Source organism: Bacillus sp. FSL K6-0994 (assembly GCF_038630815.1).
GTDB lineage: Bacteria > Bacillota > Bacilli > Bacillales > Bacillaceae > Bacillus > Bacillus safensis.
The window spans coordinates 2,409,608-2,467,278 of record NZ_CP152043.1; the positions used below are offsets into that span (position 1 = coordinate 2,409,608).

The 57,671-nt window shown below is 41.8% G+C and carries 55 protein-coding genes, 1 tRNA gene, 2 pseudogenes and 2 other annotated features (2 of these 60 running past the window's edge); of the genes and pseudogenes, 7 read left to right on the plus strand and 51 right to left on the minus strand.

Translation table 11 applies throughout. The features are described 5' to 3' along the window. From MHB69_RS12465 to MHB69_RS12525, 13 genes are all read right to left on the minus strand, one after another. Window positions 1-254: the start of a M50 family metallopeptidase gene (locus MHB69_RS12465; RefSeq protein WP_217008779.1), read on the minus strand. It extends 616 nt beyond the left edge of the window; the window shows 254 of its 870 coding nt (coding positions 1-254); it begins with the start codon at window positions 252-254; the stop codon falls past the left edge of the window. Then, on the minus strand, window positions 247-1,038 hold the full coding sequence (locus MHB69_RS12470) for a M23 family metallopeptidase (protein WP_342495608.1): 792 nt from the start codon (window positions 1,036-1,038) through the stop codon (window positions 247-249). The genes MHB69_RS12465 and MHB69_RS12470 overlap by 8 nt, the downstream gene beginning before the upstream one ends. Window positions 1,039-1,255: 217 nt before the next feature. Then, a complete protein-coding gene (gene minD, locus MHB69_RS12475; protein ID WP_017358134.1) occupies window positions 1,256-2,059 on the minus strand; it encodes a septum site-determining protein MinD in 804 nt (267 codons plus the stop codon). A 2-nt stretch (window positions 2,060-2,061) separates the two neighbouring features. Further along, window positions 2,062-2,745, minus strand: a complete 684-nt coding sequence (gene minC, locus MHB69_RS12480) for a septum site-determining protein MinC (RefSeq protein WP_342495609.1) — start codon at window positions 2,743-2,745, stop codon at window positions 2,062-2,064. Between the two features lie 54 nt (window positions 2,746-2,799). Then, window positions 2,800-3,318 carry a rod shape-determining protein MreD gene (gene mreD, locus MHB69_RS12485; protein WP_070326439.1) on the minus strand — a complete coding sequence of 173 codons (519 nt, stop codon included), beginning with the start codon at window positions 3,316-3,318 and terminating at the stop codon, window positions 2,800-2,802. After that, window positions 3,315-4,214: a rod shape-determining protein MreC gene (mreC, locus tag MHB69_RS12490; RefSeq protein WP_342495610.1), complete on the minus strand. Its 900-nt coding sequence runs from the start codon at window positions 4,212-4,214 to the stop codon at window positions 3,315-3,317. The genes mreD and mreC overlap by 4 nt, the downstream gene beginning before the upstream one ends. A gap of 27 nt (window positions 4,215-4,241) precedes the next feature. Then, complete coding sequence (locus tag MHB69_RS12495; protein ID WP_007501538.1) at window positions 4,242-5,261, minus strand: rod shape-determining protein; 1,020 nt, start codon at window positions 5,259-5,261, stop codon at window positions 4,242-4,244. An 89-nt stretch (window positions 5,262-5,350) separates the two neighbouring features. Beyond that, entirely contained in the window at window positions 5,351-6,025 is a 675-nt protein-coding gene (radC, locus tag MHB69_RS12500; RefSeq protein ID WP_342496238.1) for a DNA repair protein RadC, read from the minus strand. A gap of 47 nt (window positions 6,026-6,072) precedes the next feature. After that, window positions 6,073-6,642 carry a Maf family protein gene (locus tag MHB69_RS12505; protein WP_342495611.1) on the minus strand — a complete coding sequence of 190 codons (570 nt, stop codon included), beginning with the start codon at window positions 6,640-6,642 and terminating at the stop codon, window positions 6,073-6,075. 176 nt (window positions 6,643-6,818) lie between these two features. Further along, window positions 6,819-7,835, minus strand: a complete 1,017-nt coding sequence (locus tag MHB69_RS12510; protein ID WP_342495612.1) for an SPOR domain-containing protein — start codon at window positions 7,833-7,835, stop codon at window positions 6,819-6,821. Between the two features lie 157 nt (window positions 7,836-7,992). Then, window positions 7,993-8,724, minus strand: coding sequence for a prepilin peptidase (locus tag MHB69_RS12515; protein WP_342495613.1), 732 nt, complete (start codon window positions 8,722-8,724; stop codon window positions 7,993-7,995). 147 nt (window positions 8,725-8,871) lie between these two features. Continuing rightward, entirely contained in the window at window positions 8,872-10,176 is a 1,305-nt protein-coding gene (locus MHB69_RS12520) for a folylpolyglutamate synthase/dihydrofolate synthase family protein (protein WP_342495614.1), read from the minus strand. A gap of 65 nt (window positions 10,177-10,241) precedes the next feature. Then, complete coding sequence (locus MHB69_RS12525; RefSeq protein ID WP_342495615.1) at window positions 10,242-12,884, minus strand: valine--tRNA ligase; 2,643 nt, start codon at window positions 12,882-12,884, stop codon at window positions 10,242-10,244. Window positions 12,885-12,943: 59 nt separating this feature from the next. Continuing rightward, window positions 12,944-13,173, minus strand: a binding site (T-box leader). A 168-nt stretch (window positions 13,174-13,341) separates the two neighbouring features. Here MHB69_RS12525 and MHB69_RS12530 point away from each other — a divergent pair. Next, window positions 13,342-13,530 carry a hypothetical protein gene (locus MHB69_RS12530; protein WP_003216497.1) on the plus strand — a complete coding sequence of 63 codons (189 nt, stop codon included), beginning with the start codon at window positions 13,342-13,344 and terminating at the stop codon, window positions 13,528-13,530. 51 nt (window positions 13,531-13,581) lie between these two features. Here the strand turns inward: MHB69_RS12530 and ysxE are convergent, their stop codons facing one another. From ysxE to hemA, 8 genes are all read right to left on the minus strand, one after another. Further along, the gene (gene ysxE / locus MHB69_RS12535) at window positions 13,582-14,613 is read right to left on the minus strand and encodes a spore coat protein YsxE (RefSeq protein WP_034279820.1); all 1,032 of its coding nucleotides are present in this window, start codon (window positions 14,611-14,613) and stop codon (window positions 13,582-13,584) included. Between the two features lie 37 nt (window positions 14,614-14,650). After that, window positions 14,651-15,970 carry a LysM peptidoglycan-binding domain-containing protein gene (locus MHB69_RS12540; RefSeq protein ID WP_342495616.1) on the minus strand — a complete coding sequence of 440 codons (1,320 nt, stop codon included), beginning with the start codon at window positions 15,968-15,970 and terminating at the stop codon, window positions 14,651-14,653. Window positions 15,971-16,106: 136 nt separating this feature from the next. Further along, on the minus strand, window positions 16,107-17,399 hold the full coding sequence (hemL, locus tag MHB69_RS12545) for a glutamate-1-semialdehyde 2,1-aminomutase (RefSeq protein WP_342495617.1): 1,293 nt from the start codon (window positions 17,397-17,399) through the stop codon (window positions 16,107-16,109). Between the two features lie 27 nt (window positions 17,400-17,426). After that, window positions 17,427-18,395, minus strand: a complete 969-nt coding sequence (gene hemB / locus MHB69_RS12550) for a porphobilinogen synthase (RefSeq protein ID WP_029706177.1) — start codon at window positions 18,393-18,395, stop codon at window positions 17,427-17,429. Continuing rightward, window positions 18,395-19,186, minus strand: a complete 792-nt coding sequence (locus MHB69_RS12555; protein WP_342495618.1) for a uroporphyrinogen-III synthase — start codon at window positions 19,184-19,186, stop codon at window positions 18,395-18,397. The genes hemB and MHB69_RS12555 overlap by 1 nt, the downstream gene beginning before the upstream one ends. Next, window positions 19,183-20,115, minus strand: a complete 933-nt coding sequence (gene hemC, locus MHB69_RS12560) for a hydroxymethylbilane synthase (RefSeq protein WP_024423173.1) — start codon at window positions 20,113-20,115, stop codon at window positions 19,183-19,185. Before hemC ends, MHB69_RS12555 begins: the two co-directional genes overlap by 4 nt. Window positions 20,116-20,152: 37 nt before the next feature. Beyond that, a complete protein-coding gene (locus MHB69_RS12565) occupies window positions 20,153-20,983 on the minus strand; it encodes a cytochrome c biogenesis protein (RefSeq protein ID WP_024423174.1) in 831 nt (276 codons plus the stop codon). A 7-nt stretch (window positions 20,984-20,990) separates the two neighbouring features. Then, window positions 20,991-22,358 (minus strand): glutamyl-tRNA reductase, encoded by a 1,368-nt coding sequence (gene hemA, locus MHB69_RS12570; RefSeq protein ID WP_034279810.1) that lies wholly within the window; start codon window positions 22,356-22,358, stop codon window positions 20,991-20,993. 242 nt (window positions 22,359-22,600) lie between these two features. Between hemA and MHB69_RS12575 the strand changes: the two genes are divergently transcribed. Further along, window positions 22,601-23,086: a hypothetical protein gene (locus MHB69_RS12575; protein WP_342495619.1), complete on the plus strand. Its 486-nt coding sequence runs from the start codon at window positions 22,601-22,603 to the stop codon at window positions 23,084-23,086. A gap of 42 nt (window positions 23,087-23,128) precedes the next feature. On the opposite strand, the gene yihA is transcribed toward MHB69_RS12575, so the two are convergent. The 14 genes from yihA to ilvE all read right to left on the minus strand — a co-directional run bounded on the left by yihA (window position 23,129) and on the right by ilvE (window position 41,476). Next, window positions 23,129-23,716, minus strand: a complete 588-nt coding sequence (gene yihA, locus MHB69_RS12580; RefSeq protein ID WP_024423177.1) for a ribosome biogenesis GTP-binding protein YihA/YsxC — start codon at window positions 23,714-23,716, stop codon at window positions 23,129-23,131. After that, window positions 23,713-26,037: an endopeptidase La gene (gene lon, locus MHB69_RS12585; protein ID WP_034279805.1), complete on the minus strand. Its 2,325-nt coding sequence runs from the start codon at window positions 26,035-26,037 to the stop codon at window positions 23,713-23,715. The genes yihA and lon overlap by 4 nt, the downstream gene beginning before the upstream one ends. A 171-nt stretch (window positions 26,038-26,208) precedes the next feature. Next, on the minus strand, window positions 26,209-27,870 hold the full coding sequence (gene lonB / locus MHB69_RS12590) for an ATP-dependent protease LonB (RefSeq protein WP_024423179.1): 1,662 nt from the start codon (window positions 27,868-27,870) through the stop codon (window positions 26,209-26,211). A gap of 137 nt (window positions 27,871-28,007) precedes the next feature. Next, complete coding sequence (gene clpX / locus MHB69_RS12595; protein WP_024423180.1) at window positions 28,008-29,273, minus strand: ATP-dependent protease ATP-binding subunit ClpX; 1,266 nt, start codon at window positions 29,271-29,273, stop codon at window positions 28,008-28,010. Between the two features lie 251 nt (window positions 29,274-29,524). Further along, complete coding sequence (gene tig, locus MHB69_RS12600) at window positions 29,525-30,799, minus strand: trigger factor (protein ID WP_034279803.1); 1,275 nt, start codon at window positions 30,797-30,799, stop codon at window positions 29,525-29,527. A gap of 240 nt (window positions 30,800-31,039) precedes the next feature. Then, the gene (gene ddcA, locus MHB69_RS12605) at window positions 31,040-32,047 is read right to left on the minus strand and encodes a DNA damage checkpoint antagonist DdcA (protein WP_034279801.1); all 1,008 of its coding nucleotides are present in this window, start codon (window positions 32,045-32,047) and stop codon (window positions 31,040-31,042) included. 125 nt (window positions 32,048-32,172) lie between these two features. Then, window positions 32,173-32,772: a 3-isopropylmalate dehydratase small subunit gene (leuD, locus tag MHB69_RS12610; RefSeq protein ID WP_024423183.1), complete on the minus strand. Its 600-nt coding sequence runs from the start codon at window positions 32,770-32,772 to the stop codon at window positions 32,173-32,175. Window positions 32,773-32,785: 13 nt separating this feature from the next. Beyond that, complete coding sequence (gene leuC / locus MHB69_RS12615; RefSeq protein ID WP_025092482.1) at window positions 32,786-34,201, minus strand: 3-isopropylmalate dehydratase large subunit; 1,416 nt, start codon at window positions 34,199-34,201, stop codon at window positions 32,786-32,788. 40 nt (window positions 34,202-34,241) lie between these two features. Beyond that, window positions 34,242-35,339 (minus strand): 3-isopropylmalate dehydrogenase, encoded by a 1,098-nt coding sequence (leuB, locus tag MHB69_RS12620; RefSeq protein WP_034279795.1) that lies wholly within the window; start codon window positions 35,337-35,339, stop codon window positions 34,242-34,244. An 18-nt stretch (window positions 35,340-35,357) separates the two neighbouring features. Beyond that, window positions 35,358-36,911 (minus strand): 2-isopropylmalate synthase, encoded by a 1,554-nt coding sequence (locus MHB69_RS12625; protein ID WP_034279793.1) that lies wholly within the window; start codon window positions 36,909-36,911, stop codon window positions 35,358-35,360. Beyond that, window positions 36,898-37,926, minus strand: coding sequence for a ketol-acid reductoisomerase (gene ilvC / locus MHB69_RS12630; RefSeq protein WP_024423187.1), 1,029 nt, complete (start codon window positions 37,924-37,926; stop codon window positions 36,898-36,900). Before ilvC ends, MHB69_RS12625 begins: the two co-directional genes overlap by 14 nt. 18 nt (window positions 37,927-37,944) lie before the next feature. Then, a complete protein-coding gene (gene ilvN / locus MHB69_RS12635) occupies window positions 37,945-38,463 on the minus strand; it encodes an acetolactate synthase small subunit (protein ID WP_007501584.1) in 519 nt (172 codons plus the stop codon). Then, window positions 38,460-40,184 (minus strand): acetolactate synthase large subunit, encoded by a 1,725-nt coding sequence (ilvB, locus tag MHB69_RS12640; RefSeq protein WP_025092480.1) that lies wholly within the window; start codon window positions 40,182-40,184, stop codon window positions 38,460-38,462. Before ilvB ends, ilvN begins: the two co-directional genes overlap by 4 nt. A gap of 122 nt (window positions 40,185-40,306) precedes the next feature. Next, window positions 40,307-40,553: a binding site (T-box leader), on the minus strand. A gap of 8 nt (window positions 40,554-40,561) precedes the next feature. Further along, window positions 40,562-41,476 (minus strand): branched-chain-amino-acid transaminase, encoded by a 915-nt coding sequence (gene ilvE / locus MHB69_RS12645; protein ID WP_120208323.1) that lies wholly within the window; start codon window positions 41,474-41,476, stop codon window positions 40,562-40,564. A gap of 433 nt (window positions 41,477-41,909) precedes the next feature. Between ilvE and MHB69_RS12650 the strand changes: the two genes are divergently transcribed. Further along, window positions 41,910-42,953 (plus strand): lactonase family protein, encoded by a 1,044-nt coding sequence (locus MHB69_RS12650; RefSeq protein WP_070326429.1) that lies wholly within the window; start codon window positions 41,910-41,912, stop codon window positions 42,951-42,953. Window positions 42,954-42,985: 32 nt separating this feature from the next. On the opposite strand, the gene MHB69_RS12655 is transcribed toward MHB69_RS12650, so the two are convergent. The 7 genes from MHB69_RS12655 to MHB69_RS12685 all read right to left on the minus strand — a co-directional run bounded on the left by MHB69_RS12655 (window position 42,986) and on the right by MHB69_RS12685 (window position 49,308). Continuing rightward, window positions 42,986-43,405, minus strand: a complete 420-nt coding sequence (locus MHB69_RS12655) for a YkvA family protein (protein WP_034279788.1) — start codon at window positions 43,403-43,405, stop codon at window positions 42,986-42,988. 95 nt (window positions 43,406-43,500) lie between these two features. Beyond that, window positions 43,501-44,667 carry a D-alanyl-lipoteichoic acid biosynthesis protein DltD gene (gene dltD / locus MHB69_RS12660; protein ID WP_025092477.1) on the minus strand — a complete coding sequence of 389 codons (1,167 nt, stop codon included), beginning with the start codon at window positions 44,665-44,667 and terminating at the stop codon, window positions 43,501-43,503. Next, complete coding sequence (dltC, locus tag MHB69_RS12665; RefSeq protein WP_024423191.1) at window positions 44,667-44,903, minus strand: D-alanine--poly(phosphoribitol) ligase subunit 2; 237 nt, start codon at window positions 44,901-44,903, stop codon at window positions 44,667-44,669. The genes dltD and dltC overlap by 1 nt, the downstream gene beginning before the upstream one ends. 21 nt (window positions 44,904-44,924) lie before the next feature. After that, the gene (gene dltB / locus MHB69_RS12670) at window positions 44,925-46,109 is read right to left on the minus strand and encodes a D-alanyl-lipoteichoic acid biosynthesis protein DltB (RefSeq protein ID WP_342495620.1); all 1,185 of its coding nucleotides are present in this window, start codon (window positions 46,107-46,109) and stop codon (window positions 44,925-44,927) included. Beyond that, a complete protein-coding gene (gene dltA, locus MHB69_RS12675) occupies window positions 46,106-47,611 on the minus strand; it encodes a D-alanine--poly(phosphoribitol) ligase subunit DltA (RefSeq protein ID WP_342495621.1) in 1,506 nt (501 codons plus the stop codon). Before dltA ends, dltB begins: the two co-directional genes overlap by 4 nt. Window positions 47,612-47,625: 14 nt before the next feature. Then, window positions 47,626-47,775 carry a teichoic acid D-Ala incorporation-associated protein DltX gene (locus tag MHB69_RS12680; protein WP_024427820.1) on the minus strand — a complete coding sequence of 50 codons (150 nt, stop codon included), beginning with the start codon at window positions 47,773-47,775 and terminating at the stop codon, window positions 47,626-47,628. 252 nt (window positions 47,776-48,027) lie between these two features. After that, window positions 48,028-49,308, minus strand: coding sequence for a DUF1668 domain-containing protein (locus tag MHB69_RS12685; protein ID WP_342495622.1), 1,281 nt, complete (start codon window positions 49,306-49,308; stop codon window positions 48,028-48,030). A 225-nt stretch (window positions 49,309-49,533) separates the two neighbouring features. Between MHB69_RS12685 and MHB69_RS12690 the strand changes: the two genes are divergently transcribed. From MHB69_RS12690 to MHB69_RS12700, 3 genes and pseudogenes are all read left to right on the plus strand, one after another. Further along, complete coding sequence (locus MHB69_RS12690; protein ID WP_080769767.1) at window positions 49,534-49,674, plus strand: hypothetical protein; 141 nt, start codon at window positions 49,534-49,536, stop codon at window positions 49,672-49,674. After that, window positions 49,614-50,303 (plus strand): annotated as a pseudogene (locus MHB69_RS12695) (polymorphic toxin type 50 domain-containing protein); the annotation flags it as partial. The gene MHB69_RS12690 and the pseudogene MHB69_RS12695, both read left to right, overlap by 61 nt. 21 nt (window positions 50,304-50,324) lie before the next feature. Beyond that, window positions 50,325-50,663, plus strand: coding sequence for a hypothetical protein (locus MHB69_RS12700; protein ID WP_252049665.1), 339 nt, complete (start codon window positions 50,325-50,327; stop codon window positions 50,661-50,663). Window positions 50,664-50,989: 326 nt separating this feature from the next. Here the strand turns inward: MHB69_RS12700 and MHB69_RS12705 are convergent. From MHB69_RS12705 to MHB69_RS12745, 9 genes and pseudogenes are all read right to left on the minus strand, one after another. Then, window positions 50,990-51,063 (minus strand) — tRNA-Arg (locus tag MHB69_RS12705). A 120-nt stretch (window positions 51,064-51,183) separates the two neighbouring features. Next, on the minus strand, window positions 51,184-51,708 hold the full coding sequence (locus MHB69_RS12710) for a metallophosphoesterase (protein WP_041115066.1): 525 nt from the start codon (window positions 51,706-51,708) through the stop codon (window positions 51,184-51,186). A 14-nt stretch (window positions 51,709-51,722) separates the two neighbouring features. Continuing rightward, a complete protein-coding gene (locus tag MHB69_RS12715; RefSeq protein WP_342495623.1) occupies window positions 51,723-52,325 on the minus strand; it encodes an XTP/dITP diphosphatase in 603 nt (200 codons plus the stop codon). Window positions 52,326-52,335: 10 nt separating this feature from the next. Beyond that, window positions 52,336-53,064, minus strand: a complete 729-nt coding sequence (gene rph / locus MHB69_RS12720) for a ribonuclease PH (RefSeq protein WP_065214560.1) — start codon at window positions 53,062-53,064, stop codon at window positions 52,336-52,338. A 151-nt stretch (window positions 53,065-53,215) separates the two neighbouring features. Next, entirely contained in the window at window positions 53,216-54,277 is a 1,062-nt protein-coding gene (locus tag MHB69_RS12725) for a GerMN domain-containing protein (RefSeq protein ID WP_034279767.1), read from the minus strand. A gap of 102 nt (window positions 54,278-54,379) precedes the next feature. Beyond that, window positions 54,380-55,195, minus strand: a complete 816-nt coding sequence (racE, locus tag MHB69_RS12730; RefSeq protein WP_034279765.1) for a glutamate racemase — start codon at window positions 55,193-55,195, stop codon at window positions 54,380-54,382. Between the two features lie 10 nt (window positions 55,196-55,205). Then, window positions 55,206-55,646 carry a MarR family transcriptional regulator gene (locus tag MHB69_RS12735; RefSeq protein WP_034279763.1) on the minus strand — a complete coding sequence of 147 codons (441 nt, stop codon included), beginning with the start codon at window positions 55,644-55,646 and terminating at the stop codon, window positions 55,206-55,208. 149 nt (window positions 55,647-55,795) lie between these two features. Then, a pseudogene (gerE, locus tag MHB69_RS12740) lies at window positions 55,796-55,882 on the minus strand (spore germination transcription factor GerE); the annotation flags it as partial. A 34-nt stretch (window positions 55,883-55,916) separates the two neighbouring features. Then, window positions 55,917-57,440: a recombinase family protein gene (locus MHB69_RS12745; RefSeq protein ID WP_342495624.1), complete on the minus strand. Its 1,524-nt coding sequence runs from the start codon at window positions 57,438-57,440 to the stop codon at window positions 55,917-55,919. Window positions 57,441-57,579: 139 nt separating this feature from the next. On the opposite strand from MHB69_RS12745, the gene MHB69_RS12750 reads away from it, so the two are divergent. Further along, window positions 57,580-57,671, plus strand: the 5' end (the start) of a protein-coding gene (locus MHB69_RS12750; RefSeq protein WP_342495625.1) for a hypothetical protein. It continues 730 nt past the right edge of the window; 92 of the gene's 822 nt are visible here — the first part of the coding sequence; the start codon lies at window positions 57,580-57,582; its stop codon lies off the right edge, out of view.

Below are 57,671 nucleotides of genomic sequence, written 5' to 3' on the forward strand. Positions count from 1 at the left end.
GCCAGCTCTTCTTTTAACGGACGGTTTCCATGTTCCTCTACTTCCACCGTTCCGCCAAATGGCAGTAAAAAAATCCGCCGAATGCGCCAATGATAATAGCAGGCAGCCGCTGCATGTCCAAGTTCATGGACACAGACGATGATAAGCAGACAAAGCAGCGGCTTAATTTGGCCTGACAGAACCGCAAACGCTATCACAATCCACAGCAGCGGATGGATATGAATTTTCGTCAGCATGAGCAGCCATCTATTCAAAGGTCATCACCTGAATAGGATCGATAAATTGTTCATTTTGCTTAATGGCAAAGTAATACGTGCCCTTCCCTTGATCATCAAGCGAAATCTGGCCAATTTTTTCACCCTTATCGACAAAATCGTATAAGGCCACATCCGCTTTCTTTAATTGACCGTACCAGCTATAGCTGTTATCTGCATGCTGCACCACCACGGTAAGCCCTGTATCGCTTTTCTTTTTCACCTCAACCACATAGCCTTCCTTCATACTATCTATGGCTTCAGCGGATGTCTCCACTTTGACACCTGCTCCATTTTGCGTAAAGGATTCCTGCACTTTACCAGAGGCAGGAACAGCCAGTTCTTGATTCGCTTGTACGTCCTTTTGGCCATCTTTTTTCTCTGTTAAAAAGGCCAGCGGATGTCCAACTGTTTTTTCAAACCAGCGGTTAGCAGCAGCAAATTGAAAATCTTGCTCAAAGGTCTGAGTAATCATCGGCTTCAGCTGCTGAAACGGACCTGTCTGACCTTTAAATGAAATGGCTGAAATCAACACAAGGGACGCTGATAATAAGCATTTAAGCACAAAGGTATTCGGGTTAAATAAGGGATGACGATATTTCTTTGGCTGATGGGACGCCGGTTCATAGGAGGTCGAGCCAGAATGCTTTTCTTCCTCTGTCAGCATAACCCATGGCGGGATATCTTCTTTTTTCTTGAAATCCGTCTTCTTAGAGAGAGCAGCTGGCTGCATCGTTTTGCGGCGCTGCGCGATTTTCTTTCGGTACTCGTCCACTCTTTTCATGAGATCACCCTTTACATACAAACAGTTTGTACATTTTATGTGACAACCCCATCTGATATGCAACAAAAAGACCGATTCTCATCGAATCGGTCTCAGCGTGCAGAGAAACCCTCGCATTCAGTGTCGGTCTGCGCTCCGGTGCTCACGAATGTCAAATTCGCTTCGCAAAGGCAGCCGCCTTTCCTGACTGCAAAGGTTTTCTATCACGGTTCAGTGATTATGCTCTTACACCAAAAAATGCTTTCAGCTTTGCAAACATTCCCTTGTTTTCTTCTTCAAAAGATTGAAGCGGTACTGATTCGCCTAGTACGCGGCGGGCAATATTGCGATAGGCAATCGATACTTTGTTTTTAGCATCCATGACAATCGGTTCACCATTGTTTGAAGCCTTAATCACATCATCATCATCTGCTACGATGCCAAGTAGATCAATCGATAAGTGATGTACCACTTCATCTACATCCATTGAATCGCCATTTTTCGCCATATGTGTACGAATACGGTTGACAATCAAACGAGGCGGTTCGATATCTTCTTGTTCTAACAAACCGATGATTCGGTCCGCATCTCTCACAGCTGAGATTTCAGGCGTCGTCACGACAATAGCCTTGTCTGCACCGGATACAGCATTTTTAAAGCCTTGCTCAATTCCAGCAGGGCAGTCAATGACAACATAATCAAAGTCTTGTTTCAATGATTGAATTAATTCTTTGATCTGTTCCGGCTCTACAGCCGTTTTATCGCTTGTTTGAGCAGCAGGTAAAAGATACAAAAGATCCTCGAAACGCTTATCTTTTACAAGCGCTTGGTGAATTTTGCATCTTCCTTCTACTACATCGACTAGATCATAAATAATGCGGTTTTCAAGCCCCATCACGACATCCAGATTACGAAGGCCGATGTCGGTATCAACTAGACACACCTTTTTCCCTTGAATTGCTAGTGCTGTGCCTAAGTTTGCAGATGTTGTTGTTTTGCCAACGCCGCCTTTTCCTGAGGTAATCACAATAGCCTCGCCCAATTTCACATTCCTCCCTCAAGCCTTGTCAGATTAGGTCTTATATGAGCCAATTGCTGCAGGCGTTCAATGATCATATTGCCATCTATATCTAAATAAGCACATTCCATTTCATTTCCATCTTCTTTTTGGTCTGGTGCACGGTTAATAACTTGTGCGATGCGAAGCTGTGTTGGAATCATATGTGATGCCGCAATAACAGCCTGTTTGTTGCCATTACATCCAGCATGCGCCACACCTTTTAATGCGCCAAGTACAAAAATATTTCCCCCTGCGCGAATCGTTCCGCCAGGATTGACATCTCCTATTAATAAAAGATCTCCTTCGACATACAGCACCTGTCCAGAGCGTACAATTTTTGCTACAGAAGTAATTTCAGCCTCTGCTTTTAATCGTCTCGCCTCTTCAGTTGACATGACGTCACTTTCAATGGAGTGGATAACGAGATGTTCATTTTCAGACACCGCTTCGGTCAAACGTGTCTCCTGATCCTCTGTTAAATAACGAAAACCAAGCTTAATATGCACATTGACCTTATGTCCTTCTCTTTTATCTGTATATTGCTCAAGTAATAGAACCTCTCGCAAGCCAGAAAGAAGGTCATCAAACGAACAGTCATCATTTAACTGTAATGTTAATCCGTTTTTTGTACCTTTTATCGTCACATATTGCTGTTTTTGAGTTTTCAAGATGCTCACCTCAACAACATACTCATTTCGCCGTAATTGGACAAACTCCTGCTTTTATTCGTCGATCAGTTCTTGTTTCACATGGGTGAAAAAGAGCCTTAGCGGCACAACAAGTATGAGAGACGCAGCAGTATTTAAAAGAATCGTTGGAATAAAACGTTCGATGACATACGTATTAAACGGCATAATCCCTGGTTGAATTGTCGCTTGAACGCCGTATACATAAAACTCCATCACGGAAACAGCAATAATCGACAGAAAGACGACAACTAACACATTCGTTTGCAGAACTTTAAAGGCTTTTGCTAACAAATAGCAAAGCGCCCCAAAGCCAAACATATGAACACCAAGTATACCTGTATATGAAATATCATATAAAAGTCCAAAGATAAACCCGTAAATCACACCATATTTTTGATTCACAAAAGCAGTCATAAATACAAGTGCGAGTAAAATGAAATGAGGAGCTAAAATTTGATTCTCTGAAACAAATGGGAGCTTCACTAAATCAACAAAAATGCTGTCAAATACGAAGATAAACAACATGACGAAAGCAAGAAGGACACGTTTCACGAGCCTTCCTCCTTCGTCAATTCAGATGCATCTGCTGTACTTGTGCTGCGATTCACCACAATCACGCGGTCTAAATTGTTGAGTTCAGCCGCTGGTTCTACGTAAATGATCTTTGTCAGGCCGTAATGGTCTGGCTCAATTTCACTCACCTTACCAATCGTTAAGCCTTGCGGGAATACGCCCCCTGCTCCAGATGTTTCAACAAGATCTCCTTTTTTGACATCCCCATCTGCATCGGATTTCAGAATATTCATAGTCAGCATTTTTTTCTTGCTGTCATAACCGTTAATGATTCCATTGAGTTCTTCTTTGCCCTTTTTCGCATAAATTTTCGTTGAAATTCTATTATTTTGGTCAGTAGAGCTTAGCAACCTTACAGTCGAAGTAAAATTGTTGAGCTTATCACTTTCAATTTTCCCAATTAACGCACCACCCTCATTTGTGACCGCCATATCTTTGTTCACGCCTTGTTTTTTCCCTTTATCAATCATCACAAAGCTATCCCAAAGAGATGGGTTTCTTGCGATAACAGTTGAGAGAATTGGCGTGTAGTCACGAATAGAGTTCACATAGCCAAGCTGTTTGCGAAGCTTTTTGTTCTCATCTTCTAGTTCTTGAAGTTTCGCCTCATATTGGGTTTGTCCATCAAGTTTTTTTCGAAGACGCTCGTTTTCATCATATGTGTTCTTTAAATCTTGTACGTTCCCATAAATACCGGCAATAAATTGTGATGGCTTATGAAAGACACCTTGAAAAAAGCCTGTCGTATCCCCCACTAATTTTTCCGGCCATGAAGCACCTCTGCCGCTTTTCACTGAAAAACCAATCATGGCCACCAGTACGATGACACAGACAAGGAGCAACATTAATCTTTTATTCATAAAAAACTGCGGCATGTCTTACACCTCTTTAATTACGCCCGATTATCGATTATCTTTTGATTTTCCTTTGAACAAATGAATATGTTCTAGTGCTTTCCCTGTTCCGATTGCCACACAATCAAGCGGGTCTTCTGCAATAATGACTGGCATTTTCGTTTCATCACTAATGACTTTGTCAAGATTACGCAGTAATGCACCGCCTCCTGTTAAAACAATTCCGCGGTCCATAATATCTGCTGCCAGCTCAGGCGGGGTTTTTTCAAGAGTCATTTTCACTGCATCAACAATTGTTTCCACCGTATCGCGAAGCGCTTTTGCAATCTCTTCTGCCGTAATAGAGATTGTTTTTGGCAGACCTGTTAAAAGGTCTCGTCCGCGAATATCCATCTCATCATGTACATCAGGCTGCGCAGAACCGATTTCCATTTTAATCGCTTCTGACGTACGATCACCGATCATTAGGTTATACGTTTTACGGATGTAGCTGCTGATCGCATCATCCATTTCATCTCCTGCCACGCGGATTGATTGTGATGTCACAATGCCGCCAAGAGAAATAATCGCTACCTCTGTTGTACCGCCGCCAATGTCCACAACCATACTTCCTGTTGGCTCCCATACAGGAAGGTTAGCACCGATTGCCGCAGCAAATGGTTCTTCAATCGGGTATGCGTCACGTGCACCAGCTTGTCTTGTTGCATCAATGACTGCACGCTCTTCTACAGCTGTAATACCAGATGGTACACATACCATGACGTAAGGTTTACGAGCAAAAAGCCCTTTGCCTTTTAATGCTTGATTAATGTAATATTTCATCATTGTTGCTGTCGTCTCGTAATCTGCAATGACTCCGTCTTTCATTGGGCGTAATGCCACAACATTACCAGGTGTACGGCCAATCATGTTTCTAGCATCATTTCCGACTGCCACTATAGACTTCGTATCAGTTTCCAAGGCTACGACCGAAGGTTCTCTCACAACAATGCCTTTTCCTTTAATAAAAACAAGCGTATTCGCTGTTCCAAGATCTATTCCAAGGTCTTTTGTACCAATTCCAAACATATGTATGTATCTTCCTTTCTTAAACCAAAATTCCCTTAGGGAAAAACTCATAAACTCTATTATATCGTAAAAAATTGAAAAAAAAAGTGTTACAAATACCCTTTTTCCTTCAAACTCACAAATTTTTGATCACCTATGACAAGATGATCAAGCAGCTGTATTCCAATCAGCTTTCCACATTCAAAAAGCCGCTGAGTGACTTCAATATCTTCCCTGCTAGGCGTCGGATCTCCAGATGGATGGTTGTGCACACATATAAATGAAGCAGCGGACCGTTTAAAGGCCTCTTTGAAAATTTCACGCGGGTGAACGATGGATGAGTTCAAACTTCCAATAAACACAGTATGTTTATGAAGAACTTGATTTTTTGTATTGAGATAAAGACAAACGAAATTCTCCTGTTGTAAAAACCTCATATCTTCCATCACATAGTTTGCCCCATCCTCTGGTGTGCGGATCACATAGCGGTTGTCCGTCGTTTGATGGTGTAATCTAGTGCCGAGTTCTAAAGCAGCTAAAAGAGCGATCGCCTTCGCCTTTCCAACTCCTCGAATCTTCGACATTTCTTCAATTGAGGCTTCTCTTACAGAGCGAAGACCGCCAAATGTTTGCAGAAGTCTTGCGGAAATTTGGAGAACTGATTCCTTTTTTGTGCCTGTCCTTAAAAGAATCGCAACAAGTTCATGGTTTGACATACTGCCGGGACCATATTTCACAAATCGTTCTCTCGGCTTTTCATCTTGAGGAAAATGCTTTAGCAACATAGGGAAATCGTTCATGATGCCCACTCCTTTTAGATTCCTTCCTGTCATCAAAAAGGGGTGATTCCAAATGTTTCGAGCACTCTAACTGTTTTGGCAATAGGGAGACCTACAACGGAAAAATAATCACCATCTATTTTTTGAACAAACAGTGCGCCTTTTCCTTGAATGCCATAGCTCCCCGCTTTATCAAGCGGTTCTCCCGTTTCGATATAGCGGTCTATTTCATTTTGCGTAAGTGTCCAAAATGTCACTTCTGTCTGTTCATAAAATGTTTCTTTTCTATTCTCTGACTGAATCGTGACACCCGTCAAGACTTGATGTGTCTTTCCTGACAATAATTGAAGCATTGAGGCCGCTTCTTCCTTGTCTTTAGGTTTCCCAAGACATTTGCCGTCAATTGCAACAATCGTATCTGCACCAATAATCACAGCTTCGGGATATAACCTTTGAATATCACTTACTTTTTGTTCTGCCAACCATTGGACGTTCTCTGCAGGAGAAAAGTTTCGATTTATTTCTTCTTTTAATTGACTTGCTTGAATGTCATAAGAAAACCCTGCTAGATCAAGCAATTCTTTTCTTCTAGGTGATTGAGATGCAAGAATCAATTGGTTCATGTTTGTTCATCCTTTCAGGGTTTAGCCTAAGAAGTAAGATACCCATTCATCCTATCAAATGTACATCTTACCGACAATTTACGAAAATTCATTTTTCATGTTCCTCATCATTATGTTGGATGCAAAAGAAAAAAACTAGTCATTTTTTGACTAGTTTGGTTTCTTAAAATATGATTTTACGTATTTAATTGATCAAGCAGTGCCTGCTGAGATTTCCACCCGTTTTCAGCAGTAGGTTCATTTAACAGCTGCACCGCTTTCAGCAAACTGCTTTTAGCTGGTGCGTCCATTGTTTTGGCACTTTCAAGCTCAGAGATCAGCTGCGTAACGTCCTTTTGATCCACATCATCCCCTGCAATGACCTTAGAGGATAAAACAGATGCCTTTTCTATTAAACTAGTCAGCTCCTCCGGTACTTGAAATGAGAGCTCCTTGCCTCCCCACGCCTCAAAGTGCTGATCAATCAGCTTCTTCCCAACAGCGCTTGTCATGCCCTGTTCTGTCGCAAGCCCGGCAATAACATAATAGCCATCATCCATTGAGACCTTTTTCCCCGCGTATCCTGCTTCTTTTAAACTGCCAACTAATTCATCTGCTCCTTTTTCAGAGGAAAACTTTCCAGCCTGTACAACATATGTTGAAAAGCTGCCAGAGGCGCTTTTTTCATCTTTATTCTCTTTTGATTCATCAGCAGTATCTGCTGGCGGCGCATCCCCGCCCGCTTTCATCGATGATTGATTTCCGGATGCTGAAACGCTGATATCTCCCCCTGATGGATTCTGAGTACCATCTTGACTTAGGCTAAGTGCAAACACACCTAGGCCTGTCCCAAGAACCACTGCAAACACAATCGTTGTCATCACTCTCTTAAACGGGCCGCGGTTTTTACCGAACTTCTGATCAAAGGAGCCTTTTTTCTTTTGATAAGGTGTGACGACCTTTGGATCAGAATGATAAATATGATCAGCTGCATCATCCCACTGGAAATCTTCTTCTTTCGGTTTAGCCGGTTCTTCCTCGGAAGCAGCTGTCTCCAGTTCTGACTGCCTTTTTTCCTCCCAATTCGAAAACGTCACTTGATCATCCTCTTGTTGTTTTAGCGGCTGATGGTCATCTTCATGAAGCATTTCTTCTTTGCCATTAATATTGACTTTTAACCCTTGTTTTTTTGCCTGCCTTTTTTTCACTGTCATTCCCCGCTTTCTGACATTGTTTGTAAGAAAGACCTTTTTGTCCAATGAATCAGCGCGAATGTAACCCGTCCTTCTTTCTGTTTCACACTTTAACATAGCGGATAAAAAAAAGAACAAGACTTTTGTCGGCAGGGAAAAAAAGTGTTCGCCAATTTTTTTAACCGGTCGACCCGGTGAATGGGAGCATGACATGAGCTCCATAGAGATACAGCCAAAAAGAAAAAGAGATCGCAGGAACAAAGGGAAATGGATCATCTAATCGAAAGGAAAAAACCTTCGCATAGACGATTCCAGCGATACACGAGAGGAAAAGAATGAGAAGGAATGGCTTGAATCCTAAGCAAAATGCAATTACTCCGAACAGCTTGACATCAGCTCCGCCCATGCTATTTGGCTTGAGACGATCTAAACTATAAAACAAGAGAAAGCAAAAAAGAAGCGAAGCCGCTCCTTCCCACCAAATAAGAAGAGGTTCAAGCGTGCGGTATATGACGAAAAGAGGGAAAAAGAAGAGAAACAGCTCGTTTGGCACCCTCATATAAAGGAGATCGCTCACGACAGCAATCACAAATAAACTACAAAGAATCACAAGAAAAAGACCTTCAAACGAAATACCAGCGATTCTATACATGAGCAAAAAAAGACTGCCTGACAGCAGCTCAATCAGTGGATATAGCAAAGACAGCCGAGTGCCGCAATGTTTACAAGCCCCCCTCAATAATGCATACGAAACTAGCGGAATCATCTCGCGCAAGGAAAGCGGCTGTTTACAGGCTGTGCAGTGAGAACGAGGAAAAAGAATAGACCGCTTCAGTGGCAGCCTTTCACCGACTAGATGAAAGAATGACCCCATGGTGATGCCCGCAAGAAACACAAAAATGCCTATCATATATCGTGACCCCTTCTGAGAATAAGATAGACCGGATTTTACCACGACCGTATTCATTGAGCACATAGCAAAAATATGATTTCACTTCCCTCCTGCGTATCAAAAGAAAAAAACGCAAGAGGCATTGAAGCCATTTGCGTTTTTTTGTTACCCGATCATACGATTTCGTATATCTGAAATAAAATAAAGAGAGCCTGTCACAAGAATCACCGCTGAAGGATCATCACTTTTTTTCTGAATGAACTCAAGCACTGTACGAGGGTCATCATCATACGACTTTGCGTCTAAATGACTGCATACATAAAGCTTTTCAGCTGATTCGGCTCTTGGAAAATCAAATGAAACAAAATGGATAGAAGAACTAACGGCTTCAAGCTTTTGAATCATTTGCTTGTACGGCTTATCTTTTAAAGCACTAAAACATATATGCACCTGTTTACTAGAAAAATGAGCTTGTACCGTTTCAATTAAACGGTCGATTCCTTCTTCATTATGAGCACCGTCTAAATACACTGGAGGATGATCTTTGACTTTTTCAAACCTTCCAGCCCAAACTGCCTGCCGAACGCCTTCATATATTTGCTCTTCTGTCACGCTAATATAGCCTTCTTGCTCCAGCCATTCAATGAGTAAAACAGCAAGGGAAGCATTTTGCCTTTGATGTGTTCCAATTAATCCTGTTTCAAGCTGAGGATACTGCCTTTTTGATGTGCGTAACGTGAATCGTTCACCTGTTTCTGTCGGCTGCTGCTCATCAAAACTACAAGTATCATGTAAGGAAATACATTCGGCATTCTTTTCTTTGGCTGTGTTTTGAATGACAGCAAGAGCTTCAAGCTGGTGAACTGCCGTGATCATCGGAATACCCTCTTTGATAATGCCTGCTTTTTCAGCTGCAATTTGTTCAAGTGTGTCACCTAAAATGGCCATATGATCATGACCAATCGACGTAATCGCTGTTAAGATTGGCACAGCAATATTTGTAGAATCAAGCCTTCCGCCAAGCCCTGTTTCCAAGAGGACAAAGTCTACTTGGTGCACATGATCAAAATAAGCAAATGCACACGCTGTAATGATTTCAAATTCTGTTGCTGCACCAAGCTCTGTTTGATCTAATTCATCAACAAGAGGCTTGATTTCATTCACCAAACTCAGCCATTCTTCATCCTCTATAGGCGCTCCGTTCACGCTGATTCTTTCATTGAACGTTAGTATAAACGGAGAGGTGAAGGTTCCGACCGAATAGCCGGCTGCCTGTAAAACAGAACGCGTAAACGCAATGGTTGATCCTTTACCATTTGTACCTGCAACATGTATTGCTTTTATGCTTTGTTCCGGATTGCCTAGTCTGTTCATCAGCCATTTCATTCGTTCAAGACCCGGTTTTACACCAAAGGCCAGTCTGCTGTGAATCCACTCAATCGCTTCATGATAGGTTGTAAACAATGTCATCTCTCATTTCATACGAAATTTTCAAAAAAGACGACTCCATTTCATTAGGAGCCGTCTTTTCAACCTTATGCTTTCAGCTCTTCAATACGCTTTTGAACAGCTTCGCGTTTTGCGACATAATCACGTTCTTTCGCACGCTCTTCTTCTACGACACTTTCAGGCGCTTTTTTCATAAAGCCTTCGTTGCCAAGCTTTTTCTGTACTCGTTCCACTTCTTTTGTCAGCTTATCAAGCTCTTTTTGCAGACGTGCAATTTCTTCATCCAAGTTGATTAAGCCTTCAAGCGGCAGAATGAGTTCTGCTCCAGAAATAACAGCCGTCATCGCTTTATCACTAGCTGGAACGTCTGTGCCAATTTCAAGAACACTCGGGTTCGTGAAGCGCTCAATATATGAACGATTTTTCTCTAAACGTTCCTGAACATCAGACGTAGATGCTTTAATGTAAAGCTCAACTTGTTTGCTCATTGGCGTGTTCATTTCACTGCGAATGTTACGAACAGAACGAATGAGTTCAACAAGCAGCTTCATATCAGCAGAAGCTTGTTCGTTGGAAAGCTCTGGCTTCACTTCAGGCCATGCCGCTACAGTAATGGACTCACCTTCATGCGGCAGATGCTGCCAGATTTCTTCTGTTAAGAACGGCATAAACGGATGTAGAAGCCTCATCGTTTGATCTAATACATACGCAAGGATCGAACGAGTCGTTTTCTTCGCCGCTTCGTCTTCACCATAAAGCGGAAGTTTCGCCATTTCAATGTACCAATCACAGAAATCATCCCAAATGAAGTTGTATAAATGTCTGCCCACTTCACCGAATTCATACTTGTCAGCAAGCTGTGTGACACTTTCAATCGTTTCATTTAAGCGTGTTAAAATCCATTGATCAGCAACTGATTTTTCCCCTGATAAATCAAGCTCATCATACGTTAAACCATCCATATTCATTAAAGCAAAACGGGATGCGTTCCAAATTTTGTTCGCAAAGTTCCAAGTGGATTCAACCTTTTCAAAGCTAAAACGAAGATCCTGACCTGGTGAGCTTCCAGTCGCTAAGAAATATCTTAATGAATCCGCACCGTATTTGTCGATGACCTCCATTGGATCAATTCCGTTGCCAAGCGACTTACTCATTTTACGTCCTTGTTCGTCGCGGATGAGCCCATGAATGAGGACATCTTTAAACGGTTTTTCTCCTGTGAATTCAAGACCTTGGAAGATCATGCGGGATACCCAGAAGAAAATGATGTCATAGCCTGTTACAAGCAGATTGGTTGGGTAGTAGCGCTTGAAGTCTTCACTGTCTGCATCCGGCCAGCCCATTGTAGAAAACGGCCACAGCGCTGAACTAAACCATGTATCAAGTACATCGTTATCCTGTTCCCAGTTCTCAATATCCTCTGGTGCTTCAAGTCCAACGTATACTTCTTTCGTTTCTTTATGATACCAAGCCGGAATGCGGTGTCCCCACCATAGCTGACGAGAAATACACCAGTCACGGATATTTTCCATCCAATGTAAATATGTCTTTTCAAATCGATCTGGAACAAATTGAACTTGGTCGTCTCCTTTTTGCAGATGAATGGCTTCGTCTGCCAGCGGCTGCATTTTCACAAACCATTGTGTCGATAAATACGGTTCAACGACAGCTCCACTTCGCTCACTATGACCAACTGAATGCATGTGGTCCTCGATTTTGAACAAAATGCCTTCCTCTTGTAAATCCTTCACAAGCTGTTTGCGGCATTCGAAGCGGTCCATCCCTTTATATTTCAGTGCATTCGCATTCATTGTGCCATCTTCATTCATGACAAGAATACGCTCTAACCCATGGCGGTTTCCAAGCTCAAAGTCATTCGGGTCATGAGCAGGTGTAATTTTCACAGCACCTGAACCAAACTCCATATCGACATAGTCATCACCGACGATTGGGATTTCACGGCCTGTAATTGGTAAAACCACTGTTTTTCCAATCAAATGCTGATAGCGTTCGTCATCAGGGTGTACGGCTACGGCTGTATCCCCCAGCATAGTTTCAGGTCTTGTTGTCGCAATTTCAATTGAACCTGTTCCATCTGAAAGCGGATATCTCAAGTGATAAAACGCACCTTGAACATCCTTATAAATCACTTCAATATCAGAAAGTGCCGTTTTCGTTGCTGGATCCCAGTTAATGATGTACTCTCCGCGATAAATAAGCCCTTTTTCATACAATTGAACAAACACTTGGCGAACGGCTTTATTCAGACCTTCATCTAAAGTAAAACGTTCACGGGAGTAATCGAGGCCAAGGCCCATTTTCGCCCACTGGCTGCGAATAAAATCTGCATATTCTTCTTTCCACTTCCACGTTTCTTCTACAAATTTCTCCCGGCCAAGGTCATACCGGCTTACGCCTTCTTCGCGAAGCTTTGCCTCGACTTTTGCTTGAGTTGCAATACCGGCATGGTCCATACCTGGAAGCCAAAGAACGTCATAGCCCTGCATCCGTTTCATACGTGTCACGATGTCTTGTAGTGTAGAATCCCATGCATGCCCAAGATGCAGTTTTCCTGTCACGTTTGGTGGAGGAATGACGACTGTATATGGATCTTTCGTTTTGTCATTTTGTGCTTCGAAGAATTTCCCTTCAAGCCAGTACGTATAGCGGTCTTTTTCAATCGCATTTGGATCGTACTTTGTTGGCATTTCTTGATTATTTGTTCCCATTTGTGTAACCTCCACATTTTTTCGGCTGATGAAACATAAAAAAAGCCTTTCCATCCTTATAAAAGGACGAAAAAGCTTTTTCGCGGTACCACCTTTTTTCACGAGACACATATACGTGTCCCATACACTCTAAAGGATAACGGGGTTCTCCCGAATTTCTCTACTTGTTCATTCAAGAAATTAAGCTCACAGGCGACCTTCCAAACAAGTACATCCTAGGAAACCTTTCAGCTCTTGGTTTCCCTCTCTTTAGGGTCTTGCTCGTACTCTTCCTGATCCACGCTTACGATATATCACGTTCATCAGCACATACTCATCTTTTATTAATATTACTAAATGCCTTTTGTTTTCGTCAATCATCTTTTCCGCTTTTCTTCTTCTTTATACAAATTGGGCAGGCACCCTTCGCCCTTTTGCCCATATGATAATAACAAAATGAAGAAGGAGGGCGTTTGATTTGAAGAAGATCAATCCTTACACACTTCCCCCCTGGTTGAGACAAATTCGGGCAGTTGCTTCCCAAGTCGTTCTCCCGATTGCTATATTTCAAGGATTTCGTACGATCATTTTCCCTACGACATTTGACGTCCTCATTCTAGGTATTCTTATTTTTCTCGCCTGTGCCTTTCACCTTGATTGGTTTTAAAAACTTATCATTATGTACCTGCCCATATAAAGCCAGCGCAGCATAACCTCGTCATTCCGCCGATGACGAGGCACTTTGTTCTTCTTCAAGCCGTCTAGCCTGCTCAATCTCGTGAATCTTCATGACAGTCGGCTCTGAATTTTTCATCTGCCAATACGCTCTTAACAGCTGCTGGCAGCTTTCCATTTCATCCTGCCCGCCTGCTTCATAGGCTTTTACTGTATCAAACAGACCTTGCGGATAAGCGAGGTAGCTTAGGAATAAATGCAGTTCTTCCTCCCGAAGTGGGTTTCCTTTTTGATACGTATAAAACAAGGAAGTGCATTCAGGACAAGACGTGGGATAGGTTTTGAATGTCCGAAAGTAAAAGGTCAGAAGATCATAAATGGGGGCGGCTTTTTTAGACCGCTCAAAATTGGTGAAATGTCCTGTCCCTACATCATTATACAAAAAGTGATGGATCGATAGCTGTCCATGATTTAGCACAACACGCGTTGTCTCTTTGTCTGTCATTTCTTCATGCCAATCTTCTAAACGTTCAAGCGCAAATTCACTGGCAGACATCGCCTCTGAAAAATACATAGCAGCGGCCAGCTCAAATGGCGACATATACCACGTTTGTTCTGCCCGCTCTATGAATCGTTCATACATGTCTTTCTCTGTTTCCCATTTGGTCTTGATTTGTGTGTAATGTGCTTCTATCTCTTGCGCTGTGATATCCATCATGACTTCAGTCCGCTTATGAAGTCTTGCAATCTCTTGAAATAAATATTCATGCTTATCGTCCTGCTCTTCTCTCTTTTCATTCGTCAGCCACGGCATCAAATAGTATGCATACCGGCTTTCCCGATGACTTGAGAAAAAGGAACCGCTCTTCGTCCGATAAATCGGCACAAAGGAGCGATAGCCCTTTGATTCCAGTTCAAGCATTTGTTCTGTAAATTGCATATGCCGGCTGGCTTTTACTCGTTTCAGAGCAAATACACCCTGCTTAGTATAGACCTTGATGACAGCAGGACTGACAGGTTCAATATATTCAGCCTCAAGCCCGTATTCGTATAAGACAGATTGGATTTCATCCACGTTCACTCACCACATTTTCTCGGTCAGTCATCGCTTGCTATGCATTGCTTTTTTGATATTCAGGAATATAAAGAATCTGCCCTTCCTCAAGCTCCGCATCCATCGATAATGAGTTTGTGCGAAGAAGCTGCTGCACATTCAACTGATATCTCTCACAAATACGATCGACCGTATCTTCTTGCTGCACTATACATATTTTCATGCGGGAAAAATCTTCCTCCTCCTGCTTAGCGAACAGCTTTGTTAAATAAAGAGAGTTCTCACTGCCAGACGTTTCTCTCACGTCTTCTTCAAGCTCCTCTTCTTCTTGAGCTGACTCATATATTTTAGGTGCTTCCCGTTCATATAAGCGCCCGAGCTGATATTCATCATCGTGCGCCTCATGCTCAGGTTCCACTTGATCAGCAGGTGTTTCAAAAGCCGGATACGACTGTACCGTTTCTTCCTGCTCTTCAGCAGCTTCCGGATCCTTTCTCACTTCCACTTCAAAGAACGGATCTTCTCGGTCCTCTTCTTCTAAAAGCTTTGGCGGTTCAAAAAATGGCGGTTCCTGCACCTGAGCTTCAGGAATAGATCGATAGCCAGACGCCGCCGCTTCTTCTTGGTTATTAGGCTGTTCCGGCTCTTCTTGTTCTTCCGTTTCTTCGGGCGTTTCTTCGGGCGTTTCCGCCACTTCCCTCACCAGCTCTATCTTAATTTCTTCTTCCTCTTCTTGTTCTTCTTGTTCTTCCTGCACTTCCTGTTCCTCTTGCTCCGCGCGCGTGTCATGTTGGAATACAGGCTGATTCTCATCATGCTCACGTTCTTCGCTTTGCAGCTCTTCTTGTTCTTCTTGTTCCGGCTGCAACTGATAATCGTAGGCCATATCGCCATAATCCTCTTCAGGACGATGGACAAATTCATATGGCTCCTCTACAGGCGCTTCAGGCGTTTCCTCGTCTAACAAGCCCTCAATGGCTAAATCAGCCTGAATGGTGAGCAAACGATTCTCTGTCAGCTGGTAATCAAACGCATCAATAAACACAAACACATCATTTAAATGACTAATTTTGTTCTTCGGAATGGTGATATCGACTGGAAATTGATGCAGAAGCTCCGCCGTTCCGTCTTCTCTGACCTTTACCTCATCTGCTTCCCTGTATGTTGGAAAGGAACTCAATTCACCCAATAGCTCCTCTTGATTTATGTTGTATTCTCCTGTTAGCTCGAGTGAACCTCTAATGGAAACATAATCATTCACTTCTTGAACGAGAATGTCAGGGTCGAGAGAAATTGACAGCAGCTCACTGACTTCCTGTCCGCTTTTGAAATAAATGGATTCTTCTACCGAAAACTGTAATCGATTGTTTTGAGACAAGTCGGTGTCCTCCTTTCATCTAATCCTTAAAAAATAAAATTAGATGTCAATACAGTTGTATGAGGGAAGAAGTGAAAATATGATTGGTTTTCTCCAATGCAAAAAAGCCGATATGTCTCCATATCGGCCTTTTGTTTTATCGACGTAGTTTTTGAAAAACCTTTTCCACTGTCTCAATTGTATATTCGATGTCTTCATCTGTATGAGCTGTTGACAGGAATAGTCCTTCAAATTGAGAAGGCGGGAGGAAAATGCCGTGATCGGCCATTTCCTTGTAAAATTCAGCGAATAAAGCAAGATCAGCTGTTTTCGCTTTGTCATAATTGATCACTTCTTCATTTGTAAAGAAGAATCCGATCATGGAACCCGCACGGTTAAACGTTAATGGAATTCCGTATGCTTTTGCCGCTTTCGAAATGCCTTCTTCTAAACGGTCACCTTTTCGTTTAAATTCTTCATAAGACTCAGGTGTCAACTGTTTTAGAGTTTCTAAGCCTGCTGTCATCGCAAGAGGGTTACCAGATAACGTTCCTGCTTGATAAATTGGACCACTTGGCGCAATTTGTCTCATAATATCCGCTCTTCCGCCATAAGCACCGACCGGAAGACCGCCTCCAATCACTTTACCAAGGCACGTCAGATCAGGTGTGATGCCAAAATAGCCTTGCGCGCAGTGATAATCCACACGGAAGCCTGTCATGACCTCATCAAAAATAAGTAATGATCCATATTGCTCCGTGATGTCTCTCAGCCCTTGCAAGAAACCTTCTTGCGGAGGGACAACCCCCATATTTCCTGCAACCGGTTCTACAATGACACCCGCGATATCGTCTCCAAATTCTTGAAAAGCAACTTGAATGCTTTCTAAATCATTGTACGGTACTGTGATTGTGTTGCTTGCAGTCCCTTCAGGAACACCAGGACTATCCGGCAGTCCAAGCGTCGCCACTCCAGAACCCGCTTTGATGAGCAAAGAATCACCGTGGCCATGATAGCAGCCTTCAAATTTCACAATTTTATTTCTGCCTGTAAAACCGCGAGCTAGACGAAGTGCACTCATCGTCGCCTCTGTACCAGAGCTGACCATACGAATAACTTCGATGGAAGGAACCCGTTCTGATACAAGCTTAGCTAATTCATTTTCAACTAACGTAGAAGCACCGAAGCTTGTCCCATTTTCCGCTACTCGCTGAATGCTTTTAACGACACGGTCATTTGTATGTCCTAAAATAAGCGGTCCCCATGATAAGACATAATCGATGTATTCATTCCCATCAATATCATAGATCTTGGCACCTTTGCCTCGTTCCATAAAAATCGGGTCTGTGTTGACTGATTTAAATGCACGTACAGGGCTGTTGACACCACCAGGCATTAAATGCTGTGCTTCTTCAAATGCTTGCTTTGATTTTTCATAGCTATGTCCCATTTCAACGTCCTCCTGTCTATCCGTTCTTTATTCTGAGAGCCATTTTGCTGCATCTTTTGCATGATACGTAATGATGAGTTCTGCTCCTGCACGTTTCATGCTTGTCAGCATTTCAAGAACAAGCTCTTTTTCAGAAATCCAGCCATTTTGAGCAGCGGCTTTCACCATCGCATACTCTCCGCTCACATTGTAAGCAACAACAGGGAGTGTAAATTCATTTTTCACATCACGCATAATGTCTAAGTAAGAAAGAGATGGTTTGACAATCAAGAAGTCAGCTCCCTCTTCTACATCAGATTGCGCTTCTCTTAGAGCCTCTAAACGGTTTGCAGGGTCCATTTGATATGTTTTACGATCTCCAAACTGCGGTGTACTATGTGCCGCATCACGGAACGGACCGTAAAAAGCACTTGCATATTTCACCGCATATGACATGACAGGTACATGAATAAAGCCTGCTTCATCAAGTGCCTCACGAATAGCAACAACAAATCCGTCCATCATATTTGAAGGCGCGATGATATCTGCACCTGCACGCGCTTGGCTGACAGCAGTTTTCGCTAATAGCTGAAGAGATTCATCATTTAAAATTTCTCCATCTTCAACGATTCCGCAATGTCCGTGATCTGTATATTGGCATAAGCAAGTGTCTGCAATGACCACGAGCTCTGGGAAATGCTTTTTGATCTCAAGCGTTGCCCTTTGAACAATGCCATGATCGTGATACGCCTCACTGCCTACATGATCTTTATGATCCGGCACACCAAATACAATGATCGATTTGATGCCAAGATCAACAAGCTCTTGAACTTCTTCTTTCACAAGGTCTACAGAAATGTGATATACACCCGGCATTGAAGAGACTTCTTTTCGTACATTTTCTCCCTCTACAAAAAAGATCGGGTAAATGAAATCAGATGGTCTTAAAAAGGTTTCTCTGACTAATTCTCTCATTCCTGCGCTTGTCCGCAATCTGCGGTGTCTGTTAAATTTCATCAATGGTTCAACTTCCTTTCAGATAAACGGCACATTAAATCTAGCATTCCGTCTATCGTATAAGTATCTGGGGTTTCAGAAGAAATCCCGTATTGAAGCAGTGCCTCTTTTGTCAGAGGACCGATCGTCACAAAACAGGTGTCAGATGCAGCCAGCATCGCTGCGTCTGGTTCCATCACATGCATAAAAGAATGAACAGTGGATGAGCTCGTAAATGTAATAAAATCAAATGATTGCTTTGTCATTGCTGATTTGAGAGCAGCAATTCCTTCCTCATCCTTGACTGTTTCATATAAAATCCATTCTTTTACCTCTATGCCGAGCGGAATGAAGGTCTCTTTCACCACATCTCGTGACAGATGCCCTTTTGCTACAAACACACGCTCTCCTGGGCGTACATGATCAAGTAATGCATCTGCCAGCTCTTCCGCTATAAATCGTTCTGGCACCACATCCACCTTCAAGCCGTGCTGCTCAAGATAGGCAGAGGTTTTCTCTCCTACAGCAGCCACTTTCAAATGGGTTAAGCTCTTATGTAAATGATGGTCTTTTATGTAATTCAGAAAAAAAGACGCACCATTCACACTCGTGAAAACAAGCCAATGGCTATTTTGTAAGTCCTTTAAAAAGGCCTGCGCTTTTTCTTTTGTGAGCGTAGCCTCAAACCGAATAAGAGAGGTTAAAACCGCATGGCCGTTCAGCGCTTCGATCTTTTGCTGAAACACGCCCGCTTGACGTTCATTTCGAGTGACAAGCACCGTCTGTCCGTGAAGCGATTTGCCTATGCTCATTGAGACAGATCCTTTTTCACCTTGTCGATCAAATCCTTTGCTCCCTTATCGGCCATCTGCTTCGCACACGCTGTTCCAATGGCTTCAGGGTCAGTGCCTGTGACGGTTTCTCGAATAATCGTGTGCCCATCAGCAGATGCAACAAGACCTGTTAGTTCAATTTCATTATGCTCATTCATCGTTGCATAGCCGGCGATCGGCACCTGACAGCTTCCATCCATTTGTTTGAGGAAGGCTCTTTCTGCGAGGACCGTTTTCTTCGTATATTCATTCGTAAATTGGGCGAGAAGCTTAAGTAGCTCTTCATCATCCCCGCGGCACTCAATCGACAGCGCGCCTTGTCCAACGGCAGGAAGGCACGTCTCAGGAGATAAGAATTCCGACACGACCTCTTTGCTCCATCCCATTCTGGACAGACCGGCAGCCGCTAGAATAATGGCATCATACTCTTCATTTTTCAGCTTTTCCAATCTCGTATCAATGTTTCCTCGAATCCATTTAATCTCAAGATCTGGTCTCTCCTGAAGAAGCTGGGCGCTGCGCCGTAAGCTGCTCGTTCCCACAATTGCGCCCTTAGGCAGTTCGCTAAGACTCAGATGATCCTTCGAAATAAGTGCATCCCGCACATCTTCACGCTCAGGAATACAGCCAATCACTAAACCTTCCGGAAGAGCAGCCGGCATATCTTTCATGCTGTGCACCGCCATATCGATGTCATGATTCAGCATCGCCTGCTCGATCTCTTTAACAAACAGTCCTTTTCCGCCAACCTTAGATAAGGTCACATCTAAAATTTGATCACCCTTTGTCACAATTTCTTTTATTTCAAAAGAATAAGAAGGGTTTAGTTCAGACAGCTTTTGAATGACCCATTTTGTTTGTGTAATTGCCAGCTTACTTCGTCTAGAACCTACTTTAATTGTACGCAATACGTCTTCCTCCCGACAATGCCTTTAAGACTCATCATTATTGAAACCAATGAAAGGTTGATAAGCTACCAAGCAGAAAATAATTAATCATCAGCACAAGAAATGAAGCGACATTCCATAGTGCCACGATTTTGCCCTGCATATTTCTCACCAATCTGATATATAAGTAAAAGCCGTATAAAAACAGCATAATAAACGAACCAAGCACCTTTGCATCTGTCCAGTACAACGTATCATACGAAATATATGCCCAAATGATGCCAAGAATTAAACTAAGCAAGAGCATTGGCACACCAATAATGTTTAATACGTACGCCATATGATCGAGCTTTGATAAGTCTTCAATTCTCAGAAGCCATTTTCCCCATTTTTTCTTTTTCAGTAAACGATATTGAAAGAGATAAAGCAGTGAAAACGCAAATGAAAGTGAAAAGGCACCGTAGGATAAAATCGCCATCGTAATATGAATCACGAGCAGTTCACTCGTGAGCTTCCCCGTTAGTTCTGCTGAATGGAGGTCAGATGGTGTAAAGGTGTGAATCGCCATCATGGAAAAACCGATCACATTTGTAAAAAAGACAATAAATTCAACGCGCAATACCTTTGTGAGGACAAGAGAAAGTGTCACAAGCACCCACGTATAAAAATATAACCCCTCTGCTACATTCAACACAGGGAATCGGTCTGTTTCCATCATAATATAGAACATGTAGACTGTTTGCAGCAGCCAGACAATAGAAAGCAACCAGAAAGCCATTTTTCCAGCCTTCCGGTTGTGTTGAAGAAAATCTATGAAATAGAACAAGACACTTAGTGCATAGATTAAGATCGTTGCTTCATTGAGTCTCGCTACAATGGATTCCATCATCGCTTAATCACTCACTGGCAACTGTAGCAAAGCCTTGTGCCATATTTGGTTTGAACAGCTGAAATGATCCTTGCTCCACCTGCGCAGATTCGACCTTTTGCTCTTCATCTTCAACCTGTAAATCAAAGATTTCTTTAAAGAGTAAAAGCTTTTCCTCTGCATTCGGCTCCGCGGCAATTTCTTTTGCCTTTAAGATAGGATCTTTCAGCATTTGGTTGATGATGCTTTTCGTATGTTTATTTAACAGCTTCATTTCACGGTTTGTGAGGTTTGGAAGCTTCCGCTCAATACTCTGCATCGTATCGGCTTGAATTGTGAGTGCCTTTTCTCTAAGTGCAGAAATGACCGGAACAACACCTAACGTATTCAGCCATTGCTTAAATTCCACAATTTCTGCTTCAATCAGGAGCTCGACCTGCTCAGCTACTGCACGGCGCTCTTTTAAGTTGGCAGCCACGATGCCTTCAAGGTCATCAATGTCATACAAAAAAGCACCTTCTACTTCAGAAATGGCTGGATCTAAATCACGTGGTACAGCTATATCTACCATAAATAGAGGTCTGCCCTTCCGCTTTTTATTCGCACTTTCGACCATTTCTTTTGTAATGACAAATTGTTTCGCACCCGTTGAGCTGATTAAAATGTCTGCTTCGGATAATGTTTTTTCTAATTGGTTTAAGCTCTTAGGCTCTCCTGAAAAACGACCGGCCAATTCCTTTGCCTTCTCAAACGTTCGATTGATGACCGTTACTTGGCCGATTCCTTGACCTTGAAGGTTTTGAGCCGCCAGTTCGCCCATTTTGCCCGCACCAAGAATCAGGACATGCTTATCAGAAAGACGTCCAAAGATTTTTTTGGCAAGCTCAACAGCTGCATAGCTGACAGATACGGCATTAGACGCAATATCTGTTTCAGCATGAGAGCGTTTTGCAACGGTTACCGCCTGTTTAAATAAATAATTGAAAACGGTACCAATGGTCTTCTCCTCTTGAGCTACTTTAAAGCTGGAGCGTACTTGACCGAGTATTTGCGTTTCACCAATGACCATGGAATCAAGTCCACAGGCCACACGGAATAAATGCTCAACCGCTCCATCGTTTTCATAGAACTTCAAATAAGGAGAGACATCTTCCTTTTCTAAACCGAACCAATCGGCTAAAAATCTTTTTATATAAAACCGTCCAGTATGAAGCTGATCTACTACTGCGTAGATCTCTGTTCGATTACATGTTGAGATGACGATATTCTCTAGAATGCTTTTTTCTTCTTTAAGCTTGGACATCGCTGTTCCGAGCTCACTCGGTTCAAAGCTCAGCTGTTCCCGTATCTCAACAGGGGCTGTTTTATAATCTAAACCCACAACAAGAATATGCATAACTTCAGCTTGCACCCCCAACGCCCTGTCTAATTTATAATAATTACAATATAGAATTTATTATTTATAATGATTATAACATATATTCATTTTTAACTGGATAAAAATTGTGAACAGATTTCAAAAATGTTGTGATATAGTAGAAAAATGTTCGACACTGTTTATGCCATATCATCACTTCAAGCAATTTACCAGATTTGGCGCGTGCGGACAAATGATCTGCTTAAAAGAAGGTGACATCTTTGAAGAAGAAATCCATTTTGCTGCCGCTTACTTTACTGGCTGTAGCGCTATATGCCATTCTCTCAGGAGGTCAATTTGACATTTGGAAGGATCAAGAGAAATGGTATACACTTGTACTGCTTTTTGGTCTCGCTTTTTTATATCAAGGAAAGAAGGAGCAAGAAAGCGCTCATGTGTTTATCGGTATGCTTATGACAGGCCTTTCGCTACACTTTATTCTTCAGCCTAAATTGGACCACTGGCCAGACACATTTACAATGATTGTGTTCATCGTAGGACTTGCACTCTTTGTGAAATCATCTCAGAAAAAAGAATATCGTATTGAAAGTGTTTTGCTGATCGCACTCGGTCTGTTCCTTTATTTCTTTCAGCAAATTACAAAACAGCTAAGTTCCCTTTCGATTCCTACTTCTGGCTTTGAATTGTACTGGCCTTATGTACTGATTGCTGTCAGTCTCCTCTTATTATTTTTAAAAAGGAAATAACTTATACAATAAAAAAGCATCTGCTCATGGCAGATGCTTTTTTTAGCCGTTTACTTTCGCAAGGATCGCATTCCAGGCTTCGTCTTTTCCCTTTTTTGTTTCAGAAGAGAATAAGATGAGTTCATCTGATGGGTCAATGTCGAGCGTCTGTTTGACGACTTTCGCATGTTTTTCCCATTTGCCTTTTGGAATTTTATCCGCTTTTGTTGCGATGACGATCACGGGAACTCCGTAATATTTAAGGAATTCATACATGTTCACATCGTCTACTGATGGCTTATGGCGCAGATCCACAATTTGGACAACTGCTTTTAATTCTTCACGCATTGTAATATACGTTTCGATCATTCTCCCCCAGGCTTCGCGCTCTGTTTTTGATACTTTGGCAAAGCCGTAGCCCGGAACGTCCACAAAATGGAGCATATCATTAATAATGTAGAAATTAAGCGTCTGTGTCTTACCTGGTTTAGAAGACGTACGCGCTAAATTTTTACGATTAATCAATGAGTTGATGAACGAGGACTTTCCAACATTTGATCGTCCAGCAAGCGCGATTTCAGGCAGCCCGCCGCTCGGGTACTGCTCTGGTTTCACCGCACTAATGACGATATCTGATTTTGTTACTTTCATCTTCCCTCTCCTACCAACGCTTTCTCAAGCACCTCATCTAAATGTGAGACCGGAATAAAGGTTAGTCCTTCTCTCACACTTTCAGGAATATCATCAATATCCTTCTCATTGTCCTTTGGAAGAATAATGGTTTTCAATCCTGCACGATGTGCGCCTAATGCTTTTTCTTTTAGTCCGCCAATCGGAAGCACTCTTCCTCTTAACGTTATCTCTCCTGTCATACCAACCTCTTTTGACACAGGACGTCCTGTGAGTGCTGATACAAGAGCCGTCGCAATGGTGATACCAGCTGATGGCCCGTCCTTTGGAACCGCACCCTCTGGAACATGGATATGAATATCGTGCTTTTCATTAAAATTAGGATCAATGTTCAGTTCATCTGCTTTGGATCGAATATAACTGAATGCCGCCTGTGCAGATTCTCTCATGACATCACCTAGCTTACCTGTTAACAAGAGCTTGCCTTTACCAGGCGAAAGTGATACCTCAATTGATAAAGTATCTCCGCCAACAGTCGTATACGCAAGTCCTGTGACAACCCCCACTTGGTCTGTCGTTTCAGCCTGACCATAACGGTAAAGTCTTTTTCCGAGAAATTCAGATAAGTTCTTTTCCGTCACTGTGATGCGTTTGCGGTCTTCAGCCACAATCGCTTTTGCCGCTTTCCGGCAAATGGCCGCAAGCTGACGCTCTAATCCACGAACACCCGCTTCTCTTGTGTAATAGCGAATCGTATCATAAATCGCGGCTTCACGAAGCTGCAAGTTCCCTTTCTTTAATCCGTGCTCCTTTAGCTGCTTCGGCAGAAGATGGTCTTTCACAATCTCTGCTTTTTCAACCTCTGTATACCCTGCAATCGTGATAATCTCCATTCTATCACGAAGTGGACCTGGAATGGTTGCTAAATTGTTGGCAGTGGCAATAAATAACACCTGCGATAAATCAAATGTCTCTTCAATATAGTGATCGCTAAAGTTGTGATTTTGCTCAGGGTCCAGCACTTCAAGCATCGCAGAAGACGGATCACCTCTAAAATCAGAGGACATCTTATCGATTTCATCTAAAAGAAACACTGGATTCATAGTGCCTGCCTTACTCATCCCGCGAATGATACGGCCTGGCATCGCCCCTACATATGTTCTTCTATGTCCACGAATCTCAGATTCATCACGCACACCGCCAAGAGAGATACGGATAAACTTTCGGTCAAGTGATTTAGCAATCGATTTGGCAAGTGACGTTTTCCCTACCCCAGGAGGTCCTGCTAAGCAAAGAATCGGTCCTTTTAATGAATTGGTCAGCTTCTGTACAGCAAGGTATTCAAGCACACGTTCTTTGACTTTCTCCAGCCCATGATGCTCATCATCTAAAATTTCACTTGCAAGCTTTAAATCTAGACGATCTTCTGTATAGATGCCCCATGGGAGATTGATCAGCCAATCAATATAATTTCGAATGACAGAGCTCTCCGCAGAGCTTGAAGGAATTTTTTCGTAACGGTTCAATTCTTTTAACGCCGTTTCACGAACAGAATCCGGCATGCTGGACTCTTCAATTTTAGACATTAATGAACTGACTTCGCCTGTTTTTCCTTCCTTGTCTCCAAGCTCCTTTTGAATGGCTTTCATTTGTTCACGCAAATAATATTCTTTTTGCGTTCGTTCCATTGAACGTTTGACGCGCTGTCCAATTTTCTTTTCAATTTCCAGCACTTCTTTTTCATTGTGGATTAAGCTGATGACGCGATTCAGACGTTTTTTGACATCCACTGTTTCCAGCACTTCTTGCTTGTCCTTTAACTTGAGCGGCAGGTGAGAAGCGACGATATCTGCCATTCTCCCCGGTTCTTCAATATCCGTCACCGTTGCATATGTTTCAGCTGAGATTTTTTTTGAAATTTTTATGTACTGATCAAAGTGATCTAACAAAGTGCGCATGAGTGCTTCTGCTTCTGCGTCTTTTAATTCTTCTTCTGCCAATTCTTTAATATCGACGGACGTATAGTCCTCAAGCTCCACGTATGATTCGATCTGCGCTCGATTTAAGCCTTCAACGAGTACACGAATCGTTCCATTCGGCAGCTTCAGCATTTGTTTGATTTTTGTGTAGGTGCCGACTTTGAAAATTTCCTCTTCACCTGGTTCATCTATTGAAATTTCCCGCTGTGTTGCTAGAAAAATCATATGATCGTTCATCATCGCCTGTTCTAAAGCTTGAACAGACTTCTCGCGTCCAACGTCCAAATGCAAGACCATTGTTGGATAAACAAGCAAGCCTCGCAGTGGAAGGAGCGGAACATTCTTTTTGATTTCATCTGCCATGTTGATTGACACCTCCGTCACTAGTATGAATCATTATAATATACCTGTTTCAGTCTTGTACAATGTAAAAGACTTGAGAAATGATGATCTTACCGTAGTATACCCTTTCTTTTTATCTTGAAAAAGAAAAAAAGATCTATTTCACTAAAAAATCCCCATATGTGATGGGGATTAAACAGATTTTCTTTTCATTTCCTCTTCTAGTCCATCTTTCTTCTCGTCTGGCGGGTTGACCAAACACTGATCCAGCACCTCTTGGAAGTGCTTCACAGGCACAATGGTGACCCCTTCAATCTCTTTTAAGATCGACTGCTGGTTGTCATAAGGAATAATCACGGTTGTGGCACCAGCCTGTTTCGCCGCCTTAATCTTCGGTATCACACCGCCGATCGGTTTCACCTGACCCTGCAATCCAATTTCACCTGTCATCGCTGTCAGATGATCAATCGGGATTTGATGAATGGCAGAGAAAATCGCCGCCGCCATGGCAATCCCAGCAGACGGTCCATCAATAGGGGCACCGCCTGGAAAATTAATATGGATGTCATATTCATTTGTCCGTATGCCCAAGTTTCTCAGCACTGTTAATACATTTTCAACTGATCCTTTTGCCATACTTTTTCGTCGAATAGATTTAGACTGACTGCCAATGCTTTCTTCTTCTGCAATGCCTGTAATGTTGATACTTCCTTTTTCGAGTGCCTTACATATATTCACTTCAATCTCGAGCAAGGCTCCGCTGTTTGGTCCGTAGACAGCCAGACCATTCACTACACCGACTTTTGGCTTTTCCGGTACTTTTTGTTCATATCTTGGTGTCAGCTGGCTTGAGTGAATGACCCACTCGACATCGGCGATCGTGATGTCTTTTCGGTTTTCTGTGACGGCCATTCCAGCAGCGATCTGCACCATATTGACTGCTTCACGGCCATTTTTCACATAAGAGGTTAACAGGTTCAGCCCTTCATCACATAATTCCTTTTGGATTTTCTGGACAGCCTTAGCAGCGACAATTTTCAGTTCATGCTGGTCAAGGTCCTTAAAGAAAATTTCCAAACACCTCGATCGAATCGCTGGTGGAATTTCTTCTGGTGTTCTTGTCGTGGCACCTATCAATCGAAAATCAGCCGGAAGTCCATTTTGAAAAATGTCATGAATGTGATTCGGAATTTGAGTGTTCTCCTCACTGTAGTAAGCACTGTCTAAAAATACTTTCCGATCTTCAAGGACTTTCAGCATTTTGTTCATTTGAATCGGATGCAGTTCGCCAATTTCATCGATAAACAGAACCCCGCCATGAGCATGCGTAACGGCTCCTTGTTTTGGCTGCGGTATGCCGGCCTGTCCCATCGCTCCTGCCCCTTGGTAAATCGGGTCATGCACGGAACCAATGAGTGGGTCTGCGATACCTCGTTCATCGAATCTTGCGGTTGTGGCATCGAGCTCTACAAATACCGCATCTTTCTTAAACGGTGAATCAGCATGACGTTTCGCTTCTTCCATGACTAGACGGGCAGCGGCTGTTTTACCAACACCCGGGGGTCCGTAGACAATGACATGCTGAGGATTCGGTCCGCACAGCGCTGCTTTTAGAGCACGAATGCCGTCTTCCTGCCCTACAATATCTTGAAATCCCTTTGGCCGGACTCTCTCTGATAAAGGCTCACTCAGCTTGATTGACCGCATCTTTCTGAGTGCTTCCATTTCTTTTTTTGATTCTTTGTCTATCGTCACCTTTTGTGTGCGCTGATTACGCAGTAAGTTCCAAAAGTACAGCCCGATGACGATACCAAAGAACAGCTGTATAAATAATACGATTCCTGTCCAGCTCAATCGGTGCTCCCTCCTTCATCTATCGTATGTATTGGTTTCTGTCTGCTAGTATTTCCTAGAGCTGGACGGAATAAACACGTCTTCTGCGATAAATAAAAAACTCCTGAATCAAAATGATTCAGGAGTGATAACTTCTCTTATGCAGATGTTTTTGTATCTTTATTGACGACTGTGCCATCCTTTAGCACAAGACGCGGCGGCTCACCATCAGCAACCGTTGCACCAGTGATGACACATTTTTCAATATCATCACGAGATGGAAGGTCAAACATGACATCAAGCATGATGCCTTCAATGATCGAGCGAAGACCACGAGCCCCTGTTTTACGCTCAATTGCTTTTTTCGCAATTTCGCTAAGAGCATCTTCTTCAAATTCAAGCTCTACATCGTCAAGCTCAAGCATTTTTGTATATTGCTTAACAAGCGCATTTTTAGGCTTCGTCAAGATTTCTACAAGTGCTTTTTCATCTAACGGCTCTAGGCTTGCAATAACCGGCAGGCGGCCGATGAATTCTGGAATTAAACCGAAGCGAAGCAAGTCTTCTGGCAGTACTTTTGATAGAAGGACTTCTTTTTCAAGATCTTCGACTTTATTTTCCGCACCGAATCCAATTACTTTTTGACCTAAGCGGCGTTTGATGATTTGCTCAATCCCGTCAAAGGCTCCTCCACAAATGAAGAGGATATTCGTCGTATCAATTTGAATGAATTCTTGATGCGGGTGCTTACGTCCACCTTGAGGCGGTACACTAGCGACTGTTCCTTCAAGAATTTTCAAAAGGGCTTGCTGGACGCCTTCCCCAGATACATCGCGAGTGATAGAAGGGTTTTCTGATTTTCTTGCTACTTTATCGATCTCATCGATGTAGATAATGCCTTTTTCCGCTTTTTCTACATCATAATCCGCTGCCTGGATCAGCTTTAGTAAAATATTCTCTACGTCTTCACCAACATAACCTGCTTCAGTTAATGATGTAGCATCTGCGATCGCAAATGGAACATTTAAAATACGTGCAAGTGTTTGAGCAAGTAATGTTTTACCGCTTCCTGTTGGTCCAATCATAGAAATATTACTTTTCGAAAGCTCAACATCATCAATCTTGCTGTTTGAATTGATCCGTTTGTAGTGGTTATACACCGCTACAGCTAAGGATTTTTTCGCATTGTCTTGTCCGATGACATATTCATCAAGAATCTCCCGAATTTCATGAGGCTTCGGAACATCCTTGAATTCAACTTCTTCCTCTGTGCCGAGCTCTTCTTCAACTATTTCCGTGCAAAGCTCGATACATTCATCACATATATATACGCCAGGTCCTGCGACCAGTTTACGCACTTGATCTTGCGTTTTTCCGCAAAACGAGCATTTTAATTGACCTTTTTCCTCGTTGAATTTAAACATTCTTTCACCCCTTATTCTTCTTCACTTGCCTGTAGCTAACAGTCAGCTACCTTTCTGGGTCCAGTATGTATGCATTTTACCATACTTTCCTAAAAGACGGTAACGATGTGTTTCTAACACTGCACATTGAGATATGTATGACAGAAAGATGCGACTTACACTATCGTTTCCAAAAGAAGCGATGATAAGTCAAAAATTGTACAAAACAAGGCACGAGTCACTCGCGCCCTGTTTTATTATTATGCACCATATTAACGGTTTTCTACAAGAAAATCAATTGCTTTACGAACTTTTAGATCTTCTTTCATTGCTTCAGTAGATCCGATCGCTTGTTTGATATTTTCAATTGGCATGTTGTATGCTTCAGCCATTTTTGAAAGTTCTTCTTCCACTTCTTCGTCAGACACTTGTAAGTTTTCTGCAGCAGCAATTGCTTCAAGTGTTAGGTTAGATTTTACGCGTTTAGCAGCATCTTCTTTCATTTGCTCTTTCAGCGCATCTTCATCTTGTCCAGAGAATTGGAAGTAAAGCTCAAGGTTCATTCCTTGCATTTGAAGACGTTGTTCGAATTCTTTCATCATGCGGTCTAGCTCTGTGTCAACCATCGCTTGTGGGATGTCAACTTCCGCATTTTCAGAAGCTTTCGCAACTAGCTCTTCACGAAGTTTTCCTTCTGCTTCGTTTTCTTTTGCTTCTTCAAGACGTTTCTTCGTTTTTTCAGTTAATTCAGCAAGCGTTTCTACTTCTTCATCAACATCTTTAGCGAACTCATCGTCAAGTGCTGGAAGTTCTTTTGCTTTGATTTCATGAATTTTCACTTTGAATACAGCTGGTTTACCTGCAAGATCTTCAGCATGGTATTCTTCTGGGAATGTAACTTCTACGTCTTTTTCAGCGCCAGCTTCAAGACCAACTAATTGCTCTTCGAAACCAGGGATGAATGAACCAGAACCAACTTCAAGAGAGTAGTTCTCAGCTTTTCCGCCTTCGAATGCTTCTCCATCAACGAATCCTTCGAAATCAAGAACAACTGTATCGCCATTTTCGATTGCGCCTTCTTCTTTGACAACAAGCTCTGCTTGACGATTTTGCATACCTTTTAGCTCTTCTTGTACATCTTCATCAGTGACAGCTGTGTCGTCTTTTTCTACGTTAAGACCTTTGTAGTCACCAAGTTTTACTTCAGGCTTCACTGTTACTTTTGCAGTGAAGATTAAGCTTTCGCCTTTTTCGATTTTCTCAACATCGATTTCAGGGCGGTCAACTGGCTCGATACCAGCTTCGTCGATTGCTTTTGGATATTCAACTGGAAGAAGAATATCTAATGCATCTTGATAAAGAGATTCTACACCAAAACGCTGCTCGAAAAGACCACGTGGTACTTTCCCTTTACGGAATCCAGGGATCGATACTTGCTTAACCACTTTCTTAAATGCATCATCAAGTGCTTTGTTAAATGTTTCAGCGTCAACTTCTACAGTTAGAACGCCTTCGTTACCTTCTTGTTTTTCCCATTTTACTGACATGTGTGTTTCCCTCCAAAAATCTATTCAGATTGTGCGTTGCTCCATTCTAAAGCATCATAAAGACTTCGTCCAATCAAAAACCACGCACTCCGCTAAGAAGCTTGCATTATGTATACAACATTTGACTTGATTATACATATCGTCTTTCAACCGTTGGAATCTGACAACTGCACTATATATGCACAAATACAACCATTATATTATAACATAACAAGTCCGTCTTTCAACTAAATCGACAAATTACAAATAAGAAATTTCTTCAATATCTTTCAGCATTGTACAAGCTTCTCTCAGCTCTCGTTCGTTAAATTCATACAATAAATGCAATTCTTCGAGTTCAATCTCGATCCCATGCATTTCATAGCCGACTTTATGAAGTGCCGCTGCCCAAAGACTCGGATCTGTGTATTTAGGAAGAAATGGATACAGCACAAATAAGTGCCGGCGCCATAACTCTTCCACGCCTTGGTAAAGGGTCGGATTCTCATTGCCGAGCGTGTCATCGAGCATACGAAGGACTTGCTGGAGAAGCGGCATCTGCTCTGGCTTTACAGCCTCAGAAGGAATAAGGGTTAAAGAATCACCGAATTTCGTCACATGAACCGGCTTTGCCACATCATGATCTGCCAGAAGCTGCAGGATCATTGATTTGACCAAAGGGTTCCCATCAGGGTTTTGTAAGATGGTATTTAATAGACCCATGTGCGGTGTGATGTTCCGGTCTTTCAACGAATGGATAAACTGTACCTGTTCTTCCGGCCGCTTCAGCATGTCATCTATGTTGATCTCACTTCCGGCGTCCTCATCTTCATCTAGAATCTCTTCAGGTGATTCGATCATTTTTCTGCTAAATTCGAGCAGCTTGTAAAAATGCTCCGCGCTTTCTGCTGGAAGGTGGTTTTCCTCGAGCACAGCCTCAATCGTCTGTTTGACTTCTTCATATTCTTTCAGCTGAATGAGGATCGTCATATACACTTGTAGCACAGTGAAATAGTGACCATATCCTTCATGCAGCATTTTTTCACAAACACGCTTTGCATCCTGCAGCTCACCCAGCTCCAGAAAACAAATGGCCATTCCGAGGTGAATATCGGATTCTTCATCGTCATCATACGATTTTGCTTCTGAAAACAAGTGAAGCGCCTCTTGATACTGTTTATCTTTTAATGCTGCCATTCCTTTTTCAATCAGTCTTTCTTTCAGACCAGGAAACAAAATGACATTATCTTTCTTCTTGTCATGCTTCATGCTTACGTTCCTTTCGGGCGCATATTTTTTATCAGTTTACCAACGAAGATAAGTAAACACAAGTAACGAGAGGTTTTCATGCAAAAAAGAAGCCGTCACACCTCGGGCGGACAGCTTCTCGTTGCTTAAGCGCGCAGCCAGCTGCTGCGCTTTTCTTCAAATGCTTGAATGTCATCTTCTAATAGTAATGTTAATGAAATCTCATCATAACCATTTAGGAGCATTTCTCTCCAGTGAGGGTCGACTTGAAAAGGGGTGATATTCCCTTCGTGATCTTCTATCTGCTGTTTTTCAAGATCAACCGTCATCTCATACCCTTTGTTCTCATATGACGCAGCGAAGGTTTTCCACACATCATAATCAAGACGAATTGGAAGCATCCCGTTTTTAAAGCAGTTTTGATGAAATATATCTGCGAATGATGGTGCGATGACAATTTTAAAGCCATAATCATCAAGCGCCCAAGGAGCATGTTCCCTAGATGATCCGCAGCCAAAGTTTTCTCCTGCGATCAAAATGGATGCTCCTTCATAGATCGGCTGATTTAGTTCGAAATCTGGATTTGGGCTGCCATCGGCTAAATAACGCCAGTCGAAAAATGCAAAGCGGCCATATCCTGTTCGTTCGATTCTTTTTAAAAATTGCTTCGGAATAATTTGATCTGTATCTACATTGATACGGTTAAGCACAGCGGCTTTCCCTTTATGAGTGACTAAAGGCTCCATCTATGACAACTCCTTACACGACTGTTTTCTCTTGATTAAACTTCCTGACATCGACAAAGCGGCCATGTATCGCAGCCATTGCAGCCATTGCCGGGCTGACAAGATGCGTTCTCGCACCCTTCCCTTGACGCCCTTCAAAGTTACGGTTTGATGTGGACGCGCAGCGTTCACCCTCCGGTACCACATCGTTATTCATACTAAGGCACATACTGCAGCCTGATTCTCTCCATTCAAATCCTGCTTCAAGGAAGATTTCATGAAGACCTTCTTTTTCTGCTTGCAATTTGACACTTTGAGAGCCAGGCACCACAATCGCTCTGACATGATCTGCTACTTTTTGTCCTTCAATCATAGAAGCGGCTTGGCGTAAATCAGTCATTCTTGAGTTCGTACATGAGCCGATAAAGACATGCTCAATCGTAATATCTTCTATACGCTGATGCGGATGGACACCCATGTATTCATAAGCACGAATCGCTTCTTTTTGATCATCTTCTTGTGCAAAGTCCTCAGGTCCTGGGATCGATGCATCCACAGGGAGTACCATTCCTGGGTTAATTCCCCACGTAACCATTGGTGAAATCTGATTTCCATCTAATACAATGGTTTTATCGTAGGTTGCACCTGGATCTGTTCTAAGTTCTTCCCATTCTTTAATAGCTGCTTCGAAGTCTTCGCCCTGCGGTGCATATTTGCGGCCGCGGCAATATTCGAAGGTGACTTCATCAGGTGCAATCAATCCTGCTCTTGCGCCTGCTTCAATTGACATATTACAAACGGTCATCCGCTCATCCATCGTCATGTTTCTGAATACTTCCCCAGTGTATTCAATGACATAACCTGAGCCGAACTTCACGCCGTGCGCACCAATGACGGCTAAAATGACATCTTTGGCGGTTACCCCTTTTTGAAGCTTTCCGTCTACTCTAATTTCTAGCGTTTTCGGACGCTGCTGCCAAAGTGTTTGTGTAGAAAGTACATGTTCAACCTCACTAGTACCGATCCCAAAGGCAAGTGCACCAAATGCGCCGTGAGTTGATGTATGACTATCTCCACAAACGATTGTTTTCCCCGGAAGTGTCAATCCAAGCTCAGGTCCAACGACATGGACGATTCCTTGGTCAACACTGTGAAGGTCAGCAAGACGAACGCCAAATTCCGCACAGTTGCGCTCTAAGGCACTCACTTGCTTTTTAGCAATCTCATCTTTGATCACAAATCGATTCACAGTTGGGATGTTGTGATCCATCGTCGCAAACGTGTTTTGAGGTCTTCTCACCTTGCGCCCTTTTTGTCTTAATCCTTCAAATGCTTGAGGTGATGTCACTTCATGCACCAAGTGCAGATCAATATATAAAAGGTCTGGTTTTCCCTCGCCGCTTTTGACTACATGCTGATCCCATATTTTTTCGATGATTGTTCGAGGCATAACCCTTTTCCTCCCTCTACCTAATTCCACAAGATTCTATTTACACAATGGTTTGCACGCGCTGCTTGAGTGCGTCTACAACCGCATTAGTGATTTCTTCAGTCGTTTGATAAGTTCCCTCTTTTGCTGCTAAATCTTTTGTTCGTTTGCCAGAGGCAAGAACAGCTTCGACAGCTTCTTCTATTGCAGCCGCTTCTTCTTCTAATGCAAAGGAAGTTCTAAGCAAGCTTGCTGCTGATAAAATGGTTGCCAGAGGATTTGCAACGTTTTGCCCCGCAATATCGGGTGCTGAACCATGAATTGGCTCATATAAATGAAGACCTGTGCTTGATAAACTAGCAGATGGCAGCATGCCGAGTGATCCAGTAATCATCGAAGCTTCGTCACTTAAAATATCGCCGAACATATTCTCTGTCACAATGACATCAAATTGAGCGGGCTTGTAAATCAGCTGCATGGCAGCATTGTCGACGAGCATATGCTCAAATTCAACTTCTGGATATTGAGCAGCAACTTCTTCTACCGCATCCCGCCATAGTTTACTAGAAGCAAGAACATTCGCTTTATCTACAGACGTCACTTTTTTCCGTCTCGTTAACGCCATATCGAACGCTTCTTTTAATACGCGGACAATTTCTTCCTTTGTATAAAGGAGCGTATCAACGGCAGCTTCTTTTCCTTCATCATCCGTATAGCGTTCGCTTGGTTCACCAAAATAGAGACCGCCTGTTAATTCACGAACGATGACGAAATCGACTCCGTTAATGTGATCCTGTTTTAACGGAGATGCCCCGCTTAAACTATCGAACACCTTTACAGGGCGGATGTTTGCAAATAAGTCCAGCTGTTTACGAATGGCGAGCAGGCCTTTTTCTGGACGAAGCTCTGGCGGGTTTTGATCCCACTTTGGTCCGCCGACTGCTCCTAATAAAATCGCATCAGCGTTTTTGCATACATCTACTGTTTCCTTTGGAAGCGGGTTATTTTTTTCATCTATTGCGATACCGCCAATTAGCGCAGTTTCAAATTCGAATTCGTGTCTAAATTGAGCCGCTGTCTCTTGAAGGACTGCGACTGCAGATGTCACGACTTCCGGTCCGATTCCATCGCCGGGCAAAAGTGCAATTTTCTTTTTCATGAGAACCTTCCTCCTTTCCTATGAAATCGCGTGATGTTTCTCAATTTCAATCAGATTTGATTTGAAGATTAAATGCCTGTTCACTGCATTGACGTAAGCTTTTGCCGATGCTTCAAGTACATCTTGCGCTACACCGCGTCCTGCTGTTTCTTTTCCTTCTATTGAAACAGTGACATATACTTCTGCTAGTGCATCTCTGCCTTTTCCATTTGATTGAATGCGGTAGTCCAGCAAATGAATTCTTTCTTCCATACAGCGCTCAAGCGTGTTGTACACAGCCTCTACACTGCCTGCACCTGTAGCTGCTTCTTGAATGACTTCCTGTGTTTCTTGGTTTTTCAGAGAAACTGTTGCTGTTGGCATTTGTTCTGTTCCATAGTGCACTTGCAGACTTTCAAATTCATAGCCGATTTTTCGGTCTGCTACTTTTTCTTCTAATATAATAGAGATCAAATCATCATCTGTAATTTCTTTCTTCTTCTCTGTCAAGTTCTTGAAAGTCTCAAAGAATTTATTGATTTCGTCTTCCGTTAGTTTAAAGCCTAGTGTTTTCAGACGGTCTTTAAACGCGTGTCTTCCGGAGTGTTTTCCAAGGACAAGCACATCTGTTGTCACACCGACAAGCTCTGGAGAAATAATTTCATAGGTTGTTTTTTCTTTGAGGAAACCATCTTGGTGAATACCTGATTCATGTGCAAAAGCGTTGTTTCCAACGACTGCTTTATTACGCGGCACAATCATTCCTGAGTATTTGCTCACTACATCACTTGTACGCTTAATTTCATTCAATTGAATCGTTGATTCGACCTGGTAAAAGTCTTTTCGAATATGAAGAGCTACTGCAATTTCTTCTAAAGCAGCATTTCCAGCGCGCTCGCCAATTCCGTTGACAGCCGTTTCAATTTGATCTGCTCCATTTTCAATGGCAGCAAGTGAGTTTGCCACAGCCATTCCTAGATCATCGTGACAGTGAGCGGACAAGTTGACGCGGTCGATATTTGGAACGTGTTCCTTCATATATTTAAAGATGTTTCCGTACTCTTTTGGCGCTAGGTATCCAACTGTATCTGGCAAGTTAATGACACTCGCCCCAGCGTCAATCACCTTTTCTACAATTTCTGCCAAGAAAGCAAGATCTGTACGGCACGCATCTTCTGCTGACCATTGGACAACTGGAAAACGTTCTTTCGCATATTTCACCATTGCGACTGCCTGTTCTACGACTTCTTCACGTGTTTTCTTGAGTTTATGCTTCAGGTGAATGTCAGAAGTGGCAATAAAGACATGAAGCCTTGGCTCCACTCCATCTTTTAATGCTTCCCATGCAGCATCAATGTCACCTTTCACACATCGTGCAAGACCAGCTACAGAACAGCTTTTAATCGTTCTTGCTATTTCTTGTACGCCTAAGAAATCCCCTCGGGATGAAGCGGGAAAACCCGCTTCAATGATATTAACCCCAAGGCGCTCAAGCTGCTTTGCAATGATTAGCTTTTCTTGTGCATTTAAGTTCACTCCTGGAGATTGCTCTCCATCTCGAAGTGTTGTGTCAAAAAAATTAATTTTCCGCACCGACGCTCACCGCTTCCTTTTTCTTTCCTTGTTTAACGAAAGGCATCATTTCACGAAGCTTTCTACCAACGATTTCAATTTGGTGCTCATTTTCATTTGCATTGATTGCATTGAAACGCGGACGATTCACTTGGTTTTCAACAATCCATTCTTTTGCAAATGTTCCGTTTTGGATATCAGTCAAAACAGCTTTCATTGATTCTTTTACTTTTGCATCCACAACACGAGGTCCTGATACGAAGTCACCCCATTGTGCTGTATCAGAGATTGAATATCTCATGCCTTCTAATCCTTCTTCATACATAAGGTCAACGATTAATTTCAGTTCATGCAGACACTCGAAGTATGCAAGCTCTGGCTGATAACCAGCTTCTGTTAACGTTTCGAATCCTGCTTTTACTAGTGAAGTAAGACCTCCACAAAGAACTGCCTGCTCACCGAATAGATCCGTTTCTGTTTCTTCTTTAAATGTTGTTTCAAGAACGCCCGCTCTTGCTCCGCCGATCGCTTTTGCATAAGCAAGTGCTTTGTCTTTCGCTTGGCCAGATACATCTTGATAGATAGCAAATAGGGCAGGTACACCAGCGCCTTGCTCATATGTTCTTCTCACAAGATGTCCTGGACCTTTTGGAGCTACAAGATACACGTCTACGTCACTTGGAGGAACAATTTGATGGAAGTGAACGTTGAATCCGTGTGCGAATACAAGTGAGTTGCCAGCTTCTAATTGATCTTTGATTTCTTCATCATATACTTTCTTTTGCTGCTCATCTGGAAGTAGTACCATGACTACGTCTGCTTGTGCTGCTGCTTCTTTTACTGTGAACACTTGATGGCCGTCTTCTTGTGCTTTTGTATAAGATCCGCCTTTTCTCACGCCGACAATAACATCTACGCCACTTTCTTTTAAGTTCAACGCATGTGCATGACCTTGTGAACCGTAACCAATGATTGCTACCTTTTGACCATTTAATACGTTTTCTTGAATATCACCGTTATAATATACTTTTACCATTTGACTCTCTCCTTTTGTTTAGACAATTGAAATTGTTTTATTTGTTTGCGGCTTTTGCTGATTATCTCTCGCAAAGGCCGTGGTGCCAGTTCTGGCGACTTCTTTAATGCCGTATGGCTTAAGTAATTCAATGAGTGCTTCAATTTTTGAAGACTCACCTGTCACCTGAATGACGACACTCTCTCTGCTTACATCTACAATAGAAGCTCTAAAAGGTTCAATGACCCCTGTGATCTCCATTCTTGATGCTGGTGCAGATACGACTTTTATCAAAGCCAGCTCTCGCTGAACGATTGATTGGTTTGTAATGTCTGTTACTTTCAGAACATCGATTTGTTTGTTCAGCTGTTTTGTCAGCTGTTCGATGTCTTTCTCCTGGTCTACATGGACGACGAACGTGATGCGTGATACATCTTGAATCTCAGAATGGCCGACCGTAATGCTTTCAATGTTGTAGTGTCTTTTAGTAAAGAGGCCTGTGATTCTGTTCAGTACGCCTGATCGATTTAATACAGTCAACACAATAATTCTTTTCAAGGTTTCACCCCCACCATCTCATGAAGTCCTTTCCCCGGTGCTACCATCGGGAATACTTTTTCATCTCTCGCTACATTGACATCGATGAAAACAGGCTCTCTAGAGGTTAAGGCTTCTTCAAGCTTTTCTTTCGCCTCTTCGTCTGATGAGATTCTGATTCCTTTAATGCCATAAGCTTCAGATAATTTGACGAAGTCTGGCTGCTCTGAAAATTTAGAATGTGAGTAGCGTTCTTCGTAGAAAATTTCTTGCCATTGTCTTACCATTCCAAGGCTGTGATTATTGAGTACAATCACTTTGACTGGAAGGTTCAGCTCACGGATAACGGCAAGTTCTTGCAGGGTCATTTGGAAACCTCCGTCTCCTAAAATTGCCACAACAGTTGCCTCTTGATCAGCCAGCTGAGCGCCGATGGCTGCTGGTAATCCGAAGCCCATTGTGCCAAGACCTCCAGATGTGACCCACTTATCTGCATTTTCAAATGGATAGAACTGCGCCGCCCACATTTGATGCTGTCCGACATCAGTTGCGACAATGGCTTCACCTTTTGTGAATTGATGAATGTATTCAATCAGCTTTTGAGGCTTAAAGCCTTCTGCTTCGTTTTCAACGTACCAGAGTGGATATTCTTCCTTCCACTGATCTAATTGATTTTTCCATTCGTCTGATTCCCCTTGCTTCCCGTCCTGCTTGATCAGCTCTTCAAGAACGAGCTTACTGTCTCCAACAACCGGGATATGGGTATGAATGTTCTTGCCGATTTCCGCTGGGTCGATGTCAATATGAGCCACCTTCGCATGTTTCGCAAAATGATTAAGGTTGCCTGTTACCCTGTCATCAAATCTTGCTCCGATTGAAATGAGCAGGTCACATTGATGAAGAGCCATGTTCGCTGCATATGTGCCATGCATACCAGCCATCCCTAGGAAAAGAGGATGCTTTGCCGGGAATCCGCCAAGTCCAAGCAATGTATGAGCGACTGGGATTTGCTGCTGCTCTACATACTGTCTTAATTCTTCAGATGCTTTGCCATGAAGTACGCCGGCTCCTGCTAGAATGACTGGTTTCTTCGCTCTGCTGACAGCTTCTACTAATTTGCGAATTTGCAAATAGTTTGGCTCTACTTTTGGCTGATAACCAGGTAAATCAATTGGCTGATCATATTCAAACGTTCCTTCAATGCCTGCGACATCTTTTGGAATATCAATCAAGACTGGACCAGGTCTGCCTGTTGTTGCGATATGGAACGCCTCTTTAATGACACCCGGTAATTCCTCTGGATTTCTTACCTGATAGCTGTGCTTTGTAATTGGCATTGTGATGCCGAGTACATCAGCTTCTTGGAAAGCATCCGATCCAATGACTGACGTTGCCACCTGCCCTGTGAATACAACAAGGGGAAGTGAATCAATCATCGCATCTGCAATTCCTGTCACAAGATTTGTCGCTCCCGGCCCTGATGTGGCAATGACAACACCCGGTTTACCAGATACTCTTGCATATCCTTCTGCTGCGTGAATCGCTCCCTGCTCATGTCTTGGCAGGACATGAAATAAACCAGAATCGTAAATTTTATCGTAGATTGGCAAAACCGCTCCGCCCGGATAGCCGAAAATGACTTCTACTTTTTCTCTTTTAAGTGCTTCAATTAACATGAGTGCACCGTTCATCGTTTGTGGCGCTTTTGATTTTTCCGTCTCCATTTGTACATTTGTCCCCATTTGATTTCCTCCTCTTTGTCTTGCTTCAGTCAAGTCCTTTCACCCTTTTCTATTCAAGATAGAGATATGAGACCATATAAAAAAGCCTTCTCACCCCACAATGACACTACTTTTCACTAGGTCAAAGGGGCGAAAAAGCTTTGTTTTTCGCGGTACCACCCTTGTTCACGGCAAACCCTGCTGCCGTCTCATGGACATCTTTCGTCCATTTTGGTAACGAGTGAGCAATGTCACTCGGTCTGCCCTACTATCATTTCAAGCAGACACTCAGAGGTGAGTTCACTTTAGAAAGTAACACCGGTTTCCAGCTAGCACCGGCTCTCTGTAGATACTGACTCTAAAGCTACTAGTCCTCTTCAACGTTTATCGATATCTATTTAGCTTGCATGAATGTTTTCATCTGCAAAAACGACTTTTTCTCCTTCTTCAACTACTCGCTTGCGGAATTGTTCAAGAAGTTTGTTTGTGTGGAACCCAGGTTTCCCTTCACCGATTGTACGGCCGTCAACTTTTACAACGGCGATGACTTCGGCTGCGGTTCCTGTTAGAAATACTTCTTCAGCTGTATACACATCATGTCTTGTGAATGGTTCTTCTTTCACTTCGTAGCCTAAGTCTTCTGCAATCTCCATGAGGGCATTTCTTGTGATGCCTTCAAGTGCGCCGATATAACCTGGCGGTGTATAAAGCTTGCCTTTTTTATAAATAAACACGTTGTCTGCAGAACCTTCCGCCACGTACCCTTGATCGTTCAGCATCAATGCTTCACTCACACCGGCCATATGGGCTTCGATTCGGACAAGAATGTTATTCAAATAATTTAATGATTTCACTTTTGGGCTAAGGACATCTGGACGATTTCGTCTTGTTGGAACCGTCACAATATCAATACCCGTTTCATATAGGTGCTTTGGAAAAATGGCCAGCGGCTCTACAATGATCACTGTGTTGGCTCTCCCGCAGTTGTTAGGGTCTAAACCAAGATCACCCGCTCCTCTTGAGACGACAAGGCGGATATAGGCATCCTTTAGGCCGTTCCTTTCAACTGTATGAATCATTTTCTCCGTGAGTTCCTCAAGTGAATATGGAATGTTCAGCATAATGGATCTGGCGGAATCATACAGGCGGTCTAAATGTTCTTTCATTCGAAAGATATTTCCGTTATATACGCGAATCCCTTCGAACACACCGTCGCCATATAAGAAGCCATGATCGTAAACTGAAATTTTCGCATCCTCTTTTTTCACGAGTTCATCGTTTAAAAAGATCCACTGTTCCTTTTGGTCTTCCATTTTCAGTGAGCACCCTCTCTTTCAAACAAAAAGTAGTTGAATTTTCAGACACTTTATATTGAAGTGTCTCTCGCTTGCACTGCGTGTTTGTTTAGCTTTTGTTGAACCCATCTTACGCCGCTTTCCATACAGTGTCAACAGCATTTTTAAAATTATTAGACAATTTAGACTAATCAAAATTAAATGTATACGCTTACACCTTTGCTAGACAAGGAATGAAAAAACTTAAAATTTTTTGTATTTTTTCTTCAATTTATTTACTTTACATGAACGCTTTTCTTTTGAGAAAACTTTTGTGATATTTTTTCACATGATTTTTGATGAATATTGTGAGATTTCAATGACTTCGTTTTTTCTTTTGACATGCCTTTCTAAAGCGTTTTCCTATGAATTTATGATAGAATGAGAGCATCTAATAGAAGGAGGGCAATACATGGCTAACATCAGAGGTTATATTGGTACGTATACAAAGGCAGACAGTAAAGGTGTTTATACGTTTACATTAAATACGGACAAGCAGCAGATTGAGCAAGTAGAAGTCGCTGCTGAACTTGAAAATCCTACATATTTAACCGTGTCAGAGGATCAAAAGTTTGTTTATGCTGTTGTGAAAAAGGGCTCACAGGGCGGCCTTGCTGCGTATCAAATTGATTCAACAACAGGCAGACTTCACTTCATCAACCAAGAGCTTGCCGATGGAGCTTCTCCTTGCCACGTCAGCGTGGACAGTCAAACGAAAACGGCGTATACAGCGAATTATCATAAAGGGACAGCAGAGATGTATGAAATCGATGCTGAAACTGGCTCAGTGATCCGCACGCTCTCACAGGCGCAGCATGAAGGAACTGGCCCTAACGAAGATCGTCAGGAAAAACCGCACACTCACTTTATGGGTCTCACGCCAGATGAACAATTTGCAGTAGCTGTTGACCTTGGAACAGATGGAATTTATACGTATAAGAAAGAAGACGGCAAACTTGAGCTTGCTCATACATTTGAAACAAAGCCTGGCAGCGGACCTCGTCATATCACATTCCACCCAACGAAACCTGTGGCATATGTAATGACAGAGCTAAGCTCCGAGGTCATTGTGCTTCGTTACTTTGAAGATGGTCATTTTGAAGAGATCCAAACAATCGCGACCATTCCAAGCGATTTTACAGAGAACAATCAAGGCAGTGCCATTCATGTCTCTTCAGACGGACAATTTGTTTATGCAGGAAATCGCGGTCATGATAGCATTGCGATTTTTAAAGCAGATGATGACGGCCAATTAAGCCTAGTCGAGATTGCTTCTTCTGAAGGAAACTGGCCTAGAGATTTTGTGCTTGATCCAACAGAAGAATTCCTCGTCGGTTCAAACCAAGAATCTAGCAATCTTGTGTTATACAAACGCGACAAAGAAACAGGACGTCTCACTGTCTTACAATCAGACATTACCGTCCCTCATCCAGTTTGCGTGAAATTTTTAGGGTAAAGAAAAAAGCCTCCAATAACGGAGGCTTTTCTTTATGCAGACGGCATACCGCCATCCTCAAGCTTTTGATCAATCAGAGACGTATCCGTTTTTTCACCGAACCATTTTGACAGCCTGTCTTTTGCTTTCCCTTTCACATCATCATCAATGTACATTGCTACTTGAAGCAGAGCAAATGTGATGGCTCCTAAATCATCTGTGTAGCCGACGCCAATCAATGTATCCGGAATGAGATCAAGTGGAAGGATAAAATAGCCGAGTGCTCCAATAATCAAGGTCTTTGCTTTGACCGGCACTTCGGGTTTTTGCAATGTATAGTAAAGTAATAGCACAGCATAGACAAGAGAGACACCTGCTTTTTGTGCCGTCTTTTTTAACTTTTCCCAAAAGGCATGATCATTAAAATGCTTCTTTGAACGCTTTAATAGTTCTTTTTTCTCAGAACGATTCATCATATCGCCTCCATCTACAGCATAGCCCTTTTCCCTCAGTTATACAAGATATCCGCTGATTCGACAAACAAAAAGCAGCAGAAAGCTGCTGCATTCTACTGCTCTTTGTAAAACTTTTCAATTGCCTTATCGATGTACACCCATCCTTTATAAGACACATGAATCGTATCTTTAAAGAAATATGGATCGTACTCATGCTTAGTCAAATCCGCGACTTCATACCCATTATCTCGAATTTGACGATTGATTTTTTCATAATAACCTGTACGGCCTTCTTTCGGAAAACCGGTGTAATCATACCACTTTCCGTTGACAGGAATCGTCACAAACAAAGGCTTCGCCCCTGCCTGTTTTAAAATATCCAGCATGATTTGAAAATCTTTGTATTCTGGTGATTCGGCATAAGAATGACCTTCACGGGAATCCTTCATCTTTTTCATAATCGGTTTCAGCTTGTGGTCAAACAGTTTTTGGTTAATATAAAACGGGTTGTCCCCTGCTCTTTTCGCACCAAAAATGCTCGCTTCTTTTTCAAGCTCAGCCCATGTTTTTCCTTTGACTGAAGGAGACGGTTGAAGCTTGCGCTCATGCCCCGATCCAATCGTATAGTACATGTCTTTCTTTTGAAGCATACCATAATACATTTTCGCAATAGGAGAAATCGCGCCATAAGCGAACTTGTTCCCAGATAGCTCTGCTTTAAAAAGCTCTGTAATCACCATGTCGTTTTTGACTGCTTTAAACTTCATGATTCTTTTAATCAGTTCTTTTTTCACAGTTGGATCAATTTCTTTATTATAGGCGAGATTCAGCGCTTGAAGCGCTGAATAGTTAGGTGCAAAGTGATTCTCGTCAGATCCCCATTTCACAAACCACTGCGGAGACACGATAAATACAAGCTTCTTCCCTTTTAATTCATCCATATGCGCTGCGAAGTTCATCGCATGAATTAATGATTGCGATCCACCTTTTCCAATAAGATAAGGTGTAAACCCTTGAGGATTCTCATGAAAGAAATTCGAAGGGTGATATGGATCAAAACGTGATAGTTCAGAAGATCCATAGATCGGCAAATAAGTTGGATCTTTTAGCATTTCATCTTGTAAATAGAGCCCTTGAAACATCCCTGGATCTAATTCTGTGGCTGACTTTTGTAATTTGTCTTTTGGGATCAGGTGTGAAAGCCATGCATTTGGTACAAGAAGAACACCAATGAATAGAACAGCCGCTAAAATAAGCGGCCCAAAAAAACGCTTTTTCATTACTTCATCTCTGCCAGCTGCTCAGCAATATGATTCGGCGTATCCCACACATCACGATCGAATTCTGTAATCGGAACAGTGATTCCGAGTTGACTTTCAATTGCCATAAGCAGTTCTACTGTACCAAATGAATCAAGAAGACCTTCTTCAAAAATCGCAATCTCTGGATTTTCTTTCACAACGTCATCCTGACAAACCTCTGCAATAATACCGTATACTTGATTTTTAAATTCCATAATTTTCTACTCCCTTAATCATTAATGATGAAATGGTTTTCCTGAAAAAATATAAAATCCGAAACAAATCACATGGAATGTAATAATGATCGACACAACCATTGTGACCTTATTATCCGGCCACCACTTGTGCTTTTTATTCCATTTCTCAAATAAATTGTAACCGGACATGACAACTGCATGATATAGTCCGTAAATAATATATTGAAGGGCAAGACCATGCCAAGCACCCATCAATAGAAAAAGGACAAAGTACCCAATATTTGATACAGCCATTCGGTTCTTGATCCACTTCTTTTTAGTCATAAAGAACACAAATCTCATAAACACGTAGTCTCTGAACCAGAAGGACAGGGACATGTGCCAGCGATTCCAGAAGTCTTTAATGTTTCGGCTGATAAACGGTTTATTAAAGTTCTCTGGTGATTTAATCCCCATAATATAACTCACACCTACAGCAAATGCTGTATATCCAGCAAAGTCAAAGAACAAATACATGCTGTAAGCATACATATATGTTAACTGCTGAACAAAGTGACTGCTGCTAATGTGATGGATATTCATCAGAATATATGTGTGAATCAGATAGCCAATAATGAACTTATATAAGAAGCCAATAAAAATTTTATGAATACCGGCATATAGAAGATCACTGTATGCTTCTTTTTCAGGCGGCGTATCCATATCCTTTTCAAATCGGCGGTAACGGTCAATCGGACCTGATGAAATCGTCGGGAAAAAGACAATGAAATAGACCAAACGGTGAATCGGGATTTTCTTCTTAATCAAGCCGTCTCTTGTTTCAATAATTAACTGAACACCTTTAAATGTTAAGTACGAGATCCCCAAAAAGCTCAGCCAGTTCATTGGCGGCGGCTGGTGCGGCTGATGAGTTAAAAAGAATGGTAAAATCTTAGACAGCACAAGCGGCAAAATAGATGCCACCACTGCTGCATAGAAAACAGATGCCTGATTCGCCTTTAACCGATATGCAAGGTACAGGCGGATGATGAAGACTTGCCACACCGTGAACAAGAAGAGCAGCAGCGCGCTATGGGCATCCTTTGAGAAAATAAGTGCCAGCGCCACCACCGTTGCAAACATGTTGTAGCCCTGCATTCTTTTGCCGCGAAGACCAAGAATGATCGTCGGCAAAAGAAGAATACCAATTAGAATGAAGAAAAAGAATGAACTAAACGGAATCATAGAAGAACCTCTTTCGCGATTCTCTTACGGTCAACCTTCCCGTTTGGCGTCATGTACAGCTGCTCAAGATACACAAATTTTCTTGGAATCATGTACGCTGGCAGTGAATCCGCCATTTCCTTCTTAATCGCACTTGTCAGCTGATACTCTTTTTCAAATGAATGAGCTGCTGGAACAATCGCTGCAATCAAGTACTCGACATGACCGTTTGGCTGGAATGGCACAATCACACAAGCATTGACATAGGTTGTCTCGCTCACATGATATTCAATTTCTTCAAGCTCCATCCGATATCCATGAAGCTTAATTTGATAGTCGAGACGGCCATGGCACGTAATTAATCCATCCTGCGCCACACCTGCGTCACCTGTACGGTAAGCAGGGCGTCCCTCGTATTCAAAGAACACTTTATCCGTTAAGGCTTGTTCACCTAAGTAGCCTCTCGTGACGCTTGGGCCCACGATGACAATTTCCCCTTTTTCACCATCAGGAAGTGTCTTGCCTTCTTCATCTAAAATGACGATGTCTGTATCAGGTTTGGCATAGCCGACTGGTAAAGAATCGTGCTGATCAAGAATCTCCTCTGTGACTTCAATCGATGTGATCGCAACAGTTGCTTCAGTCGGACCATACGTATTAAAGACCTGCGCCTTTGGAAAACGCTCCAGAAGTGCACTTGCTACAGCTACAGGAAGCGCCTCACCGCAGAACAAGAAAACTTTTAGCTGAGGTAAAAGCTCCCCTGTAAAGGAAGGGTCCATTAAGCACATTTGCACAAAAGAAGGTGTGGATGTCCACACTTCAACGTCAGATTGACCAAGTGCTGCAAACATATCCTTTGGCTTATTGACGAGATCTTTTACTAAACAGTAAAGCGTGCCGCCTGATTGAAGCGCTGGATAAAGATCCATCACTGATAAGTCAAAAGAAAATGGTGCTTGATTTAAGAATGTGCGTCCCTCACCAATTGGGAAGTCACGGCACATCCAATCTGTAAAGCTTTCTAAATTATTGGCCGTTACCTGAACGCCCTTCGGTTTTCCTGTACTGCCAGAGGTATAAATAATGTAGAAAACATCATCTTGTTGAACCCACTGCGTGGATGGCGGTGCTTCTTTTTCAAGTGCTAAAAGCGATGCCGCACTCTTCACTTCAATGTGCTCTTCTACATCTAATACATTCTGCTCATTTGCACAAATCAATAGACTGGCTTTTGAGCTTTCAATAATTGAGACGATACGCTCGACAGGTATTGAGATATCGACCGGAATATACGGTCTGCCTGATTTCACACTGCCTAAGAAAGAAATCAGCATCTCTGGCTCCATATGACCGTATACAATGACAGGTGCACTGCCAGCTGCGACTGCATCAATCGCACCAGCCATTTGGTCTGATAAATGCCAAAGCTCATCATATGTGATCGACGCATGTTGAGAAACAAATGCTGGCTGTGTTGGTTTTGTTTGCTGGTATTCATGAATCGTTTGTAATAGTTTCATAATTTAATCTCCAATTAAAAATCGTTGTAAATGAATGATCCCGTATTTGCTGTATGGAATCCGTAAATAAAGAACAATAATAGCAAAATAAGTAAGTAAAAGCTTGTATATCCTATCCATTTTACAGACTTATTTTCTGATAGCTTTTTGAATAGCATATTGATAACCTCTTTTCTTTTGACACTTATAGAGACGCATGACTCATTCAAAGAGTTTCATATCAAACGATAAAATTTTTAAGAAATGCTAAAAAAATGTCGAACCTTGGAACGTCTCTTTTGAGCAAAGCTGTCTTATTGTAACAAAGATTTAATGTATTTGAAATGAAATTCGATCTTAAATTTGCCTTAAAATTGCTGAAAGCTGTCGAACTAACGCAAAAGCCATCTAGTTGGACTAGATGGCTTTGATTTCAATTACTTCTTATATTTATTGACTTCGAACATGAGAATGTTTTTGAACACCACATAATCCTTTTTACTTTCAAAAGGACCTTTGTTGTTGTCATGCTCATCAATTTCATAAAAACCTGGTCCTTCTCCGGCATCACGTTTTTTGTACCAGGATAGGAAAGCGTTGACTTCTTTCATGGAAAGGTCATACTCTTTCTGTAAGCCATTGACCATTGTGATGATGAGAAGGGCATCACCGTCTTCATTTGTTGCATCGTCTTTAGGCGGTGTGGTTGGTTCTTGGTCTTTGTCGCCTGGATTTGTAGAATCGTCTTTTGGTGGTGTTGTCGGTTCTGGATCTTTGTCACCGGGTGTTTCAGTGTTGTTTGGAAATTGCAAGTCTTTTAAAGATAAAGAGATGACGGATTTGTAGTTTTGATCTGCAATCTCTGTATAATTCGCATTATAATCTCTACCACCTATAAGGTATAATGTATCATCAATAACTACTGCTGAAGCTCCTATACGCATATTATGATAAGGTACTTCTATTCTGACTAATCCTTCTTGTTCAGTATCATACACAAATAAATCTCTTGGTGAAGCAGCAGGAAATACCATGTTATTTTTATAAGTAACACCACTTAGATACCCTTTAACAAATCCTTTTTTCTTGACAGACCAGGCTTCCTTTGATGCATTATATTCAAAAACTTCACCCTTATCATTTTTCCCAAATATATAAAATTTATCGTCTAGTACTAGGCCAATTGCACCTTCATTTTTAACATTTAGAGGAGCTTCCTCTTTCCATGTTTGACTGGTTAGATCATAACTAAAAAATTCTTTACCGCCTAGTACATAAATTTTATTTCCAATAACACCCGCTTGAACGTTATAAGAGCCTTTTGATTTGCTAATAAAGGGAATATCAGGTAGTTTTTCCCATTCATCTTTTTTTGTATCATACACCTCGAACTTATTATAAGTAAAACCCGTATGTTTTCCAGCAAGGACATATATTTTTGAACCTACTACTACTGATGCTGCTCCCCCTCTTCCAGTTGGTATATTATTTTTTTTAGTCCATTTATTTATAGATGGATCATATTCTAACGTTTCTTTGTCCGCATTAAACCCACCAATTACATAAATTTTCCCATCTACAGCATTAGCTACAGCTCCCACTCTTGCTGTTGGCAAATCAGCTAATTGATTCCATTCATCCTTAGCCGCATGTACCATTTGAATTGACTGCGTGAATGAAAAGATTACTAGTAACATCATGACGATCCATTTTTTCAAAAATAACACTCCCTTTTCATTATCTTACTTCTTCATTATCGGAGTGTTTTTAAATTTTTATAGAATAATTGATCTTTTTAAGGAGAAATTAATAGTAAAAAAGCATTAGAAAGGGCCTTACTAAAGAGAGCCTCTTAAAATAGCAAGTTCAATCAGAAACTGCCTGAGACTATAATCAGAGAACAATTTTAAAAAACCCATGGCTTTGCGATAAAAGATTTTTATATGGAGTGTCACATTCCCTTTTTGCAATTCTTTCAGATTGTCATTGAAGAGTACAGCAGTGCGCTAAAAAAGACAAAACAGTTGAAGTTATTCGAGATGGAATGCTATATCGGTTACGAATATCGGATCAAAACAAAGTGAATATTGAAAGCATCACAAAGATTTCTGACTTGAAAACGGGTGAACAAACCTCAAACATCTTAAATACAGCGGTTGAATTTACAGGAATAAATGATGCCATTCGAGTCATCACAGGGAGAGACCCTGTCACAGGTGACAAAGTCACTGACATGGACCGTCTAGTATCAAGCTTGTACATGATACCAGGAGCTAAAATCGCTAAAGTTGGAAAATACGCATTTAAAATAATGAAAGGAGATAAAGCAGCCAAGAAGATTGTCAAAACACCTTCCTTCGGCAAACATTCCGTACCAAAAGGTCCGTATCGTGAAGTAAATGGTTTCCCGGCAAAAGTAAAACCAGGTGCTCAAGAGAAACATATTCCTGATGCACCTAACTATAAACAGGAGATAGCTAATGGTAAAACAAAGAGTATCTTCTTTGGAGATAATAAAAAAGCACAAAAATTGCTTGATAAACATGCAGGTACTGGTGATATGTTAAAAACAAAAAATAAAGAAAGAGTGGATTTTGGTCAAGTCATAGGAAAGCATTACAATACAGAGACCAATAAGTATGAAGAGACTACAAGGGGCATTATACATTATAGTAAAAACGGCGCTCACATCGTGCCTTCACAACCATCCTAAATATGAGAAAAGAGGATTGACATGGAACCTGATTCTTTATTTAAAACATTATCAAAATACAAAAATAGAGACCTTAAATTGGAATATGAAAATGGATTAAGGCTAATCGGGAGAACTGATACATTTTTTGAAACTGATAACGGTCTAGAAGATGATGACATCAATTATAAAGAATATTACGCTACAGTCTTTCAAGTAAATAAGATTTTATCTCCTCCCCTTAATCATGAAAAAGACAGTTTATATACTTGGTTAATTGAGGGAAACACTTTGTTTGAGATTTCTCTTTATGAAGATACACCAAGTGCAGTTTATATAGCAGATGGCCCAAAAATATGGGAATTGGACAGTGATGAATAACTAAGAAAAGCCCCTTCAAATTAGAAGGGCTTTTCATTTGTTTCTGTTTTAAATATATCTAGTCGCTAACCTTCAAATATAATTCTATTTTTCAATTTATACATTTTTGATTTTGATCCATTTACGTTCATAGTCATTGAAGAAGCTGATCAGAAATCAGTCACCCATTTTGATAGCTTCTTTGATACAAAAACAGAGAACAGAAATACCTAAAAATAAATCCGCTCCCAAAACCCTATTTTGAAGTGAGTTACGAACTTAAGTTCTAAAAAACAAAAAAGCCTGAAATCCTTGATAATAAAGGGTTTCAGGCTTTTAATTTAGTACGTCCCAGGAGAGATTCGAACTCCCGACCGACGGCTTAGAAGGCCGTTGCTCTATCCTGCTGAGCTACTGGGACATGTTGTTATGTAGTGTGCTTTGGTGTATTACCTCAGCGACAAGATTTATTATATTACTATTGTTCTTTAAAGTCAACGGTTTTTCGAAAGTTTTTTCATAAGGGGCAAATGCTGCACCCTTATGAAATACCTTCCAATGTGACAGTGTTTTCGAGGTCTTGTATTGCAAGACCTTCGTCCGTGAAAAACTGTACGTTTGCTTCGCTTCCATCTAGTGTCAGTATAGCATAGCTGCGCTCTTTTCGCACTCTTGGCAAGTGCACGCTGCCTGGGTTAATGAGCAGTTTTCCTCTGAGCAGTTCACTGCCTGGGATGTGCGAGTGGCCAAAGCAGATAATGTCTGCGCCCAGCTCTTCTGCACGGTAGTAGACTTGAAGTAAGGATTGTTTGATGCCATGCAGATGTCCGTGAGTGAGAAATAGTTTTCCGCCTCCATCAAGTGGGAGCAGGAGCTCTTCTTCAAAATCGCCCATAAAGTCACAATTTCCTTTGACGACTTTGTATCCTTCGAGTGCTGGGTGGTTCGTTTCGAGTTCTGAATCTCCGCAGTGAATCATCATGTCAACTTCAGCCGCATGCCGTTTGGCAATGGTTTGAAGTTCGTCTGTGAGTCCATGACTGTCACTAATGATGAGTATCTTCATGGCTTCATTCCCCCTTATTCATTTGCGTCTAGCAGTGATGAAAGCTTTTGAAGCGCGACCGCTCGATGGCTGATCTTGTTTTTCTCCTCTGGTGTTAACTCGGCCATCGTCTGGTCTTTGTCTTTAACGATGAAAATTGGGTCGTATCCGAAGCCATGTTCGCCGATAGGTTTTTCAGCGATGAAGCCTTCTACTGATCCTTCTACCGTCTTTGTTTCTTTTCCCGGTATGCTGACAGCAAGGGCACATCTGAATCTGGCTGTGCGGTCTTCTTTTTCAATGCCTTGAAGTTCGCTCAGCACTTTTTCCACATTCTTCGCATCGTCTTTATGCTCACCTGCGTATCTCGCTGAATACACGCCAGGTTTTCCGCCCAGATAATCAATCGACAGACCGGAATCGTCTGCAATGACCATTTCACCTGCTTTGGCTTGAATGGCCTCCGCTTTGATGATGGCATTTTCTTCGAAGGTTTGTCCTGTTTCTTCAATTTCTTCAGTAAAGCCAATGTCTGCTAGTGTTTTGACCGTGAATCCTTTTGGCTCAAGAATGGCTTTGAATTCTTTCGCTTTGCCCGCATTGTGCGTTGCAATGATGGCTGTTTTCATCCTGATCAAACCCTTCTCTTTATTCGATGACTTCTCCTGTTACTGCTTTTTGCTTCTCGATTAATTCTTTGATGCCCTTTTCAGCTAAATCAAGCAGTCCGTTTAGTTGTTCTCTTGAGAATGTCGCTTCTTCGCCTGTTCCTTGAAGTTCAACAAAGCGACCAGCGCCTGTCATGATGACATTCATATCTACTTCAGCAGAAGAATCTTCTTCATAGTTTAAATCTAACAGAAGACCTTGCTGAGAATCAATTCCGACGGATATCGCCGCTAAATAATCAGTAATCGGGTTTTCTTTGATAACTCTTTCAGCTCGTAGCTTTTGAATCGCAAGTGTCATGGCAACAAAAGCACCTGTGATCGACGCTGTGCGTGTGCCGCCGTCTGCTTGAATAACATCACAATCAATCCAAATGGTGCGTTCGCCAAGCTTTTCTAAGTCAACGACTGCGCGGAGTGCTCGTCCAATTAAACGCTGAATCTCCATAGTGCGTCCTGTGACTTTTCCTTTAGATGATTCTCTTATCGTTCTTTGTGCAGTTGCTCTTGGAAGCATGCTATATTCTGCTGTGATCCAGCCTTTTCCTTCTCCTCTTAAAAAAGGAGGTACGCGGTCTTCGATCGATGCGTTACAAATCACCTTCGTATTTCCCGCTGAGATTAAGACAGAGCCTTCTGGGTGCGTGATGTAGCCTGCCTCTATTTCAATTTTTCTCAATTCGTCATATTGTCTTTCATCTAATCTCATGTTTTACCTCCGTTACGATATACATTCCTCGCGAGTGCCAGCGGGGTTCTCCTACTAACTTTGACAACCTCAGCTCGTTCTAATCGCTTGGAATAAAAAAGAGGCAGCGAATATGCATGCCTCTTTTTCTCCATTATATCAATGTGTGACGTTAAAAACTACCTGTATTCACTTGTTCTGGTCGTGAAACCGGCTTTGTAAGCTCTGCTCCTTTTTCGTTCACAAGCTCAGCCTTGCCGTTCACCTTGACAGATACGCTTTTGACGTCCGGCAGCTCGGTTAATGTGAGCACAATGCTATCAAGAACTTTTTGTGAAATGACCTTTTTCTTTTCATCTGCACTGCCAAAAATGGATTCATTGAAATCAAGTGTCACATGGCCATCTTTTACTTTTGGTACATCATTCAGCTTCACATCTTGATCGAAGTCTGTAAGCAGATGGCTTTTTTTGCTTGGTCCAGAGACGAGCTCATCAATCGCTGCTGTAATCGGATCATCCTCGTCTTTTGGCGCTCTTTTGGTCACCGGAACATAGTACGTCTGTTCATCAGATTCAGCTAAATAGTAAACCGTCACTGGCTTTGTCGCTGTCATATCAGCAGCAGCCTCGTGCTGGATATTAATACCGTCTTCTCTGCTTAAATCATCTGAGATAGGTGTACCGTTCACAGGCATTTCTTTTAGTTCATGTCCATTCATCTTCAATTTGACTTTGGCTATGGAATCAAACTGTGTTAACGTCCAAGTAACAGATTGCAAAATGCGCTGCTCGTCTTCTTTTTTATAGTTTTTAAATTCATTTGAAAAATCGACAACCGCCGTTCCGTCTTTAATATCGACAGATACGCTCGTATCCGCTGGCAAAACTGCTCTGAATCCATTCGGCATTAAGTTCGAAATAGGCCCCCCATCCACGAGATATTCAAGGGTTTGTTTGGCACTCCCTTCATTTTTCGGCAATGGAATGGATTGAGATACGACATACCCGTTTTTATCTATTAAATATAATTCTCTCATGACCGTATCTGCCTGCTTCTCTTCTTTTCCTTCTTTGGCTGTTTGTTTATCTTCTTTATTTTCTTTCACATATGTGACGTTTTGTGGCGGGTCAATCTCTGTTTTCGCTTGGTCTGTTTGAAACAATCCGCATCCTGACAAAAGCATGGCTGACGCGATACACGTAACAGCTGCTGTAGATCCTTTTTTCAGCATACTTCACCCTCCTCTAGTAGTTTGTACTACTATGTATACGAGCTCCCCCAGAGGATTAGACCCTTTTCATAAAAAAATAACCCACTTCAAAATAGAAGGGGGTTATTGCTGGTAGATGTGTTCAAGTGACACAGTTTCGACCTTCCCTGGCAGGTAGCCAAACCAGTCACGAGCGATGTTTTGAAAATTTTGCTGCTGCCCCGTTGTGTAAAATGTATGCACAGGCGCTTCTTTAGAGGTATTTAACAGCCCTTTATATGAAAGAATCGTACTCGCTTCTCTCGCTGTCTCATCCCCTGATGAAATGATGCTGACATCACTGCCCATAAAGCGCTGAATCGGCTCTTTTAAAATCGGATAGTGTGTACAGCCAAGTATAAGTGTATCAATTCCTGTTTCCTTCATTGGTTCAAGGGAATCTTTCACCACTGCCTCTGCTGTCTGATCTAAAAACGTACCGCTTTCCACAAATGGGACAAGGAGCGGACACGCCAGACTTTGAACTGTTAGACCTGCTTTTAGTGACAGCAGCGCTTCTTTGTATGCCTCGCTTTTGATCGTATTGACTGTGCCAATAACGCCAATATGCTGGTTGTTCGTCACTTTAATTGCTGTACGGGCGCCAGGCTGAATGACGCCAATAACCGGAATATCAAGCGTTGCTTTAATTTCATCCAGTGCGATCGCTGTTGCTGTGTTGCATGCAATGACGAGCATTTTAATATGGTGGTGTTTTAATAAGTAGTGTGCCATTTCCCATGTATATTGAAGAACTTCTTCTTCTTTCCTTGGGCCATATGGACATCGTTTTGTATCGCCTACATAAATGATTTTTTCTTTTGGCAGTTGTCTCATGATTTCCTTTGCAACGGTTAAACCGCCGACGCCGGAATCAATGACGCCGATTGGTTGATCCAACAAAATCGCCTCATTTTCTTTTCATTTGCTGCTGTAGTTTCGTTAAGGATTGGTTGAAAACGATGGCTTCTTCTTCTGAGAAAGCCTCTAGAAGTTCACTGACGTATTCTTGGCGTTTAGCAATCACTTCTTGAATGATCCGCTCGCCTTCAGGCAATAAATGAATGCGAACCACGCGGCGGTCAGATGGATCTTTCACCCGTTCGACAAGCTCACTTTTTTCCATTCTATCAATTAAATCAGTGGTTGTACTGCAAGCCAAGTACATCTTTTGTGATAGCTCGCCTATTGTCATATCTCCGAATTCATAAAGCCACTGAAGCCCAATGAATTGTGGAGGTGTAATCGTATATTGATTCAGGATTTCTCTGCCTTTTTGCTTAATAATTGCGGCAATGTGACGCAATGATTTTTCAATCTCTGCAACATGGCCTGACTCATTCGTTTCCATTTAATTGATACCTCACTATAGCATCTCACTTTGATTAAAACGTACATGTCTATTTTCCTCGTTTTTCAAAGAAAATGCAAGAAGAGACTCATGGAAACCATATAGAAATAACCGGTTCCTTCCCGATATGGAAGGAAAACCGGCTGACTTTAGAGCTCTAGCTCACCCATACGCAGAAGCTCGACTACGGCCTGTGAACGGCCTTTGACTCCTAGCTTTTGCATGGCATTTGTTATGCATACCTTTTACAAATGAGTATAACTTACAGGATCATTTAAATCTATAATGAAAATTCATTTTCCCGTTTGGATGGATAACAATATGATCAATAAGCTTATCAAACACATGCTTCAAATCGTTCTCTTTGTCTTCAAGCTCTCGTAGAACCGCCTGCATTTCCATCATTGAACTTTTCTCATCATGAACCTGCTGTAAGGAAAATAAACTCTGTTCAAACTTAACAATTTTAGCTTGAATGTCATTTCTCTTCATTTGAAATTCTGATTTGGTAATCATTTGATCTTCTAAATAAAGTTCAAGCAACCTTTTATTTTTCGCTTCTAGAGATTTCAACTCTGCTTTTATAGACTTTATTTGTTTTTCTTTTTGCTCAAATGCATTTTTTTTGTAGTCATGTGATATATCCCTAGAGAATTCAATGAGATTTTCAATAACTAAATCTCGGACCTCTTCATAAGTGATGGGAACATGGTTCACACAGCCTTCGGGCCCAGATCTCCTGTAATTACTGCATTTAACATATTTCCAATATGTTTTCTCTCCGTTCTTTTTAGCTCTGCTGGTTTGAATAATGACCATATTAGATCCGCATTTCCCGCAAATAAGCAACTGTCTAAGCTCATTCCACGGTGTGAATTTAGTTTTTTTATTAACTGTTGGTTTATTATTTGCTTTCTCCCACTCTTCTCTTGAGACAATCGGCGGGCAAAAGTCTTCATAAATGTTCCATTTTTCAGGTGGATTTCTTATAAATTTTTTTCTACCATCAACTTTGATCGTGGTATGTCTATTAGCAATGTGCACGCCACAATAAATTGGGTTTTTTAATATGGTTTGAACTGTTGTAAGCTGCCAATTTTTTGTTGTTCTAGGAGGTGGTATTTCACCAATTTTGCACTTTTCTTGCAATGCATATGTAACTCTTTTCTGACCTAGCCCCTCGTTGTTATAAAGGTGGAAAATCATCCTAATTACTTGAGCTTCACTTTCGTTAATTACAAGGTGTTTACCATCTTTCGTATAACCATATGGTACACGCCCAGAGTGCTCCCCACGGCGTGCTTTTGCTGCAAGTACACCACTTATATTGACTGACATAGACTTAGGTAACTGCTCCGCAAACAGAGCAGACATTTCAAATTTCATTGACGCCTTACTCTCGTAAAGAGAGTCATAATCTTCTTCGAGTGTAACGACACGAACCCCATTAGACACTAGAATCTCTCTGATGTATAACGCATCTTTTAAATCACGGGCAAGACGTGTGATGGACTTAAAAATCACCATTTTTATTTCTTTCTTTTCCGCCAATGAAAAAATGTATTTCATTGCTGCCCTATCTTCAAGAACAGTACCACTAATACCATCATCTAACAAAACAGAACGGTCATCCCATTCATAATTATGTTGCTCGATCCAGTACCTGCAAACGTCGATCTGGTTTTCTTTAGAACTTATTTGTTCATCTCTGTCCGTTGAAACCCTTGTATATATTTTATAAGGGTAGTCGTCATATTTAATGATTTCACCAACTGCTTCTTTGCGAAAGTGCATGCAACACACCCCAATTATTTGTTTTTCTTAAAAATTATAACATCTATATTGAAGATTTCGTTGAAAATCATTCACAAATCCCTCTATTGTTATATAATGGTTATTGATTCAAAAAGTACCTATCCTTAGGGGGAACCAAATGTATATTTTCATTTCAATATTCGCTGGTCTAATGGTTATAGGAATTGGTTTTGGCCTTCTCTTATTAATTTTCCCGAAATCAAGAAGAGC

Excerpts from the sequence above, each read along its gene's own strand:
- MHB69_RS12470 (WP_342495608.1), bottom strand. The coding sequence starts at position 1,038 with ATGAAAAGAGTGGACGAGTACCGAAAGAAAATCGCGCAGCGCCGCAAA.
- mreC (WP_342495610.1), bottom strand. The coding sequence starts at position 4,214 with ATGCCGCAGTTTTTTATGAATAAAAGATTAATGTTGCTCCTTGTCTGT.
- MHB69_RS12495 (WP_007501538.1), bottom strand. The coding sequence starts at position 5,261 with ATGTTTGGAATTGGTACAAAAGACCTTGGAATAGATCTTGGAACAGCG.
- radC (WP_342496238.1), bottom strand. The coding sequence starts at position 6,025 with ATGTTGCTAAAGCATTTTCCTCAAGATGAAAAGCCGAGAGAACGATTT.
- MHB69_RS12505 (WP_342495611.1), bottom strand. The coding sequence starts at position 6,642 with ATGAACCAATTGATTCTTGCATCTCAATCACCTAGAAGAAAAGAATTG.
- MHB69_RS12510 (WP_342495612.1), bottom strand. The coding sequence starts at position 7,835 with ATGACAGTGAAAAAAAGGCAGGCAAAAAAACAAGGGTTAAAAGTCAAT.
- MHB69_RS12515 (WP_342495613.1), bottom strand. The coding sequence starts at position 8,724 with ATGATAGGCATTTTTGTGTTTCTTGCGGGCATCACCATGGGGTCATTC.
- MHB69_RS12520 (WP_342495614.1), bottom strand. The coding sequence starts at position 10,176 with ATGACATTGTTTACAACCTATCATGAAGCGATTGAGTGGATTCACAGC.
- MHB69_RS12525 (WP_342495615.1), bottom strand. The coding sequence starts at position 12,884 with ATGGGAACAAATAATCAAGAAATGCCAACAAAGTACGATCCAAATGCG.
- hemL (WP_342495617.1), bottom strand. The coding sequence starts at position 17,399 with ATGGGACATAGCTATGAAAAATCAAAGCAAGCATTTGAAGAAGCACAG.
- hemB (WP_029706177.1), bottom strand. The coding sequence starts at position 18,395 with ATGAAATTTAACAGACACCGCAGATTGCGGACAAGCGCAGGAATGAGA.
- MHB69_RS12555 (WP_342495618.1), bottom strand. The coding sequence starts at position 19,186 with ATGAGCATAGGCAAATCGCTTCACGGACAGACGGTGCTTGTCACTCGA.
- MHB69_RS12565 (WP_024423174.1), bottom strand. The coding sequence starts at position 20,983 with ATGATGGAATCCATTGTAGCGAGACTCAATGAAGCAACGATCTTAATC.
- hemA (WP_034279810.1), bottom strand. The coding sequence starts at position 22,358 with ATGCATATTCTTGTTGTGGGTTTAGATTATAAAACAGCCCCTGTTGAG.
- yihA (WP_024423177.1), bottom strand. The coding sequence starts at position 23,716 with ATGAAAGTAACAAAATCAGATATCGTCATTAGTGCGGTGAAACCAGAG.
- lon (WP_034279805.1), bottom strand. The coding sequence starts at position 26,037 with ATGGCAGATGAAATCAAAAAGAATGTTCCGCTCCTTCCACTGCGAGGC.
- clpX (WP_024423180.1), bottom strand. The coding sequence starts at position 29,273 with ATGTTTAAATTCAACGAGGAAAAAGGTCAATTAAAATGCTCGTTTTGC.
- tig (WP_034279803.1), bottom strand. The coding sequence starts at position 30,799 with ATGTCAGTAAAATGGGAAAAACAAGAAGGTAACGAAGGCGTTCTAACT.
- ddcA (WP_034279801.1), bottom strand. The coding sequence starts at position 32,047 with ATGAAGCATGACAAGAAGAAAGATAATGTCATTTTGTTTCCTGGTCTG.
- leuD (WP_024423183.1), bottom strand. The coding sequence starts at position 32,772 with ATGGAGCCTTTAGTCACTCATAAAGGGAAAGCCGCTGTGCTTAACCGT.
- leuC (WP_025092482.1), bottom strand. The coding sequence starts at position 34,201 with ATGCCTCGAACAATCATCGAAAAAATATGGGATCAGCATGTAGTCAAA.
- leuB (WP_034279795.1), bottom strand. The coding sequence starts at position 35,339 with ATGAAAAAGAAAATTGCACTTTTGCCCGGCGATGGAATCGGACCGGAA.
- ilvC (WP_024423187.1), bottom strand. The coding sequence starts at position 37,926 with ATGGTAAAAGTATATTATAACGGTGATATTCAAGAAAACGTATTAAAT.
- ilvB (WP_025092480.1), bottom strand. The coding sequence starts at position 40,184 with ATGGGGACAAATGTACAAATGGAGACGGAAAAATCAAAAGCGCCACAA.
- ilvE (WP_120208323.1), bottom strand. The coding sequence starts at position 41,476 with ATGGAAGACCAAAAGGAACAGTGGATCTTTTTAAACGATGAACTCGTG.
- MHB69_RS12650 (WP_070326429.1), top strand. The coding sequence starts at position 41,910 with ATGGCTAACATCAGAGGTTATATTGGTACGTATACAAAGGCAGACAGT.
- MHB69_RS12655 (WP_034279788.1), bottom strand. The coding sequence starts at position 43,405 with ATGAATCGTTCTGAGAAAAAAGAACTATTAAAGCGTTCAAAGAAGCAT.
- dltD (WP_025092477.1), bottom strand. The coding sequence starts at position 44,667 with ATGAAAAAGCGTTTTTTTGGGCCGCTTATTTTAGCGGCTGTTCTATTC.
- dltC (WP_024423191.1), bottom strand. The coding sequence starts at position 44,903 with ATGGAATTTAAAAATCAAGTATACGGTATTATTGCAGAGGTTTGTCAG.
- dltB (WP_342495620.1), bottom strand. The coding sequence starts at position 46,109 with ATGATTCCGTTTAGTTCATTCTTTTTCTTCATTCTAATTGGTATTCTT.
- dltA (WP_342495621.1), bottom strand. The coding sequence starts at position 47,611 with ATGAAACTATTACAAACGATTCATGAATACCAGCAAACAAAACCAACA.
- MHB69_RS12690 (WP_080769767.1), top strand. The coding sequence starts at position 49,534 with ATGGAGTGTCACATTCCCTTTTTGCAATTCTTTCAGATTGTCATTGAA.
- MHB69_RS12700 (WP_252049665.1), top strand. The coding sequence starts at position 50,325 with ATGGAACCTGATTCTTTATTTAAAACATTATCAAAATACAAAAATAGA.
- MHB69_RS12710 (WP_041115066.1), bottom strand. The coding sequence starts at position 51,708 with ATGAAGATACTCATCATTAGTGACAGTCATGGACTCACAGACGAACTT.
- rph (WP_065214560.1), bottom strand. The coding sequence starts at position 53,064 with ATGAGATTAGATGAAAGACAATATGACGAATTGAGAAAAATTGAAATA.
- MHB69_RS12725 (WP_034279767.1), bottom strand. The coding sequence starts at position 54,277 with ATGCTGAAAAAAGGATCTACAGCAGCTGTTACGTGTATCGCGTCAGCC.
- MHB69_RS12735 (WP_034279763.1), bottom strand. The coding sequence starts at position 55,646 with ATGGAAACGAATGAGTCAGGCCATGTTGCAGAGATTGAAAAATCATTG.
- MHB69_RS12745 (WP_342495624.1), bottom strand. The coding sequence starts at position 57,440 with ATGCACTTTCGCAAAGAAGCAGTTGGTGAAATCATTAAATATGACGAC.